Origin of the sequence: Nocardia sp. CC227C, from assembly GCF_030767025.1 — a bacterium.
Taxonomy (GTDB): Bacteria; Actinomycetota; Actinomycetes; order Mycobacteriales; family Mycobacteriaceae; genus Nocardia.
In genome coordinates, this window is the sequence record NZ_JASITE010000006.1 from 230,687 (window position 1) to 287,212 (window position 56,526).

Annotated in this window: 53 protein-coding genes, 1 tRNA gene and 3 pseudogenes (2 of these 57 only partly in view); 32 read left to right on the forward strand and 25 right to left on the reverse strand. The window is 68.8% G+C overall.

The window, feature by feature from the left end:
* From QMO76_RS14555 to QMO76_RS14585, 7 genes are all read left to right on the forward strand, one after another.
* Positions 1 to 84: the end of a roadblock/LC7 domain-containing protein gene (locus QMO76_RS14555; protein ID WP_306361813.1), read on the forward strand. 348 nt of this gene lie to the left of the window's left edge; only the last 84 of its 432 coding nucleotides appear in the window; the start codon falls outside the window, past its left edge; its stop codon occupies positions 82 to 84.
* A complete protein-coding gene (locus QMO76_RS14560; protein WP_306361814.1) occupies positions 81 to 464 on the forward strand; it encodes a DUF742 domain-containing protein in 384 nt (127 codons plus the stop codon). The genes QMO76_RS14555 and QMO76_RS14560 overlap by 4 nt, the downstream gene beginning before the upstream one ends.
* 19 nt (positions 465 to 483) lie before the next feature.
* Positions 484 to 1,053 (forward strand): ATP/GTP-binding protein, encoded by a 570-nt coding sequence (locus QMO76_RS14565; RefSeq protein WP_306361815.1) that lies wholly within the window; start codon positions 484 to 486, stop codon positions 1,051 to 1,053.
* Between the two features lie 104 nt (positions 1,054 to 1,157).
* Positions 1,158 to 1,580, forward strand: a complete 423-nt coding sequence (locus QMO76_RS14570) for an ester cyclase (RefSeq protein ID WP_306361816.1) — start codon at positions 1,158 to 1,160, stop codon at positions 1,578 to 1,580.
* Between the two features lie 121 nt (positions 1,581 to 1,701).
* On the forward strand, positions 1,702 to 2,856 hold the full coding sequence (locus QMO76_RS14575) for a beta-propeller fold lactonase family protein (RefSeq protein ID WP_306361817.1): 1,155 nt from the start codon (positions 1,702 to 1,704) through the stop codon (positions 2,854 to 2,856).
* Between the two features lie 119 nt (positions 2,857 to 2,975).
* Complete coding sequence (locus QMO76_RS14580) at positions 2,976 to 3,404, forward strand: MarR family winged helix-turn-helix transcriptional regulator (RefSeq protein WP_306361818.1); 429 nt, start codon at positions 2,976 to 2,978, stop codon at positions 3,402 to 3,404.
* Positions 3,401 to 4,786 (forward strand): MFS transporter, encoded by a 1,386-nt coding sequence (locus tag QMO76_RS14585; RefSeq protein WP_306361819.1) that lies wholly within the window; start codon positions 3,401 to 3,403, stop codon positions 4,784 to 4,786. The genes QMO76_RS14580 and QMO76_RS14585 overlap by 4 nt, the downstream gene beginning before the upstream one ends.
* A gap of 60 nt (positions 4,787 to 4,846) precedes the next feature.
* Here the strand turns inward: QMO76_RS14585 and QMO76_RS35360 are convergent.
* The 8 genes and pseudogenes from QMO76_RS35360 to QMO76_RS14630 form a co-directional block, all read right to left on the reverse strand.
* Positions 4,847 to 5,619: pseudogene (locus tag QMO76_RS35360) on the reverse strand (SDR family NAD(P)-dependent oxidoreductase).
* Positions 5,523 to 6,986, reverse strand: a complete 1,464-nt coding sequence (locus tag QMO76_RS14600) for an aldehyde dehydrogenase family protein (protein WP_306361821.1) — start codon at positions 6,984 to 6,986, stop codon at positions 5,523 to 5,525. Before QMO76_RS14600 ends, QMO76_RS35360 begins: the two are co-directional and overlap by 97 nt.
* Positions 6,987 to 7,030: 44 nt before the next feature.
* The gene (locus QMO76_RS14605) at positions 7,031 to 7,789 is read right to left on the reverse strand and encodes an SDR family NAD(P)-dependent oxidoreductase (RefSeq protein ID WP_306361822.1); all 759 of its coding nucleotides are present in this window, start codon (positions 7,787 to 7,789) and stop codon (positions 7,031 to 7,033) included.
* 38 nt (positions 7,790 to 7,827) lie between these two features.
* The gene (locus tag QMO76_RS14610; protein ID WP_067488460.1) at positions 7,828 to 8,088 is read right to left on the reverse strand and encodes a hypothetical protein; all 261 of its coding nucleotides are present in this window, start codon (positions 8,086 to 8,088) and stop codon (positions 7,828 to 7,830) included.
* An 18-nt stretch (positions 8,089 to 8,106) separates the two neighbouring features.
* Positions 8,107 to 10,023: a hydantoinase B/oxoprolinase family protein gene (locus QMO76_RS14615; protein ID WP_306361823.1), complete on the reverse strand. Its 1,917-nt coding sequence runs from the start codon at positions 10,021 to 10,023 to the stop codon at positions 8,107 to 8,109.
* Between the two features lie 9 nt (positions 10,024 to 10,032).
* Positions 10,033 to 12,099 (reverse strand): hydantoinase/oxoprolinase family protein, encoded by a 2,067-nt coding sequence (locus tag QMO76_RS14620; RefSeq protein ID WP_306361824.1) that lies wholly within the window; start codon positions 12,097 to 12,099, stop codon positions 10,033 to 10,035.
* Positions 12,100 to 12,230: 131 nt separating this feature from the next.
* Positions 12,231 to 13,325, reverse strand: coding sequence for a LuxR C-terminal-related transcriptional regulator (locus QMO76_RS14625; RefSeq protein ID WP_306361825.1), 1,095 nt, complete (start codon positions 13,323 to 13,325; stop codon positions 12,231 to 12,233).
* Positions 13,326 to 13,363: 38 nt separating this feature from the next.
* Positions 13,364 to 14,380, reverse strand: a complete 1,017-nt coding sequence (locus tag QMO76_RS14630) for an AraC family transcriptional regulator (RefSeq protein WP_306361826.1) — start codon at positions 14,378 to 14,380, stop codon at positions 13,364 to 13,366.
* 187 nt (positions 14,381 to 14,567) lie between these two features.
* On the opposite strand from QMO76_RS14630, the gene QMO76_RS14635 reads away from it, so the two are divergent.
* The 6 genes from QMO76_RS14635 (at position 14,568) to QMO76_RS14660 (ending at position 22,662) form a co-directional block, all read left to right on the forward strand.
* Positions 14,568 to 14,777 carry a hypothetical protein gene (locus QMO76_RS14635; protein WP_306361827.1) on the forward strand — a complete coding sequence of 70 codons (210 nt, stop codon included), beginning with the start codon at positions 14,568 to 14,570 and terminating at the stop codon, positions 14,775 to 14,777.
* A gap of 24 nt (positions 14,778 to 14,801) precedes the next feature.
* The gene (locus QMO76_RS14640; RefSeq protein ID WP_306361828.1) at positions 14,802 to 16,844 is read left to right on the forward strand and encodes a hydantoinase/oxoprolinase family protein; all 2,043 of its coding nucleotides are present in this window, start codon (positions 14,802 to 14,804) and stop codon (positions 16,842 to 16,844) included.
* A 33-nt stretch (positions 16,845 to 16,877) separates the two neighbouring features.
* Complete coding sequence (locus QMO76_RS14645) at positions 16,878 to 18,791, forward strand: hydantoinase B/oxoprolinase family protein (protein WP_372341979.1); 1,914 nt, start codon at positions 16,878 to 16,880, stop codon at positions 18,789 to 18,791.
* Between the two features lie 26 nt (positions 18,792 to 18,817).
* Complete coding sequence (locus QMO76_RS14650; RefSeq protein ID WP_306361830.1) at positions 18,818 to 19,834, forward strand: alcohol dehydrogenase catalytic domain-containing protein; 1,017 nt, start codon at positions 18,818 to 18,820, stop codon at positions 19,832 to 19,834.
* A gap of 27 nt (positions 19,835 to 19,861) precedes the next feature.
* Positions 19,862 to 21,337 (forward strand): aldehyde dehydrogenase, encoded by a 1,476-nt coding sequence (locus QMO76_RS14655; protein ID WP_306361831.1) that lies wholly within the window; start codon positions 19,862 to 19,864, stop codon positions 21,335 to 21,337.
* A 62-nt stretch (positions 21,338 to 21,399) separates the two neighbouring features.
* Entirely contained in the window at positions 21,400 to 22,662 is a 1,263-nt protein-coding gene (locus QMO76_RS14660) for a TRAP transporter large permease (protein ID WP_306361832.1), read from the forward strand.
* A 30-nt stretch (positions 22,663 to 22,692) separates the two neighbouring features.
* On the opposite strand, the gene QMO76_RS14665 is transcribed toward QMO76_RS14660, so the two are convergent.
* Complete coding sequence (locus QMO76_RS14665) at positions 22,693 to 23,343, reverse strand: CdaR family transcriptional regulator (RefSeq protein ID WP_306361833.1); 651 nt, start codon at positions 23,341 to 23,343, stop codon at positions 22,693 to 22,695.
* 9 nt (positions 23,344 to 23,352) lie between these two features.
* On the opposite strand from QMO76_RS14665, the pseudogene QMO76_RS14670 reads away from it, so the two are divergent.
* Positions 23,353 to 23,997, forward strand: a pseudogene (locus QMO76_RS14670) (class I adenylate-forming enzyme family protein); the annotation flags it as partial.
* Positions 23,998 to 24,087: 90 nt separating this feature from the next.
* A complete protein-coding gene (locus QMO76_RS14675) occupies positions 24,088 to 25,686 on the forward strand; it encodes a DUF3556 domain-containing protein (RefSeq protein ID WP_306361834.1) in 1,599 nt (532 codons plus the stop codon).
* 89 nt (positions 25,687 to 25,775) lie between these two features.
* On the opposite strand, the gene QMO76_RS14680 is transcribed toward QMO76_RS14675, so the two are convergent.
* The 5 genes and pseudogenes from QMO76_RS14680 to mihF all read right to left on the reverse strand — a co-directional run bounded on the left by QMO76_RS14680 (position 25,776) and on the right by mihF (position 29,010).
* On the reverse strand, positions 25,776 to 26,417 hold the full coding sequence (locus tag QMO76_RS14680; RefSeq protein ID WP_306361835.1) for a zinc-binding dehydrogenase: 642 nt from the start codon (positions 26,415 to 26,417) through the stop codon (positions 25,776 to 25,778).
* 85 nt (positions 26,418 to 26,502) lie between these two features.
* Positions 26,503 to 26,757, reverse strand: a pseudogene (locus QMO76_RS14685) (alcohol dehydrogenase catalytic domain-containing protein); the annotation flags it as partial.
* An 86-nt stretch (positions 26,758 to 26,843) separates the two neighbouring features.
* Positions 26,844 to 27,743 (reverse strand): SDR family NAD(P)-dependent oxidoreductase, encoded by a 900-nt coding sequence (locus QMO76_RS14690; RefSeq protein WP_306361836.1) that lies wholly within the window; start codon positions 27,741 to 27,743, stop codon positions 26,844 to 26,846.
* Positions 27,744 to 28,416: 673 nt separating this feature from the next.
* Positions 28,417 to 28,501: transfer RNA gene (locus tag QMO76_RS14695), tRNA-Leu, on the reverse strand.
* 194 nt (positions 28,502 to 28,695) lie between these two features.
* A complete protein-coding gene (gene mihF, locus QMO76_RS14700; protein WP_306361837.1) occupies positions 28,696 to 29,010 on the reverse strand; it encodes an integration host factor, actinobacterial type in 315 nt (104 codons plus the stop codon).
* Positions 29,011 to 29,388: 378 nt separating this feature from the next.
* On the opposite strand from mihF, the gene QMO76_RS14705 reads away from it, so the two are divergent.
* The 5 genes from QMO76_RS14705 (at position 29,389) to QMO76_RS14725 (ending at position 32,466) form a co-directional block, all read left to right on the forward strand.
* Positions 29,389 to 30,234 (forward strand): tetratricopeptide repeat protein, encoded by an 846-nt coding sequence (locus QMO76_RS14705; RefSeq protein ID WP_306361838.1) that lies wholly within the window; start codon positions 29,389 to 29,391, stop codon positions 30,232 to 30,234.
* A gap of 106 nt (positions 30,235 to 30,340) precedes the next feature.
* On the forward strand, positions 30,341 to 30,655 hold the full coding sequence (locus QMO76_RS14710; protein WP_306361840.1) for a hypothetical protein: 315 nt from the start codon (positions 30,341 to 30,343) through the stop codon (positions 30,653 to 30,655).
* 125 nt (positions 30,656 to 30,780) lie between these two features.
* Complete coding sequence (locus QMO76_RS14715) at positions 30,781 to 30,972, forward strand: hypothetical protein (protein WP_306361841.1); 192 nt, start codon at positions 30,781 to 30,783, stop codon at positions 30,970 to 30,972.
* Between the two features lie 49 nt (positions 30,973 to 31,021).
* Positions 31,022 to 31,243, forward strand: coding sequence for a hypothetical protein (locus QMO76_RS14720; protein WP_282783666.1), 222 nt, complete (start codon positions 31,022 to 31,024; stop codon positions 31,241 to 31,243).
* Positions 31,243 to 32,466 carry a hypothetical protein gene (locus tag QMO76_RS14725; RefSeq protein ID WP_306361842.1) on the forward strand — a complete coding sequence of 408 codons (1,224 nt, stop codon included), beginning with the start codon at positions 31,243 to 31,245 and terminating at the stop codon, positions 32,464 to 32,466. The genes QMO76_RS14720 and QMO76_RS14725 overlap by 1 nt, the downstream gene beginning before the upstream one ends.
* A gap of 91 nt (positions 32,467 to 32,557) precedes the next feature.
* On the opposite strand, the gene QMO76_RS14730 is transcribed toward QMO76_RS14725, so the two are convergent.
* Entirely contained in the window at positions 32,558 to 33,427 is an 870-nt protein-coding gene (locus QMO76_RS14730; protein ID WP_306361843.1) for an NAD(P)-dependent oxidoreductase, read from the reverse strand.
* Positions 33,428 to 33,566: 139 nt separating this feature from the next.
* Here QMO76_RS14730 and QMO76_RS14735 point away from each other — a divergent pair, with 139 nt between their 5' ends.
* The 4 genes from QMO76_RS14735 (at position 33,567) to QMO76_RS14750 (ending at position 37,344) form a co-directional block, all read left to right on the forward strand.
* Entirely contained in the window at positions 33,567 to 33,926 is a 360-nt protein-coding gene (locus tag QMO76_RS14735) for a helix-turn-helix domain-containing protein (RefSeq protein WP_306361844.1), read from the forward strand.
* Positions 33,927 to 34,172: 246 nt separating this feature from the next.
* A complete protein-coding gene (locus QMO76_RS14740; RefSeq protein ID WP_306361845.1) occupies positions 34,173 to 35,387 on the forward strand; it encodes a hypothetical protein in 1,215 nt (404 codons plus the stop codon).
* 50 nt (positions 35,388 to 35,437) lie between these two features.
* Positions 35,438 to 36,787: a M20/M25/M40 family metallo-hydrolase gene (locus QMO76_RS14745; protein WP_306361846.1), complete on the forward strand. Its 1,350-nt coding sequence runs from the start codon at positions 35,438 to 35,440 to the stop codon at positions 36,785 to 36,787.
* Positions 36,788 to 36,807: 20 nt separating this feature from the next.
* Positions 36,808 to 37,344, forward strand: coding sequence for a YbhB/YbcL family Raf kinase inhibitor-like protein (locus QMO76_RS14750; protein ID WP_306361847.1), 537 nt, complete (start codon positions 36,808 to 36,810; stop codon positions 37,342 to 37,344).
* A 217-nt stretch (positions 37,345 to 37,561) separates the two neighbouring features.
* Here the strand turns inward: QMO76_RS14750 and QMO76_RS14755 are convergent, their stop codons facing one another.
* The 3 genes from QMO76_RS14755 to QMO76_RS14765 form a co-directional block, all read right to left on the reverse strand.
* Complete coding sequence (locus QMO76_RS14755) at positions 37,562 to 39,394, reverse strand: long-chain fatty acid--CoA ligase (RefSeq protein WP_306361848.1); 1,833 nt, start codon at positions 39,392 to 39,394, stop codon at positions 37,562 to 37,564.
* A 140-nt stretch (positions 39,395 to 39,534) separates the two neighbouring features.
* A complete protein-coding gene (locus tag QMO76_RS14760; RefSeq protein WP_306361849.1) occupies positions 39,535 to 40,464 on the reverse strand; it encodes a GTP cyclohydrolase in 930 nt (309 codons plus the stop codon).
* A 143-nt stretch (positions 40,465 to 40,607) separates the two neighbouring features.
* A complete protein-coding gene (locus QMO76_RS14765) occupies positions 40,608 to 42,281 on the reverse strand; it encodes a carbohydrate kinase family protein (protein ID WP_306361850.1) in 1,674 nt (557 codons plus the stop codon).
* 514 nt (positions 42,282 to 42,795) lie between these two features.
* On the opposite strand from QMO76_RS14765, the gene QMO76_RS14770 reads away from it, so the two are divergent.
* The gene (locus QMO76_RS14770) at positions 42,796 to 43,089 is read left to right on the forward strand and encodes a hypothetical protein (RefSeq protein ID WP_306361851.1); all 294 of its coding nucleotides are present in this window, start codon (positions 42,796 to 42,798) and stop codon (positions 43,087 to 43,089) included.
* A gap of 310 nt (positions 43,090 to 43,399) precedes the next feature.
* Complete coding sequence (locus QMO76_RS14775) at positions 43,400 to 43,807, forward strand: hypothetical protein (protein ID WP_306361852.1); 408 nt, start codon at positions 43,400 to 43,402, stop codon at positions 43,805 to 43,807.
* An 83-nt stretch (positions 43,808 to 43,890) separates the two neighbouring features.
* Here QMO76_RS14775 and QMO76_RS14780 read toward each other — a convergent pair whose 3' ends face one another.
* Genes QMO76_RS14780 through QMO76_RS14790 form a run of 3 tightly spaced genes read right to left on the reverse strand, consistent with a single transcriptional unit; the run spans position 43,891 to position 46,261 of the window.
* A complete protein-coding gene (locus QMO76_RS14780; protein WP_306361985.1) occupies positions 43,891 to 44,973 on the reverse strand; it encodes a quinone-dependent dihydroorotate dehydrogenase in 1,083 nt (360 codons plus the stop codon).
* A 14-nt stretch (positions 44,974 to 44,987) separates the two neighbouring features.
* Entirely contained in the window at positions 44,988 to 45,248 is a 261-nt protein-coding gene (locus QMO76_RS14785) for a DUF5703 family protein (RefSeq protein ID WP_029927778.1), read from the reverse strand.
* Complete coding sequence (locus QMO76_RS14790; protein ID WP_306361853.1) at positions 45,248 to 46,261, reverse strand: YncE family protein; 1,014 nt, start codon at positions 46,259 to 46,261, stop codon at positions 45,248 to 45,250. The genes QMO76_RS14785 and QMO76_RS14790 overlap by 1 nt, the downstream gene beginning before the upstream one ends.
* Positions 46,262 to 46,421: 160 nt before the next feature.
* Between QMO76_RS14790 and QMO76_RS14795 the strand changes: the two genes are divergently transcribed.
* The 3 genes from QMO76_RS14795 to QMO76_RS14805 all read left to right on the forward strand — a co-directional run bounded on the left by QMO76_RS14795 (position 46,422) and on the right by QMO76_RS14805 (position 49,492).
* On the forward strand, positions 46,422 to 46,775 hold the full coding sequence (locus QMO76_RS14795) for a hypothetical protein (RefSeq protein WP_306361854.1): 354 nt from the start codon (positions 46,422 to 46,424) through the stop codon (positions 46,773 to 46,775).
* Between the two features lie 74 nt (positions 46,776 to 46,849).
* On the forward strand, positions 46,850 to 47,386 hold the full coding sequence (locus tag QMO76_RS14800; protein ID WP_306361855.1) for a hypothetical protein: 537 nt from the start codon (positions 46,850 to 46,852) through the stop codon (positions 47,384 to 47,386).
* A gap of 3 nt (positions 47,387 to 47,389) precedes the next feature.
* Positions 47,390 to 49,492 (forward strand): MMPL family transporter, encoded by a 2,103-nt coding sequence (locus QMO76_RS14805; protein WP_306361856.1) that lies wholly within the window; start codon positions 47,390 to 47,392, stop codon positions 49,490 to 49,492.
* 143 nt (positions 49,493 to 49,635) lie between these two features.
* On the opposite strand, the gene QMO76_RS14810 is transcribed toward QMO76_RS14805, so the two are convergent.
* The 4 genes from QMO76_RS14810 to QMO76_RS14825 form a co-directional block, all read right to left on the reverse strand.
* Positions 49,636 to 50,481, reverse strand: a complete 846-nt coding sequence (locus tag QMO76_RS14810) for a heme ABC transporter ATP-binding protein (protein ID WP_306361857.1) — start codon at positions 50,479 to 50,481, stop codon at positions 49,636 to 49,638.
* Between the two features lie 115 nt (positions 50,482 to 50,596).
* Positions 50,597 to 51,586 (reverse strand): FecCD family ABC transporter permease, encoded by a 990-nt coding sequence (locus QMO76_RS14815; RefSeq protein WP_372341980.1) that lies wholly within the window; start codon positions 51,584 to 51,586, stop codon positions 50,597 to 50,599.
* A gap of 491 nt (positions 51,587 to 52,077) precedes the next feature.
* Entirely contained in the window at positions 52,078 to 53,109 is a 1,032-nt protein-coding gene (locus QMO76_RS14820) for a hemin ABC transporter substrate-binding protein (protein WP_306361859.1), read from the reverse strand.
* 20 nt (positions 53,110 to 53,129) lie between these two features.
* Positions 53,130 to 54,089, reverse strand: a complete 960-nt coding sequence (locus tag QMO76_RS14825; protein WP_306361986.1) for an aldo/keto reductase — start codon at positions 54,087 to 54,089, stop codon at positions 53,130 to 53,132.
* Between the two features lie 236 nt (positions 54,090 to 54,325).
* On the opposite strand from QMO76_RS14825, the gene QMO76_RS14830 reads away from it, so the two are divergent.
* The 3 genes in view from QMO76_RS14830 to QMO76_RS14840 are tightly spaced (at most 39 nt apart) and all read left to right on the forward strand, a layout consistent with a single transcriptional unit that may run on beyond the window.
* Positions 54,326 to 55,264 (forward strand): undecaprenyl-diphosphate phosphatase, encoded by a 939-nt coding sequence (locus QMO76_RS14830; protein ID WP_306361860.1) that lies wholly within the window; start codon positions 54,326 to 54,328, stop codon positions 55,262 to 55,264.
* Between the two features lie 39 nt (positions 55,265 to 55,303).
* Positions 55,304 to 56,047 (forward strand): histidine phosphatase family protein, encoded by a 744-nt coding sequence (locus QMO76_RS14835; RefSeq protein ID WP_306361861.1) that lies wholly within the window; start codon positions 55,304 to 55,306, stop codon positions 56,045 to 56,047.
* Between the two features lie 35 nt (positions 56,048 to 56,082).
* Positions 56,083 to 56,526: the 5' portion of a DUF3090 domain-containing protein gene (locus QMO76_RS14840; RefSeq protein ID WP_306361862.1), read on the forward strand. It continues 141 nt past the right edge of the window; 444 of the gene's 585 nt are visible here — the first part of the coding sequence; it begins with the start codon at positions 56,083 to 56,085; its stop codon lies off the right edge, out of view.

A 56,526-nucleotide genomic window follows, 5' to 3' on the forward strand; every position in this document is an offset into this window, starting at 1 on the left:
TACGAGATGAACGTGATCGTCGGCCAGGTGCGTGAGCACCTGTCGGCCGCGCCGAGAAACTCGATATCGACACGAGTGCCGTGAGTGAGGGGCCGAACGAGGTGTGGGGCTACGAGGACGACGACCCGGGGCCGCTGGTTCGGCCGTTCGCGCTGACCCGAGGTCGTGCCGGCAGGGATCTGTCGGACCTGGACATTCTGACCCTGGTGATCTCGGTCGGCTACGACTCCGACGTGAACAAGCTCGACCGCGAATACGCCCAGATCTTTCTGCTGTGCCGCCATCAGCCGATGTCGATCGTCGAAATCGCCGCCCACCTGAAACTGCTGCTGGTCACCGTGAAGGTGCTGGTCAGCGACCTCATCGCGGCAGGCTATGTGATCTTCCGATCTCCACCGAGGGCCGAAGCGGGCCCCGACCCCGAACTATTGCAGGCGGTACTGGATGGCATACGTAACCTCTGACGGACGCGGTCCGGCGGTCATGTCCACCGAACTGGCGGTGAAGATCCTGGTGGCCGGGGGATTCGGCGTCGGGAAGACGACGATGGTCGGTGCGATCAGCGAGATCACCCCGTTGCGCACCGAGGAGCAACTCAGCGAACTCAGTAGCTCCGTGGACGACCTGCGCGGGATCGAAGCCAAGCGAACAACCACCGTCGCACTGGACTTCGGCCGGATCACCATCAATCCGCGGGTGATCCTGTACCTGTTCGGCACGCCGGGGCAGGACCGGTTCTGGTTCCTGTGGCCGGAGCTGTCGCGTGGGGCGCTCGGCGCGGTGGTGCTGGTCGACACCCGACGGCTGGCCGACAGTTTCGCCGCGGTGGACTATTTCGAGTCCAGGCGGATCCCGTTCGTGGTCGCGGTGAACTGCTTCGACGGCGCGGACCGGTACGCCCCCGAGGAGATCGGCGCCGCCCTCGGCGTGCCGACCCAGGTGCCGATCATGCTGTGCGATGCGCGCGACCGAGCTTCGTGCAAGGAGGTGCTGGTCTGCCTTTTCGAGTGCATCATGGCGAGCACTACGGCGATGCGACCGCGTTCGGTGTGAATTATCAAGTAGCACAACGACTCTGGCCGCCAATGACGAAAGCGGAATATATATTATTCGGTATCCGGAATTCCGGATGCGAACCTCACCGAAAGGTCCAACCAATGAGCGATCTGCTCGACCTCGTCAACGTGCACTACGCCGGACTCGAAGGCGGCGATCTGGAACTGGCCGCGAGCCCGTTCACCGAGGATGTGGCGGCGCAGTTCCCGTCCGGCCCGCTCACCGGCATCGAGGCGCTGCGCGGCATGATCGGCGCTTTCATCACCGCGTTCCCCGGAATGAAGATCGAGCGTCGCAACACCTGGGTCGACGGTGACACCGCGATCGCCGAGATCGTCTTCACCGGTGTGCAGACCGGACCGCTGGCGACCGCCGACGGTGAGGTGCCGCCGTCCGGTCGCACGGTGACCTTCCCGCTCATCGACACCTTCACCCTGCGCGACGGCAAGGTCGCCGAGCACCGCGTGTACTGGGACAACGTCAGCTTCCTGACCCAGCTCGGTCTGATGCCTGCCCAGGGCTGAGTCGGGTTCGGCGCGAGACCCCTTCGGCTCCGGCCGGAGGGGTCTTTCGCTTGTTCCTGCCGCCGGCCGGTGTGCAGTTTTCTGGACATTTCGCTTGTGCTTCACGTCATAACCTCCCGGTATGACCTCTGATTCAATGCCGACAGATGGTTCGGGGACACGGCGCGCGCGAGCGGGCTGGGTGCTCGCTCTCGCGGCGACCGTTCTGCCCGGCTTCACGGCGACAGCTGCACCCGCGGTGGCCGACCCGGGCGGTTACCACATCTACGCCCACGGATTCCTGAGCAATGGCATCGTCGGTTACAACGCCTCCGACATCGACCAGCCGGCGCCGATCCAGGGCAAGCCGATGCCGGGCGCGCTGAACTGGCCACAGGCGCCCAGCCCGGACGGGCGATTCCTGTTCGTCGCCCCGGGAGCGAACCCCCAGCTGATCCCCTACGCCATCGGCGCCGACGGCGAACTCGCCGAGGGAACGCCGCTCCCGCTGCCCGACGTCCCGGTGGACATCATCTTCGCGCCGAACAGTCGCGACGCCTACGTCGTCGTCGGTCTGCAGAACGCCCAAGTGATTCCGGTACGCATCGGCGCCAACGGCACTCCCACCCTCAATGGGTCGCCCGTGCCCTTCGGGGAGTCGCTCGACGGCGTCGCCTCGGGCACCGTCTCCCCGGACGGCAAGCAGTTGTACGTGGCCAGTCTGCTGCCCCGTCAACTGCTGGTGTTCGACATCAATGCCGACGGTTCCGTGTCCCCGGTCAAGCAGCGCGTGTCGACCGGGTTGAATCCGATCTACCCTCGGGTCACCCCGGATGGCAGGCACGTGTACGTCGTCAACGAGATCAGCGGTTCGGTGTCGGGCTTCGCGCGGGCCGGCGACGGCACGCTGACCGAGATCGCGGGCTCGCCGTTCCCGACCGGCATGCTGCCGCACGTGACGAGCATGACGCCCGACGGTCGCTTCCTGTATGTGCCGAACATGGGGTCGGGTCACATCAGCTCCTTCGCGGTGGAGTCGAACGGTGCGCTCACCCCGTTGCCCGATGTCGCTTTCGCACCGGAGAAGCCCGGCACTTTCGCCGAATCCTCGGTGATGTCACCGAGCGGTGACGTGCTCTGGGCGCTCGGCACCGACCCACTGCGGGGCGGGGAGGAGATCTTGCGGCGGTTCGCGGTCGGCCCCGACGGCATCCTCGATCTGGATGAATCCGTCGCGGTCTACACCGGTACCTACGTTGCCGACGGCCGAACCTTGTCGCTGGTTCCTCGTCGCTGATCTGCGCCCGAAAGACCCCTCCGGCATCGGCCGGAGGGGTCTTTCGCGTATCGGTGGCTATGGTCAGCATCACCTCAGTTACGCAACTTAGTTGTTCAATTTAGTTGTATGGTTAGCTAATGACTTCGGTACCTTCCACTGCCCGTGAGCTGGGTGAAGTCTTGCACCCGGTCGCTCGCCGACTGCTCGCCGGACGGACGATCTCGGCCGGAAAGCTCGGCGTTCTCGGCTATCTGGCCACCCACGGCCGCGCCACCGCAACCACGTTGGCGACCGTCCAGACCGTCAGCCCGCAGGCCATCGCCACCGCCGTGCGCGAACTCGAATCCCTCGGACTGGTACTGCGTACCCCGGACAGCGATGATCGCCGTCGCGTCTGGGTCGAACTCACCGAGGCCGGTCGCGACCGGCTCGTCGAGGAGCGAGCGGCGGGGCTGGACTGGCTGGGGCGGACCATCGACGAGCGACTGACCGAGGCGGAACGCGCCGCTCTCGACGCGGCGCTGCCCGCGTTACGGAAACTGGCCGCCGCGGGACCGACCGAATGATCGCGGCGCCACGATTGACCCCTGCCCTCGTCTACACGGCGCTGACCTCGGCCATCGTCAGCTCGCTCGGCATGCTGCTGGTACCCGCGATTTCGAACGAGATGCAGGTCGACGTCAGCGCGGCGCAGTGGATGCTCACCGTCAACCTGCTGGTCGGCGCGGTGACGACCCCGGTCATGGGCAGGCTCAGCGACGGCCCGCACAAGAAGCGGCTGCTGCTGTGGTCGCTGATCATCATCCTGATCGGGTCGGTCGTCGCGGCCGTGGCCACCGATTTCGCGGTGTTCCTGCTCGGGCGCGCGTTGCAGGGGCTCAGTTACGGCATCGTGCCGGTGACCATCGCCCTCGCCCGCCGACATCTGCCCGCCGACGACGTGCGTAACGGCATTTCGACGCTGTCTGTCACGGTGACCACCGGTCTTGGTCTCGGCTACCCGCTCACCGGGATCTTCGCCGATCTCTTCAGCTATCGCTTCGCCTTCTGGGCGGCGGCACTGTTCCTGCTGACGACCGTGCTCGTGGTCTGGAAAGTGGTGCCGGACGGTCCGGACGAGCGGGCCCCGCGCACGCCGTTCGACCTGCGCGGCGCCCTGCTGCTCGGCACCGGTCTCGCGGCGTTGCTGCTCGTCGCGGGCGAGGGCTCCCGGTGGGGGTGGGGTTCGCCGTCGACAATCGGCCTGCTCGTCGTCTCGCTGGCGATCCTGACCGTGTGGGCCCTGGTGGAACTGCGTACCGAGCACGCGCTGGTCGACCTGCGGGTGCTGCGCGCCGGCGACGCACTCGTCGCCAACGGCACCGCCATCGCGCTCGGTGCCGCGATGTACGCCTGTCTGTCGATCGCCAGTCTGATCGCGCAGGCGCCCGCCACCACCGGTTACGGCATCGCGATGCCGTTGTTCTGGGCCGGCTTCGTCATGCTGCCGCTGTCGGTGGGCAGTTTCGCGGCCAACCGCGTCGTGCGGGTGGTCTCGGCCTGTATCCCCATGCGCGCCTTGCTGATTCCCGGTGCCGCCCTGGTCACCGCGTCCAGCCTGCTGCTGTGGCTGGCCCACGACGAACTCTGGGAGATCCTGCTCGGCATGTTCGGCTTCGGTGCGGGCATCGGCACGACCTACGCGGCGATGCCCGCGCTGATCGCACGCAGCGTGGCCGACCGTGAGCTCGGCAGCGCGGTGAGCTTCAACCAGGTGCTGCGCACCGTCGGCGGTTCGTTCGGTAGTGCGATGTCCGGCGCGGTCCTCGCCGCCCACCTCGCCTCCGACGGCTACCCGAGCAGCACCGGCATCGGCATCGCGTTGGCCGTCGGCGCCGTCGGCTGCACCGCGGTCCTCACCGTCCTCCTGGTCGCCCACCTGGCGACGCGCCGCGAACGACACCCCTGACCGGCAACGAGATCGGCCGCGGTCGCCATCTGGCAACCGCGGCCGATGCCGGGGACGAGCTCACGAACCGGCGTTGAGCTCCGTGGCGAACTCGCCGCCGATCCGGTCACCGATCCCGGTGAGGAACTCCCCCTCGCGCTCGCGGCTCACCCCGAACATGTCGGTGATGATCGAGGTGAGCACCGCGCCCGGCAGGATGGCGTTCGAACGGATGCCGGTGCCCTGGTTCTCCACGGCCGTTTGCCGTACCAAGGCCAGCACCGCGGCCTTCGCCATCGAGTACGCGCCGCCGTTCCACCCGGCCTGCAACGCGGCGACACTGCCGGTGGTGATGATCGAGCCCGGAACGCGCTGCGCACGGAACTGCCTGGCCGCGTACTCGTGTGCCGCGACATGGGCTTGCAGGTTCAGCGCCAGCGTGCGGTCGAGTCCCTCCGGAGTGAGGTTGTCGATCGGCGAGAGATCCACGGCGGCACCGGCATTGCTGAACATGACATCGAGGCGGCCGAAGGTGTCCACCGCGGCTCCGACGGCGGACTCGCCTGCGCCGCGACGGTGACATCCGTGCGCACGAACAGCGCCGAATCATCCAGGCGGGCGGCGGCCGCCGCTCCGCGTTCCTCCTGGATGTCGGCGAGTACCACCTTCGCCCCGTGTTCGACGAAGGTTTCCGCGGTGGCCAGGCCCATCCCGCTCGCCGCACCGGTGATGACGGCGACCTTGCCGTCCAACAGGTTCACAGCGGCCACTGCAGGTGCTTGACTTCGAAGAATTCGCGGAAGCCTTCTTCGCCGCCCTCCCTGCCGATGCCGCTGTGGCCGGGGCCGCCCCACGGGGCGTCGGGGCGCATACCGCCGCCGCCGTTGATGGTGACGGTCCCGGAGCGCAGGCGCCGCGCGAACTCGATGGCTTGTGGTGTGGGCCCCCAGATGTTGGCGTTGAGGGCGTATTTGACGTCGTTGGCCATGCGGACGGCGTCGTCGAGGTCGGTGTAGGGCATGACCACACCGACGGGTGCGAACAGCTCCTCCTGGGCGATCTCGGCTTCGTTGGGTACCCCGGTGACCAGGGTCGCTTCGAGGAAGAATCCGTCGTCGAGGCCTGCCGGTCGGCCACCACCGACGGGGACCTCGGCGCCCGCGTCACGTGCTCGGGCGAGGAACCCTTCGACGTTGGCGCGGTGTTCGCCGGTGATGAGCGGACCGAGGACGGTGTCGGGCGCGAGTGGGTCACCGACGGTGAGGGTGCGCAGGAAGGCGCCGGAGCGCTCGACGTATTCGTCGAAGTCGGCCTGCGGCACCAGGGTTCGGGTGGTGGCTCCGCAGGCTTGGCCGCTGTTGCGGGTGAATCGCAACGCAGAGGCGGGGACCGCGCGTTCCAGGTCGGTGCCGGGCAACACGATGTTGGGTGATTTGCCGCCGAGTTCGAGGACGACCTTCTTCAAGGTGGGGGCGGCCAGTGTGAGGATGCGACTGCCGACGGTGGGGGAGCCGGTGAAGGTGACCATGTCCACTTCGTCGGCCGTGACGACCTGCTCGGTGACCGCCGGTGGTCCGAACACCAGGTTGACCGCGCCCGCGGGGAATCCGGCCTGTTCGACCAACCTGACGAACGCGGCGGTGAGCAGCACGGACTTGGGTGAGGTGACCAGCACCGTGGAACATCCGGCGGCGAGGGCGGCGCCGAGTTTGTAGGCGCTCATCATGATGGGCACGTTGTAGGCGACGATCGCGGCGACCACCCCGGCGGGTTGTCGCAGCAGCAGGCTGCTGGTGGTGATGGGGTCGTGGTCGAGGGGCATGGGTTGTTCGTAGCCGTCGCGGGGTCCACGGATGGCGGCGTCGGCGAACCAGCGGAAGAATTTCGCGGGCAGGTCGACGTGAAGGGTCGGTCCGCTGCTGATCGGGGTGCCGATCTCGGTTGCCGCGAGCTGCACCAGCGACTCCCGGTTCTGTTGCAGCAGGTCGGCCAGGCGGTGCAGCAGAGCGCCGCGCTCGACCGGACCGAGACGGCTCCACTCGCCCCCGTCGAAGGCGCGTCGGGCCGCCGAGACGGCCTCGCTCACCTGCGCGGGGTCGGTGGCGGGGGTGAGCGCCACCTGGAGCCCGATCGCGGGGTTGATCGTGGCGATGGGCTCGCCGTCACCATCGCTCCAACGACCGTCGATGTAACTGGCCGCCGCGCCGATCATGGTTGTCATGCGTGAATCCCTTTCGGGTAGAGATCAATTCGAGAAGGGGACGGTCAGCCCGCCATATAGCCGCCGTCGACGACGAATTCGCCGCCGGTGGCGTAGGCGGCGCGGTCGGACAACAGCCAGCACGCCATCTCCGCGATCTCCCGGGGCTGGGCGAGCCGGGCCGAGGGGATGCGCGCCATGATGGTGTCGCCGCTGCGGCGCTTGGCGTCCTTCATCAGGTCGGTGTCGGTGTAGCCGGGACACACCGCGTTGATCCGGATGGTCGGCGCGTACTCTAGTGCGGCGGTCTTGGTGAGCCCGATGACGCCGTGCTTGGCCGCCGAATACCCGGCGGTGGTCTTGAAGCCCGCCAGGCCCGCCAGCGACGCGGTGTTCACGATCGCGCCGCCGCCCTGGGCTTCCATCTGCGCCAATTCCGCACGCAGACAGAGCCATACGCCCTTCAGGTTCACCGCGATCGCGCGATCGAAGGCGTCTTCGTCCCACTCGCCGACGCGGCGGCCACCCTGGCCGATCTGTCCGCCGCTGACCCCGGCGTTGTTGAACGCGCCGTCGAGGCGGCCGTATTCGGCGACGACCGCGTCGATCAGTGCGTTCACCGCGGCACCGTCGGTGAGGTCGGCGGGTACGGCGAGAACCTCCCAGCCCGCGGCGCGCACGTGCTCGGCGGTGGTTTCGAGGCGATCCTTCGACACATCGGTCAGTGCGAGCCGCGCGCCTTCTTCGGCCGCGAGCAGCGCGGTGGCCGTGCCGATTCCGCCTGCGGCTCCGGTGATGAGAACGACTTTCCCGTCGAACAACATGGGAGTCCTTTCCGAACGAGAGATGGTGGGGGGAGGGCTTATCCGACGCGGGAGGCGGGCCAGTCGTGGGCGGGCGAACGCCACGCGGGCCAGTGGTCCTCGGGCTCCGGGCGCGTCACCGACACGTGGTGGAAGCAGCGCTGGCACTTCACGACCATGCGCGGGCCGAGGAAATTGGCCACGGGGTATCGGGCCAGCTCGGCGGCGCCACAGGCCGGGCACGCGCCGTCGACTGGCACGCGTTCGACGTACACGCGGTCGGTCTCGGGGCGGGGGAACAGGAGTCGATCGACAGACATGGGAGTGGTCCTTGTCTTTCAGAGGGTCCAGGTGAGGGGAGTGGCGACCGGCACCTGCCAGCGCCCTTCGGCACGCTCCGCCGCCAGACGCGCACGCTGTGCGGTGGTCGCCGCTTCGTCGACCGCGCCGTCACGGAGCACGACTCCGTAACCGGCAGCGGCGAATTCGGGGCTGACCAGTCCGGCCCGCACGTCGGCCGCGACCCTGTCAGCTTCGCGTTCGAGCGGGTCACCCCAACCGCCACCGCCACCGATGACGAACCGAAGGGCGTCACCGGCTTTCAGGATCAGGCCGGAGAACTTGCCCGTCTGATAGCGCGCGCCCCGACCGAACTCACCGTGGTTGGGGTCGGGCCTGCCGTCGGCGTCGAACATGCCGAACAACGGCTCGATCCCGCGAAGATCGAGCGGATCACCGTGCCGGGCGAGATCGAAATTCTCGATGTACCAACCGAACGCGGGAGCGCCCGCACCGCCGCCGTTGGAACCGGGGGCGCCGAGGCGGATCCGGTCGGCGGTGACGGTGACCATCGTGTCCGACTCGGCGTAGATCGAATACACCGAACCGGCGCCACCTCGATACTGCCCCGCACCGGCGGTGTCGACGACCATCTCGTGCTGGACGACGACCAGCGGACTTTCGATCTCGAGATGCTCCTGAACGGAGGTGCGGCAGTTGCCGATCGGGATCACGCAGAACGAGACACCGTCTTCCTTCCAGGTGCCGCCCCACCCGCCGCCGGCGAGTGCGAACGCACCCCACGGTGTGCCCTCGTGCCCGGCGCGGGTGTCGATGCCGCCGAGGCTGACGACCACCGCGGTGCCGGTGTCACAGGCGAAGGCCTCGTCGGTGGCTTGGCTCAGCGCCTGGGTCACCACATTGATGCCGCGAGCACCGATATCGGCGTGGTTGGAGCAGCTCGACGGCGGCAGCACCTGCACCACGCTGCCGGGCGGCAGAATCGTCTCGACCGGCCGCAGGGTGCCGCTGTTGACCGGCGTCGACGGGTCGACCATCAGCTTGACCGCCTCGATGCAGCGGGTGGCCTCACACCAGGCGGTACCGCAGTTGCCCAGCGGTTGACGCCCGGAACCGGAGAAGTCGATCTCCATCGAGTCGCCACGGACCTTCACGGTCACGTGCACCGGAATGGCCTCGTCGCTCACCCCGTCCTCGTCGAGGAAGTCCTCGGCGGTGTAGTCACCGTCGGGGATGCTCGCGATACCGCGGCGCATGCTCGCCTCGGTGGACTCGATGGCATAGCGCCCCGCCGCCCGGATCTTGTCCAGACCGCTGCGGGCGACGAGCTCCTGCAGCTGCCGTTCGCCGACGACCAGGCAGCCGTGCAGCGCGCGCAGATCACCCAGCACCAGCTGGGGCACCCGGTTGTTCTCGAGGATGAAGTTGAAGGTCGGCCGCACCGGAACGTCGTTGGCGTACAACAGCGTCGGCGGCAGCTTGAGCTGTTCCTCGAAATGGGTCTGGGTGCCGTTGGAGAAGCCGCCGGGGATCGCGCCGCCGAGGTCGACCAGGTGCGAGGTCGAGTGCAGCAGAAACTCCACGCGGCCGTTCACGAACACCGGGCGCAGCAGGTTCACATCCGACTGGTGGATGGTGCCGCGCCACGGGTCGTTGACGAAGATGACGTCACCGGGCTGCATCGTGTCGATGTCCCAGTCGTCCATTACGAAGTTGGCGATGTGCGGTGCGGTGAAGGCGTGCTGCATGCAGCCCTCCCACAGTGCGACAGTCTCCCAGCCGTCGTCGGTGCGCATGTGGATGGCGCTGGTGCAGTCGAGGATGTCGCGGCAGACCGGCGAGAAGGCGCTGCGCATCAGCGAATCCAGCATCTCGCGGGCGACTTCGATGAGGCCATAGCGCAGGATGTCGAGCTCGACGTCGACGGCGGGGCCGGGGGTTTCGATGGTGGTCATGGTTGCTCCTCAGGCCTGCGGCTCGATGATGAGATTGAGGTCGTCGTCCACGTGGGCCGCCCGGCCGGGCAGCACGAGGGTGGTCGCGAACTTCTCGGCGATCAGGGCGGGGCCCGGCACCGGGTGGTGGGGCGCGAGACGTTCGCGGACGTGGATCTGAACCTCGACGGGTTCGGTGGTTCCCGGCACGGTCAGCCGGGTGGTGCGCAGGAAGGACTCGCCCTGCTCGGGGGTGTGGTCGGCGGCGCCGAGTTCGCGCGGGATCACCGCGGTCACCTCGACGGTCGAGACGACGACGGGGATCTCCGGGGCCGCGAAACCGTAGGACTCCTGGTAGAACTCGTGGAATCGGGGGATCAGCTCGCCGACCCGCTCGGCGGTGATCGCACCCGCCTCGATCGGCAGCCGGTTGTCCCAGGTCTGACCGCGGTACATCGCGAACACGGCACGCTCGAAACGCAGACGCGAGACGTCGATGCCCTGGTCCCGCAGATCGGTCCGGATGCTGTCCTGCAAGGCCGTGAACGCGTCCTCCACCGCCTCGGCACGGTCGGGTGCGAGCGGGGTCATGATGGATTGCGCGCGGGTGACCATGAGATCGCTGCGCAGCAGACCGAGCGCGGAGAACTGACCCGGGCTGCGCGGCACGATCACTTTGTCCAAGCCGAGGATCTGGCCGACCCGGTCGGCGAGCATCGGTCCTGCCGAACCGGACGGTTGCAGCGCGAACTCGCGGACGTTGAGGCCTCGGTACACCGAGATGCTGCGCACCTTCGCCGCGATGTCCTGGCAGGCGATTTCGTAAGCGGCCGAGGCGAGTTCGAGCGCCGACATGTTCCACTGCTTACCGGTCGTGCGCAGCGCCTCGACGGCGCCGTCGACATCGAGCTGGATCGCGCCGTTGGCGAACAGGTCCGGTTGCAGGATGCCGAGCGCGGCACACGCGTCGGTGAGGGTCGGTTCCACGCCGCCGCGCTGGTAGCAGACCGGGCCGGGATTCGATCCGGCCGAGGCCGGGCCGACGGCGACGGTACCGAGCGCGCTGGGCCGGATCAGGCTGCCCGCGCCGGAACCGATGCTCTCGACGTCGACCAGCGGCATGGTCAGGGTCAAGCCCGTCTCGAGGGTCCAGGTGTCGGTGAGCGGGGTCTTGCCGCCACGGATCGCGGCCACATCGGTGCTGGTGCCACCGACATCGATGGTGAGCAGGTTCGGCGCGCCGCTCTCGTTGGCGAGTTTGACGCTGCCGCTCACCCCGCCGACCGGGCCGGAGACGAGCTGGAACACCGGTGCGCGGCCGGCGTCGGCGAAAGTCGCGACGCCGCCGTTCATCATCATGATCCACAAGGTGCCCCGGTAGTCCTGCTCGGAGAGCCGGGCCATCAAACGCTCGAGATAACCGACTACCGCCGGGCCGACGTAGGCGTCGAGCGCGACGGTGGTGGTGCGTTCGTGTTCGCGCGTCACCGGGTACAGCGCCGAGGTCTGGATGTAGGCGTCGGGCAGTTCCTCGGCGACGATCTGGGCGGTGCGCTGCTCGTGCGCGGTGTCGATGTAGGAGTTCATCAGGCACACCGCCACCGATTGGGCACCCTGCTCACCGAGTTCGCGGGCGGCGCGGCGCACGGCGTCCTCGTCGAGCGCGAGCAGTTCGGTGCCGTCGTAACGCAACCGGCCCGGAACACCGAAGCGGGATTCGCGCCGCACGATCGGGCGTTCCTGGTGCGGGCGCAGCCAGGTGGGATCGTAGAAGCGGTCACCGAATTCGCGGTGCATGCGCCCGATGTCGAGCAGATCGCGGTGGCCGCCGGTGGCGATCAGGCCGGTGTGCGCGCCCGTGCGGCTCAGCAGCGCGTTGATCCCCACGGTGTGCCCGTGCACGATCTCGGCGACCTCGGGTACGGCCACCTCGATCGCCGCCAGCGCCGCGAGGACACCGACCTCCTGTTCGGTGGTGGACAGCACCTTGCCGTCGCGGACCTCACCCGTGGCTTGGTTCAGCCCGATGATGTCGGTGAACGTGCCACCGACGTCGATGCCGACGATCCAGTCGGCTTCCCGTTCGCTCTGTGTCATACCGCGCCTCCGTGCCGTGTGCGGCGGCTGTGCTGCCGCTCTATGTCACACGTCACTTTTCCGCTGCGCGGGCGCGGCGACATCTGGCGCGGGTAAGAGGTTCGTACGACCTTCGGCCGGTCTCGGTCGCATCAGGCGCGCAGCGACCCGGACGGGTCCGAGTTCCGCAACCAGATCGATACCGCTTCCGCGCGATTGGCGGCGCCCAGCTTGCGCAGCACGCGGGTGATGTGGGTCTTGACCGTGCCCTCGGAAATGGTGAGTTTGCGGGCGATGCGGGCGTTGGAGTCGCCCGCGGCGAGCAACCGGACGATCTGCACCTCCCGACGGGTGAGCACTTCGTCGTCGTCACGGCTCACCGCGATCGATCGGGTGACGGTGGGCCCCGGCGCCGACCACCTGCCCAACCCCTCGAACTGGGCGCGGATCGCCGACATCCCCTCCAGCATCGACACGCGAACCAGCTGTTGGCTCACCCCCTGGGCGAAGGTGGACAGCAACAGTTGGTCGACGTCGTCGAGCACGCGCTGCTGGTGATAACAGTCCCCGTGCACGAGGCCGACCACCTCACCGTCGACCAGCAACGGCGCGATCCCGTACGAGGACGACTTGGTGATCTCCGCCAGTGGGCGGTTCACCCGGGGATTGGCTTGCACCTCGTGCACAAGGACAGCGCGTGCGTCGACCACGGTGTCGTTCTCGACCAATCCGTGGTCGAGAATCGGCGGATTCTCGCGTCCGACCGCGACGATGTCGGCGGCCCACCGAGGGTCGCGGACGACATGCATCGTGTGCAATCGCCACACGCCGTCCACGGTGGAGACCAAGGCGCGGTCGAAACCGAGAGCACAGGTCGCCTCGGGAATCCGGGTGAGCAGCGAATCCACGGTGGTCTCCGTACCCAGTTCCGACAGCACGGCGTGCACCTTGCTCAGTCGCTTGGTCCGGTCGACCAGCTGGATCCGGGCCAGCGACGATTCAGCCGACCTGATCCGGTCGAGCAGACCTATCAATTCGGCCAGCCGGACGGGCGAGGAGTCCCCGGTGCCGAAGTCGCGCAGCGCGCGAGAGGTCACCATGTCCCAGAGCACATCGAGGCTCGGCCCGCCGGTGCACTGCTGGTGCTCGGCCGGGTCCAGATCGAGCGCCGAGTATGCGTGCTCGGCGATTTCGGCGATCGTGGAATTCAGCTCGGCGACACTGCCCTGGTTGCGTGCGCTGCACATGTTCGGCTCCTGTACTCCGCCGGAATTCGATAGTCGTGTCACGTCCCGCAACGGTCGGGGTGGCTGCTCGGGGCGGAATCGATGCCTGCCCGGGCAGCGGTCTCCGACGGCAGTTCACCGAACCGTTCGCGGTACTGCTGAGCGAAGCGACCGAGATGGAAGAAGCCCCACCGCATCGCCGCGTCGCTCACCGAAACGGCTCGGCCGGAGGACAATTCGTCACGCACGCGGTCGAGTCGCACCGATCGGACGTAGGCGCTCGGCGACATGCCCACCGCGTCGCGGAAGGCCAACTGCAGTGCCCGGGCGGTGACCCCGGCGCGGGCGGCGAGCTCGGCGGTCGAGATGTCGGCATCGGGATGAGCGTGGATGTAGGCGACGGCCTCGCGCACCCGCGTGTGCCCGATGCTCGGCGCGGCACCGGTGAGAATCGGGGTCAGCTGGCTCGGTGCGGTGAGCAGAATTTGCGTCATCAGTGTCGACTCGAGTTCGCGGCAGGCCAGCGGCATCGTCGACACCCCGCCTTCGCGGGCCAACTCGTCGTAGACGAACCGGGTCGAGGCCAGCAGGGCGCGGCCGGCGGGGGTGTCGATGGGGAAGGTGAGGTCGAACAGGACCGGCTCGGTGTCCCGGCGGCCGAGCAGCCGGGCCGCGTGGCGTTCGAACGGCACACGGCGCAGGTTGATGTGATAATGCTCGGCCTCGGCGCTCCACCGGATGGATACCGGGGCGTCGTGCACGAACGCCACGCCTGCCTCGCCCGCGCCGAACGACCGACGAGTGCCGTGTTGCGCCACGGTGCTCTGCCCGGCCACGGACAGATTCACGTGATAGCACGTCTGCATCGGCGGTCCGTCGATCCGGGCGTCGGTGCCGTAGGCCATCCGGCCGACGGTCAGGCTCGCCGAGCGCACCGTCTCCAGGGCGAAGTCGATCCCGCGACGCTCGTCGAGGACGAGCTCGTGGTGGGCGAAGGTGGCGGCCACATGGTCGTGGGCAGCGACTGGATCCTCCGTGCGAAAGGCGCTCACGCACGCCGCGGGTGCTGACGGCATCGGCAGACCCTCCTTTCAGGCGTGATGGGTATCACATAATCAATATAATATACTTTCTGCAATTCCAATTCTGCTTCGCTCGGCGGACACCGCACCTTCGCCGAGCGGATTGTGACCCAGGTCTCCCGATCCTACCGTCGTGCTCACGGCACCCAGCCGCCGATTCTTCGCCGCAGGAGGACCCGCCATGCCCGACGCTCCGACCCCACTCGAGGTGAACCGCGAACCCCGCGACGGCACCTGCCCACGATGTGGCGCCGCCGAATTGTGCGCGTATCCCGTTGTCGCCGAACAGGGCTGGGTGCAGGTGGTCAAGTGTCAGCGCTGCCTGCACTCCGTGTCGCGGGAACCCTGGCACCGCCTCGGACCCATTCAGCTGCTCGCCGACCTCGTCTGAGCACGAATCACTTCAGGAGACACCATGATCGCAGTCGATGTGGGCGGCACGTTCACCGATGTCGTCGCCTGGCGCGACGGGCGGATCCACACCGCCAAGATTTCCACCGACTACGCCGACGTCACCGGCCCGGTGCTGCGCGGCGCCGAAGTACTCGGCGTCACCGACGCGCCGGTGTTCAATCACGCCAGCACCCACGGCCTCAACGCCGTGATCACCCGGCAGCTGCCCAAGATCGGCTTTCTGACCTCCGAGGGCCACCGCGACATCCTCGACATGGGCCGCGTGTGGCGCCCGGCCGAGGCCATCCTCGACCCGCACTGGCGGCGCAGTTTCGGCGACGCCTCACGGCCGCTGGTCCAGCGTTACCTGAGGCGCGGCATCCACGAGCGGATCACGGCCGACGGCGGCGTGCTGTTCGCCCTCGACGAGGACCAGGCCAGGACCGAACTCGAGGTACTGCGCCGCTGCGAGGTCGCCGGTGTCGCGATCTGCCTCATCCACGCCTACGTCGACCCCGTGCACGAACTGCGCTTGCGTGAGCTGGTGCGCGAGGTGCTCGGTGAGGTGCCGTGCTCGATCTCGAGCGAGGTGTCGCCGCTGGCCAAGGAGTACGCCCGCGCCTCCACCACCGTGATCGACACACTGATGAAGATCATCTACTCCGATTACACCGCGGGGCTCGAAAAGGGATTGAGCGAACTCGGTTTCGCGGGCCAGCTCAATTTCGCCGACTGCGCCGCGACGTTGGTTCCGTCGGCCCAGGCGATGCAGCAGCCGTTCCGGATCGTCTTCTCCGGTCCCGCGGCGGGCACCGTGGCTTGCGCGCACTTCGGTGCGCTGATCGACGAGAACGATCTGCTGTGTGCCGATGTCGGTGGTACCTCCTGCGACATCAGTGTCGTCAGCGCAGGCGAGCCGTTCGTCAACACCACCTTCGAGCTCGAGCACGACCTCGTGGTCAACGCCCTGGCCAACGACATCTCCAGCATCGGCGCGGGCGGCGGCAGCATCGTGTCGATCGGTTCCGCCGGTGAGATCCAGGTCGGCCCCGACAGCGCGCGGGCACAGCCCGGACCGGCCTGTTACGGCCGCGGCGGCACCCAGCCCACGACGACCGACACCTGCTTGCTGATCGGCATCCTGGACGCCGACGACTTCGCCGGCGGCGAACTGCAGCTCGACGCCGACGCCGCCCGGCGGGCCTTCGAATCCCTCGACACCGAGCTGGATCTGGCCCACCGCGTTCGCTACGCCTACGAGATGGCGGTCAACAACATGGCCGAGGGCGTGTTCAACGTCGCCATCAAGAACGGTGTCGATCCCCGCGACTACAGCCTGGTCGCCTTCGGCGCCGCGGGCCCGATGCTGCTGCCCGCGGTGCTCGACACCGTGCAGTGCAAGCAGGTGATCGTGCCCCCGAATCCCGGCCTGTTCTCGGCGGTCGGATTGCTTTCCACCGACCAGGTTTTCACGGTCGACCGCAGTGCGTATCTGATGCTCACCGGCGAGGCCGCGCCCGCGATCGACACGTTGTTCACCGAGATGGAGGAACAGCTGCGGGCCCGCACCGGTGGCGGCTCGGTGCGGATGCTGCGCAGCATGGACGCGCACCTGGCGGGGCAGAGCTGGGAGACCCCGTTCGTGCCGGTGCCGAGCGGCACCATCGACGAGGCCGCCGTCGCCACCATGGTGTCGGCCTTCCACGACACCTACGAGGCCCGCTCGGGTAACCGCTTCGAGATCATGCCCGTCGAAGGCGTGACGTTCCGGGTGCGCGCGATCCTCGACACCCCCAAGGTCGAATACGCCGAGCTCCCGGTCCGGTCGGAGGAGGACGGTCCGCTCACGCCGACCCGCACCGTGACCCTGCGGTACCTGGGTGACCTCGACGCCGACGGTGTCGGCGCCCAGCAGGCCGACGTCTACGACCGTACCAGCCTGCGCGCAGGTGACGTACTCGACGGCCCCGCCGTGTTCGAGGAAGAACTGTCGACCACGCATATCGGCGCAGGGCAGCAGGCCACCGTCGGTGCGTACGGCGAAATCCTGATCCGGAGGAAGTGACATGTCCAGTCCGACCATCCCCACCACCCCCGGCTGCGCGACCTCACCGATGCTCAGTTCCGGGAGCGTTACGGCGCCGACCGGTTCAGCGCCACCGTGATCACCAACCGCCTGCGCTACGCCGTCGAGCACATGTCCACCGGTTTCATGCGTGAGGCGTTCTCGCCCATCATCCGCGACTGGTACGACTTCGCCTGCACCATCAGCGGTCCCGCGAACAAGGGCTACCCGATGGCCGTGGTCAGCAACAGCCTGGTGGTGTTCCTCGGCACCATGGGCGACGCGGTGCGCAACGCCGTGGAGGAGTACGGGCCCGAGAACCTGCGTCCCGGTGACGTTCTGATCTGCAACGACCCGTATCGCGGCGGCAGGCACGTGAACGACGTGGCGTTCACCCGCCCGGTGTTCGTCGACGGCGAGATCGTCTCCTTCGTCACCATGTGCGCGCACCAGCTCGACATGGGCGGCACGGTGCCCGGCGGCTTCTCGGCGACCAAGAGCAATGTCTACGAGAACGGCCTCGTGATCCCGCCCATGCTGCTGTGGGCACAGGACGAACCGGTGCGCTCCACCTTCAGCCTCATCTTCGACAACACCCGCTGGGGCGGCATGTTGCTGCCCGACTTCAAAAGCATCTTCCAGCAGCTGAAACTGGGGGAGCGGCTGGTACTGGAGAACATCGAAAGATACGGTCTCGCAGCCTATCTCGGCACGTTGGACTACTCCTGCGACACCTCCGCCGAGCGCATGCGCGACGCCATCGCGCTGGTACCCGACGGCGACTACGCGGGCTCGGCGCTGATCGACGCCGACGGTCTCGACGACACTGTCGACTACACCGTGCGGGTGCTCGTGCGCAAGCGCGGCGAGGACATGGAGATCGACCTGTCCGGCACCTCGCCGCAGGCGCGGACCTGCATCAACTGCGGTGTGCTCGACGCCAAAACCGCTGTGGGCGTGGCTCTCACGATGCTGCTCGACCCGAAGGTGCCGTTCACCTCGGGCACCTGGCGCAATGTCGACCTGGCGGTGCCACCGGGCACCATCGTCTCCTCGCTGCCACCCGACGGCGGCATCATGATGTTCTGGGAGGCCTCCGGCGCCGTGGCGTCGGCGATCTTCGACGCGCTCAACCCCGTCCTCGGCAAGCACGGCGTCGGCGGCGACTACGGCTCGACCAATACCCATAACGCCTCCGGCCTGCGAGCCGACGGCACCCCGTGGACCTCGGCCACCCAGTGCGGCGGTGAGCACGGCCCGTGGGGCGCCACCCACGTCGGCGACGGCGACAGCTACACCGTCCTGTTCACGCTCAACAACCTCGACCCCGCGACCGAGACGATCGAACGCGAGTCGCCGGTGGTGCTGTTGCGCAAGGAGCACGCCATCGACACCGGCGGCGCGGGCACCTTCCGCGGCGGCGCGGCCAATCTCAAGGACGCGCTGTGGCTCACGGCGGGCGCGCACTACCTGTCGCCGTTCCGCACCAAGCAGCCCTCGGGCGTCGGCGCCAACGGTGGACAGGCCGGGCCGACCGGGGCGATGTGGCTGTTCCCGCCGGCTGACGACGCGGCGAGCCTCGGCCTGCTCGGCACCGACGCACAGGTCTACGCCGACAGCGTGCCCGTCGCCGGGGTGCTCGATCCGGAAACCAAGGCCCTCGACCCGGTCGAAGGCCGCTACCACTACTTCGCCGCCGAACAGGTGTGGTCGACCGCACCGAACACCATCCTGCGGTGCCTCACCAATGGTGGTGGCGGATGGGGTGATCCGTTGCAGCGCGATCCCGAACGGGTCCTCGCCGACGTCCGCAACGAGTACGTGAGCATCCAGGCGGCCGCCCGCGACTACGGCGTGGTGGTCGAGGGCGACCCGCGACTCGACCCCGAGGGCCTGCGCATCGACCACGAGGCGACGGCGCGGCGGCGCGCCCGCCCGTCCGCCTGAGCTGCCGCACGAGACAGGAGAAACTGATGAAGGGGATCGTGTTCCCGGGTGACGGGACGACGGTACTGAAGGACTTCCCCGAACCGGAGCCGGGCCACGGCGAAGTGGTGGTGAAGATCCGTGCCTCGGGAATGTGCGGGTCCGACCTGCACTTCTACCACGGCGCGTTCGACTTCGACCACAGCGTGGTGCAGGGGCACGAACCGTGCGGTGAGGTGCACGCGGTCGGCCCCGGCGTCGATCCGGCGCGGTTCGCCGTGGGTGACCGGGTGATGATCCACCACTACTTCGGCTGCAACACCTGCCGCCGCTGTCGCGCGGGCTGGCCGCAGATGTGCGAGACCAGCCCCGCGGCGACGATGGCAGTGCACGTGAACGGTGGGCACGCGCCCTTCGCCCGGGTACCGGTGGCCGCGCTGCTGCCGATGCGCGAGGAACTATCGTTCAAGGCGGGCGCGGCGATCGGCTGCGGCACCGGCACAGCGTGGGGTGCGATCAAACGCGTCGGCGGCGTGGCCGACACCACCATGGTCGTGTTCGGGCAAGGGCCGGTGGGGCTTTCGGCGACGATGTTCGCCGCGTCGATGGGGGCCCGGGTGATCGCCGTCGACGTCGACGACCGCCGACTCGCCGAGAGCCGACGGTTCGGGGCCGACCTGGTGGTCAACTCCCGCGAGCGGTCGCTGACCGACGCGGTGGCCGAGTACACCGGCGGGCGGATGGCCGAGGTGGTGCTGGAGACCTCCGGACGCGCCGGTGCCGACGCCCTGACCGTGCTCGGCACCTTCGGCCGGGCGGTGTTCATCGGCCTGCCCGGCCACGTCGAGTTCACCACTCAGTCCGTCTACAAGAACCAGTGGACGCTGATGACGTCCTGGACCATGTCGACGATCGAACAGGCCCGCTGCGCCGATTACGTGGTGGCGCACCAGCTTCCGGTCGACGACCTGTACTCGCACACCTGGACCCTCGAGCAGGCCGAAAAGGCCTATCAGTGGTTCGACAAGCAAGACGCGGGCAAAGGCGTCTTCCTGTTCGACTGACCGCCTTTCGTTGATTCGGAGAGATCTATGACCACCACCCATTCTGTGCCCGCGTTCGTCGGCACGGCCAAACACAACCTGATCGGCGGACGCTGGGTGCCCGCCGCCTCGGGGGAGACTATCGACGTCGTCAATCCCGCCACCGGCGCCACGATGGGCACCATCGCCGCGAGCGGCGCCGCCGACGTGGACGCCGCCGTCGCGGCCGCCCGCACCGCTTTCGAGGGCGAATGGAGCCGCTGGACCCCGCACCAGCGTCGCTCGCTGATCCTGCGCGTCCACGACCTGGTCCTCGAGAACTTCGAGGAACTCGCCACCATCGAGACTCTGGACATGGGTGCCCCGCTGACCAGGACCCGTGGGCTGAAGGAATGGACCTCGCAGGTGCTGCAGTTCTTCGCCTCGCAGGTCGACGCGGGCACGGCCAGTACCCCGCCGAACTCGCTGCCCGGCGATTTCCTGACCCTGCGTTACCGCGAACCTGTCGGCGTGGTCGGTGGGATCATCCCGTGGAACGGTCCGCTCATCGGCCTGTGGTGGATCTTCGGTCCCGCCCTGGCGACCGGCTGCACGGCGGTACTCAAGCCCGCCGAGGACGCGTCGCTGTCGGTGCTGCGAGTTGCCGAATTGCTCACCGAGGCAGGCGTTCCCGACGGCGTGGTCAATGTGGTGACCGGCTACGGCAAGGACGCGGGCGCGGCATTGGCCGAGCATCCCGGCGTGGACCGGATCGCGTTCACCGGCTCGGTCGGCACCGCCCAGACCATCGTGCGCGCCTCGGCCGGGAACATGAAACGGCTGCAACTCGAGCTCGGTGGCAAATCGCCGGATATCGTCTTCGCCGACGCCGACCTGGACCTGGCGGTGCCCGGCGCGGCGATGGGCGTGTACACCAACAGCGGCCAGGTCTGTGTTGCAGGCACCCGCATCTTCGTCCAGCGCTCGATCCACGACGAATTCGTGTCGCGCATGGCCGAATTCACCAAGACGATCCGGGTGGGTGACGGCCTCGACCCGAACAGCCAACTGGGCCCGCTGATCTCGCAACGCCAGCTCGACCGGGTGCTGAACTACATCGATATCGGCTCCAGCGAGGCCGAACTGGTCAGCGGCGGTAAGCGGCTCGACGGTGACAGGGCATCGGGCTTCTTCGTCGAGCCGACGGTGTTCGCCTCGGCCACCAACGAGATGACCATCGCGCAGGAGGAGATCTTCGGCCCCGTGGCGACGGTGATCCCGTTCGACGACACCGACGAGGCCCTTCGCCTGGCCAACGCGACCCCGTACGGGCTGGCCGGCGGTGTCTGGACCAGAGATCTCAGTACCGCGCACAAGGTTTCGCGCGGCATCAACGCCGGCACGGTCTGGGTCAACTGCTACGGCATCCTCGACCCGTCGGTCGGCTTCGGCGGAACGAAGATGAGCGGCTACGGCTGGAAGGGCGGCCGCGAACACGTGGAGAGCTACCTCTACCCGAAGGCCGTCTATATGAACCTGGGCTGAGCCGCCCAGTGCGATTGGCCGGGAGACAACGTTGTCTCCCGGCCATTTTCTCGTGCGTCAGGGTGTTGCTCATCGCGTTAATCGCCATGCGGGTTCCGGTCTCGTTCGCCATTCTCGGCGCGGGGCTGGCGGGACTGCTGTTGCAGTTGTCGCTCGGCGCGGGCCTCGGGGTGCTCGAGGCGGTGCCGCTCGGCTCGGTCCAGTCGCTGTCGCTGTCGACGATTCCGCTGTTCATCCTGATGGCGCATCTGATGCTGTTGTCCCGGATGATGGACTCGCTGTTCAACGCGGGCCGGACGATGTTCGGCCGGATCCCCGGCGGCACCGGCATCGCGCCCACCGCGGCGGGCGTCGGTTTCGCGGCGATCTCCGGTTCCTCGACCGCCGCCGCGGCGACATTGGCCGAGACCACCAGCAAGCGCATGATCGACGAGGGTTACCGGCCCACGACCGCCACCGGCATCGTGGCCTCGGTCGGCACCCTCGGTGGCATGATCCCGCCCAGCGTCATCCTCGTGTTCTACGCCGTCACCGCGGAAACCAGCGTCGGCGACATGATCATCGCCGGTCTGGTTCCCGGGCTGATCATCGCGGTCGCGCTGCTGATCGCGATGCTGCTGCCCGCCCTGCGCGATCCGTCCCGGATGCCCCGCGGCGAACGGTCGTCGTTTCTCACCAAGGGCAAGGCGATCGTGGAGGCGCTGCCGATCGCGGTGGTTTTCCTCGCGGTGGTCGGGCTGATATACCTCGGTATCGTCACGCCGACGGAATCCGCGGCGATCGGCTGCCTGGTGGCCGCACTGCTCGTCGTGGTGCGCGACAAGATGACGGTGAGCGGTTTCGTCGACTCGGTCGTCGACTCGGTGAAATCCAGTGCGATGATCTTCGCCATCGTGATCGCGGCCCACGTGTTCGGCTACGCGTTCGCGCAGACGAAGGTCGCGGGGTCGATGGTCACCTGGATCGAGGGCTTGTCGGTGCCGCCGCTCGCCGTCATGCTCGCGCTGCTGGTGATGTACATCGTGCTCGGTTTCTTCATGGACCAGATCGCGATCATCGCGCTGACCGTGCCCATCGTGCTGCCACTGGTGCAGACGCTCGGCTACGACGTGATCTGGTTCGGCATCTTCGTGGTCCTCATGGGCGAGATCGGCCTGATCACACCACCGCTCGGGCTCAACGTCTTCGTCGTCGCGCGTGCCACCGGCCGCGACACCGTCGAAGTGTTCAAGGGCGCCGCTCCCTACGCGGTCGCCATGGTGATCGTCGCCATCGGCTTCATCCTGTGGCCCGATGTCGTGACGTGGCTACCGAATTCGCGCTAGCGGGTTGCCGAACAAGACCCTCGGCTTGTCTCACCGGGCTCCGCCGACGCGGCGGGTGGCGTCGGGGAGCCCGAGCTGGGCGCAGACCAGCAGGGCGACCTCGACGTCGAGCCTGCGCTCACCGAGCGGATGCCCGAGCAGTTCTTCGGCTTTACGCACCCGGTAGTGGACGGTGTTCTTGTGCACGTGCAAGCGGGCCGCGGCGTCGGTGTAGCTGCCGCCCGTGTCGAGGAACGCGTGGACTGTTTCACGCAGCCGCGCGGCTGTTTCGTCGGGGCCGAACAACGCGCCGAGTACCCGCCGGGCCCATCCCCGCATCTCCGGAACCCGGTCGGCGAACAGCGCGGTCAACGCCACCTCGGAGTGGAGTGTGAGGCCGTGGCGCCGGCCGGTGAGCGCGACAGCACGTGCCTGCTGGGCGTCGCGGAAGGTCTGGCGGAAACCGTCGAGACCGCTGGCCGGTTCGCCGAGAGTGATGGACAGATTCGGATGGGCGCGCAGGTCCTCGGCGAGCTGCGCGGTGTCCACTGCCGGGCGTGCCACCGAGGAAATCCACACCCATCGGTTGTGGTCGTCGACCTCGACGGTCATCAGCGTCTTGCCGGTGGCTGCTGCCAACAGGCCGGTGCCCGCACGCAGTGCCGCGCCCGGGTCGGGAGTTCCCGGTGGTGTCCACAGCATCGCGAAGCCCGCTTCGAACAGCGTTTCGGCGTGCCGATCGTCGAAGGCTACGGCCTGTCCGAGGGCACCTGCGCCTCCACCCTGAATCCCGTTGACGGGCAACGCAAACCGGGGACGGTTGGGCTGCCGTTGCCCGGTCAGACGGTGGCGATCATGGACGCGGACGGGGTATTGACCAGTGGCGACGAGCCCGGCGAGGTCGTGGTGCGCGGTCCGAACATGATGCGCGGTTACCTCGGCAAACCGGATGAAACCGCCGCGACCGTGGTGGACGGCTGGCTGCACACCGGCGATGTCGGCTATTTCGACGCCGACGGCTACCTGGTCCTGGTCGACCGGATCAAGGACATGATCATCCGGGGCGGGGAGAACCTCTACCCCAAGGAGATCGAGAACGCGCTGTATCGGCACCCAGCGGTGCACGATGCGGCCGTGGTCGGCGTGCCCGACCCGGTGCTCGGTGAGGTGCCAGTGGCCCACGTGGTCGCGGCCCCGCAAGTCACGGTCACCGCCGAGGAACTCACCGCGCACTGCCGGGCCGAGTTGGCCGCGTTCAAGGTGCCGAGCGCGATCGTGCTCGTGGACGAGTTGCCCCGCAATCCGGTGGGCAAGATCGACAAGAAGCGTTTGCGGGTGCTGGCGACATCCGCCTGAGCGGCATTACGCCGCAATTCATTTCGAACGAAAGCTGGACTTTCGGTCGCGGTTCACCGCACCCGGAGACAGGAAGAAGGGAATCGGGTCATGGGATTCAAAACGGCAGATTTTCCGCCGGTCGACACAGAGACATTTCTGGATCTGCCACTGCGCGACCGGGTACGGACCTTGGCGCTGCACTGGGTGGAGTACGGCTTCGGCACGCCGAAGATGATCCACACGATCTACATCGCGAAACTGTTGGTGCTCTACATCTTCGGCGGAGTCCTGGTGGCGACGGCGACCTCGGGCGTCGGGCCGTTCTGGGCAGTCGGGCAATGGTGGAACGAACCGATCGTCTACCAGAAGCTGGTGCTGTGGACCGTGCTGCTCGAGGCGATCGGCCTGGCCGGCTCCTGGGGACCGCTCGCGGGCAAGTTCAAGCCGATGACCGGCGGCATCCTCTACTGGGCCAGGCCGGGCAGTTCGCCGTTCCTGCGGCGCATCGACCTGGCGAGGTACGGATTGCGGTGGGCGTGGCCGGAACTCGACTGCGTCCACCCCCTCGACGACGGCAGCGCCGGTGTCCTGCACCGTTCGGTCGCCGAGACCGCCACCGGTCTCGGCGCCGACGGCCGGCTCTGGCGCACGCTGTTCGAGAGCCCGGTCGCGAACTACGACCAGCTCGATGACGACATCATGCGCCCGTTGCTGCGGATTCCTCGTCACCCGATTCGCTTGGCGCGCTTCGGCATTCCGGCAGCAGCCCCCGCTGCCCTGCTGCAGCGCGCCTTCCGTACCGAGGAGGCCCGCGCGCTGTTCGGCGGTGTCGCCGCCCACGCCTTTCAGCCACTCGAACGTCCGCTCAGCGCCAGCATCGGACTCGGCATCCTGACCGCGGGGCACCGGCACGGCTGGGCGGTGGCAGTGGGTGGCTCCCAGCGGATCGCCGACTGCATGGCCGACGTGCTGGCCGATCACGGCGGCAAGATCGAAACCGGTGTCCGCGTGCGCTCGATCGCCGACCTGACGCTGTCCGACGTCACCATCCGGGATCTGGCGCCGACAGCGGTCGCGCAGATCCTCGGCGAGCGACTGCCGTCGCGGGTAGCGCGCGCGTACCGGCGATTCCGGTACGGCCCTGGTGCTTTCAAGGTCGACTTCGCCGTCGAGGGTGGCGTTCCGTGGACGAACGAGGACGCCCGGCGCGCGGGCACCGTGCATCTCGGTGGCTCCTTCGCCGAGATCGCCGTGGGGGAACGCGACATCCACGCCGGTCGAATACCCGAGCGTCCCTTCGTCCTCGTCGGCCAGCAGTACCTCGCGGATCCCGGGCGGTCGGTGGGTTCGATCCACCCGGTGTGGACCTACGCGCACGTCCCCAACGGGTACACCGGTGACGCCACCGAAGCGATCATCGCCCAGATCGAGCGCTTCGCACCGGGCTTCCGGGACCGGGTGGTCGGCATGACCACCCGCACCACCACAGAATTCGCCGAGTACAACCCCAACTACGTCGGCGGCAACATCATGACCGGCGCCAAGGCTCTGTCCCAGTTGCTCTTCGGGCCCCGAAAAACCTTGCAGCCCTACGATATCGGAGTGCCGGGTCACTATCTGTGCTCGGCGGCGACCCCGCCGGGGCCCGGTGCCCACGGCATGTGCGGTGCCAATGCCGCCGAACGGGCATTGCGACAGTTGCGCTGAAGGGGAACCGCGTGACCGCCGTCGTGACAGCGCGGCGGTCACGTGTACGGCCTGCTCACACCGGCGCGTCGATCACGCGACGTGGTGCCTCAGTCGTCAGTCATGCGGAGGACGACTTTTCCGACCGCTTCGCCCGATCGCAGGCGATCGGCGGCTTGCCGAAACTCTGCCAGCGCCACGGTGCGGTCGATCACCGGCCGGATCTGTCCGCGGGCGACGGCCGGGATCACCTCGGGCAGGAGCGCGGCGATGACGTCGGCCATCTCGTGATCGCGGGTGAAGCCGAACGAGACCCCGTGCACGGTGAGGTGGCGGTAGGACAGGGCGTCGAGGTCGACGGTGGCCGCCGGACCGGCGAGGCGGCCGATGTTGACGACGTGACCATCGATCTTTGTCGCGGGCAAGCACTGGGCGAAGGCCTGGCCCCCGATGTGATCGAGCACCACATCGACACCCTGATTGTCGGTGGCGTCCAGGGCCGTTCGGGTGAGGTCCTGTTCGTCGGTGACGATCACCGTGTCGACCCCCGCCTGTTCCAGCAGTTCGCGTTTGGCGGCGGTCCGCGTGGTGCCGATGACCGGCGTGGCACCGAGAGCTTTGGCCAGTTGGACACCGATGAGTCCGATGCCGGTGGACGCGCCCGTGATGAGTACGCTCTGCCCGCCGGCGAATCCGGCGACGGTGAGCACGCCGTGTTCGGTGAGCAACCCGGTCGGCAGCGCGCAGGCCACGGCAGGATCGAGACCGTCGGGGCGGGGGGAGGACGAAGCGTTGATCGGCGACCACATAGTCGGCGAACGACGACGGAATCGACCCCATCACCTGATCGCCGACCTGCCAGCCGTGCACGCCGTCGCCGACCGCGACCACGTCACCGGCGTATTCGAATCCGGCGATGAACTCGTTGCCGTGTCCGCCATGGGTGGGGTCGGCCGCGGCGAGCATCGGCAGATCGGCATTGTTGGTGGCCGCGGCTCGGTTGCGGATCAGGAGCTGACCCGGTCCCGGCTGCGGGCACGGGACTTCCCGCAGCACCCAGTCGGGGCCGACTCCGGAAACGAGTGCGCGCATCGTGTCGGTCAATCGTGCTCCTGGGTCGGCGGTGCGGCAGAGCTCGGGCCGGGATGAGGTCGGTGCTCACCCCGGCCGGGTTCCGCTCAGTTGAACAGGTCGAGCAATGAACCCTCGTTCTCGCTGCCGATGATGCCGACCGGCTTGCTGCTGGCATTGTCGAGGATCGCGTCGAGGTTCGCCTGAATGTCCTCCGGCGTGGCCTCTGGGTTCGTATAACCGGCGTTCATCGTGAGGGCGAAGCGCTGCATCAGACCGCCCTGGCTGAGGAGCGTCTCACCGGTGATGGAACAGTCCTCGTGCGCGAGGAAGGCGACCGTCGGGGAGACCATGTCGGTGGTCATCGTCTGCTCGAGCTTCTGCTTCAGCTCGTCGGGGATCTCCGCCTCGGCCGCCATACGGGTATAGGCGGTAGGGGCGATCGCGTTCACGCGGATGCCGTCTTTGAGTGCCTCCATGGCGAGCGTGCGGGTGAACGAGAAAACGGCACCCTTCGAGGCGACATAGGCGCTCTGCTGTTCGAAGCCGACCAGTGTCGGCGAAGCGGTGTTGACCACCCGGCCCGCGCCCGAGGCGATGAGATGCGGCCACGCGGCGGCCGTCACGGCCGCGGTGCCGAGGAAGTTGACCTCGATGTGCTGGCGGATGCCGTCGATCGCATCCGGACCGAAGGGCGTCATGTGGTTGATGCCCGCATTGTTCACGACGATGTCGAGACGTCCGAACGCATCGATCGCGGTCCGCACGATCGCCTCCGCGCCGGTGGTCACGCTGTCGTAGTTCGCCACGGCCTTTCCGCCCGCCGCGATGATCTCCGAGACCGCATGGTCGGCGGGGGAGGTGTCGGACCCCTGCCCGGCAGCAGAGGATCCGAAGTCGTTGACGACGACCGAGGCTCCCCGTGCGGCAAGCAGCAGCGCGTGCGAACGGCCGAGCCCCCGGCCGCCGCCCGTGACGATGGCGACCTTCCCGTCGAAACGCAACATGGTCTCTCGCTTCCCTCCATGCCAGGCATGGACGCAGATCGACGGGACCCAGGGCGGTCCCATCGAGTTCTAAATATAATATTTAATAGTATATGTCCGTGAGGGCACGTAGGCGCAAGGGATCCGCTGAATTCGGTCGACAGACCACCCCGGACGGGCGAGCACTGGCCATCAGGGTCGAAACCGAGGACGAAGACAGGACTGGGTGACAAAACCTCGTCGACGGTGTTCGTTGGCTGATCATGGTTCGGTGAACAAGGGGTTTTCCCGCGAAATCTCGGGCGAGCGGCTGTACGCTCCTGCGAACCTCCGACTGGGTCGACCCGGAATTGGGTGAGGGCCATGGGTTTCCCGACGACTGGCTCGACGAATTGTCTCAGCAGGAACTGTTGGACAAGGTCGGTGCATGCCGCCTCGAGCTCGGCACGTTTCCACGCGCGCAGGGTGGCCTAGCGAGGGTTGTCGGCGGTGGACTCGATCAGTTGACGTCCGCCGCGGTAGGGAGGTCCCATGATCCGCTGATGTCGTTCGGTTTCTCGAGGATCTCTCAGATTGACCCGTGTTGAACCCCCACGGGCTCCTGCCTGCGGTTTACGACTCACCCGACTCGGCTAGCCTCAGTGACACCCGGCTATTTGCGCAGGTCAGAGGGTTAATGCAATGAAAAGCGTTGTGTCCGGAGGGGGACTTGAACCCCCACGCCCTAATACGGGCACTAGCACCTCAAGCTAGCGCGTCTGCCATTCCGCCACCCGGACCGGTGGTGCCCAGCAAGGTTATCGGATCGGATCGTTTGCACCAAATCGGCCCCGAGCGGGGCGTGTGCGTCCGGTGGAGCAGGGATCGGGAGTGGTTGCCGCCGGGTCGGATTGCGTGGCGACCGGGCGGCCCCCCGAGGCTGACGGTATTGGTGGCGAGAGGTCGCCACCATCCGTCCGGTTGACGCCGGGCGTCAGCTGTTGAGCGCCTCCAGCAGCGCGGCGCGCTGGCGCGAGCCCAGACCGCCGATGCGGCGGTCGGCCGGGATCTCGGCCTCGTCCATCAGCTTGGCCGCCTTGACCGGGCCGATGCCCGGCAGCGCCTTGATGACGGCGGCGACCTTGGTCTTCTTCACCAGGTCTTCCTTGTCGGCACGCTTGAGTACTTCGGCCAGGCTGACCGAGCCCTTCTTGACCTGCGCGATGAGCTCCGAACGAGCCTTGCGAACAGCGGCGGCCTTGGCCAGCGCCTCGGAGCGTTGTTCGGGGGTCATGGTAGGCAGAGCCATATGTAGTTCCCTTTCACTCGTCGCTGGTACGTCGGCGTCGATTCAACATCACGACTGGCCGGGCGCAAGTTCGACACACCGCGCGGACCTGGGAGTCTCGTATGGGTGTGTCGATGCCGGTGTGACGGCGGGGACGGCGCGGGGCGGCATTTCATGTGGGGTTGACGCGAATTCGACGGGTCCACATGATCACCGAAAAGCACAGGGGTAACTGACATTTCGCTGATCACCGCCCCGACCTCGACCGACCCTCCGGGCCGCCCGGACAGGCGACCAGCCGTTTGCCGGCAAGTCGTCCTGGCAAATGCGGGACATACCGGCGGGCGCTGGTACTACGGTGTGCCGGTATCGCGACGAGCACCGGCGGAAGGCGGGCGCATGAGCAGGTCGTATCCGTACGCCGAGTGGGGAACCACGGCGCCACCCCTCGCGGACCGATATGACAGCGCCGAGCCCCTGGCGTGGAACGGCCGCACCGTGTACCCGGTGCACAGCGAACCGCTCGACACCGATCCGTGCATCGTGACGCTCACGCTCCGCTCGGCCGCACCACCGGAGGGCGTGCACAGCCTCGGCGTCGGCCTGTCCGTGACCGGCGGCCACGTCGCGCTGGACGGGCGGCAACTGCTCGGCGTCGACGTGTGGAGCGACGCCATGACCGGCGGAGTCGCGCTGCGGCTGTGCCGGACCGGTGGCGCGGGCTCGTTCTCGCTCACGCCCGTCTGGGTCGACGACACCGACACCACTGTGTCCTGGACCGGCAACTACGGCATGCTCGTCGAACGCACGCCCGCCGCCACGGTGCTCCACTGCAGTACCGGCGTCGGCGCGCCGAACTTCGCCGAACTCGTCGTGGAACTGTGCACCGGCACCGCCGCCGCCCTCCCCGAACCCCGACCGGCCACCGACGCCGGACGCTACCGCGACGCCCTCTACGACCTGGGCGTGGCCATGCACGGGCGCGGCGAAGAGGAACAGGCGTGCCACCTGTGGATGCAGGCCGCCGGATTCGGCCACATCGGCGCTGCCTGGGACCTCGGCGTCGTCCGCTACCGCCGCGGCGAATACGCCGACGCCGCGCACTGGTGGCGCATGGCCGCCGACCACGGCGACACCCGCGCCATGAGCGGACTCGCCGAAGCACTGGAGCGGATGGGCAACACCAGCGAGGCCCGCGTCTGGCGCGCCGCCTGCGCATCCGAAGCCCCGGACCGCCGCCCGTGAACCGGCGCACCGCGCGGCGTGCGCGCACGGGCGGGGCGGTGCGTTTACGCTGGCGGGCGACCGCGGCGGGACCCCCACCGCCGCGCGGTGAACCAGAGGAACGAACATGAAGACCACGACGACGGCCGCCGCGGCGGCCCTCGTTCTCGGCGTCACCCTGCTCAGCGGCTGCTCCGACGTCGAACGAGCCCTCAACAAGGGCGGCGAGACCAAGTGCAGCGACTATCTCGCCCAGGACGCCGACACCCAGCGCGTGACCGTCACCAAATTCATCAAACAGCAGACCAAGACCGAGAACGAGCCCACCGGCACCTCGGTCGACTTCACCATGGCGGCCGTGCAGGCCCTGTGCTCGGTGCAGGCCAACGCCGACACCCCGATCAAGAACGCCGATATCGCGGGGATCTTCTTCAACAAATGACCCGGTGCGGGCACGGGTGACCGTGCCCGGCTACACCAGCGGTGTGCGGCGGAGGACGACGCCGCCCCGCCGCCGGGTCCGGTAGATGGCGGCCTTGCGGGGGGAGCCGCAGCAGACCGCGGACGATGCTGTCGAAGAGGTCCTGGCGTTTGCGGATCGGCCGCGGGCCGTCGGCGATCGGCGTTCCGCAGGGATTCTCGGACGGTGCGGTCATCGCCGCGCTCCTGTGCGAAATCGGTTCGGACGCAACCTGGTATCACCCGGGTGGCCGGATCGTGCCGATGCGCGCAGCGATTGTCGGCACGATCGTTTTGTGATCAAGTAAGGGCACGGAGTGATCCGGTTCATCGGGGAACGGGGAATGATATGAGTGCCAGAGCCGAACTCGAGCGGGAATTGGGTGGGCCGCTGGCCTCGCTCGACGCCCTGTCCGAGGCGGAGATCGCCGATCTGCTGGAGCTGTTCAAGCAGGCGCAGCGGACCGAGCAGGCTGCCATGGTGGAGGCCGTCGACAAGACCGTCAGCGCCCTGCCGTGGCCGCTGAAGACCGCGGCCAAGAAGATCATGTTCGGAAATCGGTTGGGCTGATGAGCGATCTGGTCACCCGGGCGCAGACCATACTGCTGGCCCGGACCCTGCACGTCCCCGCGGAACGGTTGGCCCACCTGGAGAAGCTGGGCGCGCAGGGATTGCACGAACTGCAAGAACGCATGGCGCGCGTCATCTTCGAGCGGCACAATGCCACCTTCTCGAGGCTGAGCATGCTGGTACCGGTGGTGCCGCTGAGTATTTCCCTGCCCCTGGTGCAGCGGCTGGTGCCGCCGGTGATGGCCGGGCGCGCGGCGGGCGCGATCGGCGTGGACCACCCGCGCAAGGCGGTCGAGGCGCTCGGCATCCTCGACCCGGGCTACGCCGCCGACGGCGCGCCCTACATGGATCCGCACACGGTGGGACGGCTCGCCGATGTCGCGCCACCGCAGCCGGTGGTGCGCATCGTCAACGAGATCCTGCGGCGGCGCGACTATGTCACCGCCGGACCGTTCCTCGCCTACGCCACCCCGCAGCTGATCGAGGCGGTCGAGCACGGAGTGCACGATGACGAGGGGCTGATCCGCTCGGCGGCCTACTCGTATTCGGGGGAGAGCATCAGCGTCATCGTCCGGCATCTGCTGGCTGGCCCGACGGGCCGCATACCCCGGCTGATCCAGACGATCGTGAGCGGATCGGCCGAACTGCGGCTCGCGGCGCTGTCGGTGTTCGCGCGCACCGACTCCGATGTCATCGCGGCCATCGGCGATATCCTCTTCGATCTCGGCACGCCCGAGGAGATCGCGGACCTCGTCACCACCTTCGTGGAGGCCGAGGCGGTACCGGAGACACTGCGGTTCATCGCCCATCTGACCCCCACCGCCCTGGCGGTGCTGGCGGCCAACCCGATCATGCGGGACGCCGCCACCATCGCGGCCGTCGTAGACGTGCTGGACGGGTGCGCCGAACACGATCAGTGGCGGGGCCTGCTGGCGCTGGCCGAACACGTCGAGCCGGATACCGCCCGCCGCATCGGCACCCGGCTCGGCGACTTCGACGCCGCGACGCTCACCCGGCTCCCGGCCGTCACCGCCGCGACCGAGCTGTGGCCGCCGCTGCTGCGGGTACTGGCCGCCGCCGAGGCCAGCGCGCAGTCCCGCATCGGCGAAACCTGGTCGACGCTGCCGGAATCCGAACGCAGCGGACTCGAGCAGCGCATTCGCGCGCACGGGCTGGACGAGCCGCTCACGACACTGACCGCCACCCTGCACCTGGTGCACTGACGGTCCTGCGCCCGCGTCCGGTGCGGGTGGCAGGACCGTTCGGCGGCTCGAGGGCGGTGCCGCAGCGCCGGTCGCTTCGGCGTCGGCGGCTTCAGCGCAGTTGGGTGATGGTGTGCTCGAAGGCGAGCGCGCCGTGCCCGTCGGCGATCTGGCGGTCGATGAGGTTGCGCACCGGGGCGATGACATCCAGGGCCACACCGGCGTCGCGGCTGGCGCGGGCGATGGCGTCGACGGCGGCCTTCTGAAAGGCCAGCTGCTGGACATCGGCGCGGAAGTCGCCGGAGTCGATGGTCCGGCCGAACTCCGGCAGCCCGTGCGCCATGGCGGTCAGCCATGCCTGGGCGCGGTGGCCGAACTCCTCGGCGGACACGCCCGCCGAGCCGACCATGGCCGCGGCGTGGAAGAAACCGCCGAACATCGCGTACATATTGGCAAGTAGGGCGAAGTCGAACAGCGCCGCCATACCGGCGTCGGTGCCGAAGTACTCGACGGAGCCGAACAGTTCCAAGGTCTCGCGATGGCGGTCGAACACCGCCTGCGACCCGCTGTAGAGCAGTGCCGACCCCGGCTGGCCGATCATGGGCGGAATCGCCATGATGCCGCCGTCGAGGAAGTCGATGCCGTGCGCGGCCGCCCACCGCGCCAGTTCCCGCGACTGCGCCGGTGCGGTGCTGGTGAGGTTGACCAGCTGCTTGCCGCGCAGTTCGGCCACCACCGGATCGAGCTGTTCGTGCACCGAGGCGTGATCGAGCAGGACCGCGATGATCACCTCACCGGCCCGCACCGCCTCCCGGACCGACGCCGCCTCGGTCGCGCCCCGGGCCACGAGATCGGTGGCCTTGCCCGCGCTGCGGTTCCACACCGTGGTGGTCCGCCCGCCCTTCAGCAGGGCCGCGGCCAGGGCCGAGCCCATGGCACCGAGGCCGAGAACGGTGACCGGGGTGTGCTGGTTGTCCGCCATCGCGGGTCTCCTTACTAGATTCGAGTGTGCTTGTCGGCGCGCCGGAATCCAGAGTGCTCCCGCCCGCGTCGGCCCACAAGAACGCACTATTCGGTCAGGCACCTACCTCCAGGTAGGTGACGAGGTAGCGAGGCCAGGCATGGGTGAAAAGAGATCCGGACCATACTTCTGCGGTATCGACGCCGCCATGGACGTGGTCGGCGGCAAGTGGAAATCGCTCATTCTGTGGGAGCTCGCGGAATACGGGACCCGGCGTTTCGGCGAGCTACGGCGCGGGCTGCCCGGCGTCTCGGAGAAGATGCTCGGCCAGCAGCTGCGTGAGATGGAGGAGGACGGGCTGATCCACCGCGAGGTGTTCGCGGAGATCCCGCCCCGCGTCGAGTACACCCTCACCGCCGAAGGCACCGCCCTCAATACGGCGCTGGGTCCGCTCGCAGACTGGGGCCGCCGCCGCATCGACCGCATCGGCGCGGATCGTGTACCGCATCTGGCGTCCTGACCCCGCTTTCCGGGCGGTATCGGCGGGCACTCGTCGCCGGTCCGCGGTCGGCACGTCGCAGCGGGACCAAACGGGCGGATAGTGATGAATGCCAAGTCTGGGCGGTTTGAGCCTTTTCGGCGGCGGGCGGATCTATGATCGGGCCGTTGCCGACGGGAACCGACCCAGACGGTCGGAGGACGGGGAAACGATGTCCGCCACAGTCGAATTCGACCGACGCCGATTACGTACGACCCGGACGGGCCTATGACGGATTTCGTGGTACGCGCCCAACTCATCCTGCTCGCCCGCACCCTGCACGTCCCGGTGGAACGGCTGGCCCATCTCGAGAAGCTGGGCGCGCAGCGCCTGCACGAACTGCAGGATCGCATCTCGCGCACGCTGTTCGAACAGCACAACCCGGTCTTCGACCGAATGAGCAAGCTGGTACCCATCATTCCGCTGCGCATCTCCATTCCGATCGTGCAGCACGTGGTGCCGCCGGTCATGACCGGACGGGCGGCGGGCGCGGTGGGGGTGCGCTATCCGCGCAAGGCCGCCGAAGCGGTGCGACTGCTCGACGTGTCCTACGCCGCGGACTGCGCACCGTATCTGGACCCGCGCACCGTCGGGCAACTCGCCGACGTCGCACCGCCGGAACCGGTGGTGCGCATCGTCAACGAGATGCTGGTGCGCCGCGACTACGTCACGGCCGGCCCGTTCCTCGCCTACGCCACACCGGAACTGGTGCGCGCGGTGGAGGAGGGGGTGCCCGACGACGAGGGGCTCATCCGCTCGGCCGCCTACGCGTACTCGGGCGAGGCGGTCAGCGCCGTCGTGCGGCAACTGCTCGACGGCGGCACCCGGCTGCCCGCCATGCTGGCCACGGTCGTGGACGGGTCCAAGGAACTGCGGCTGGCGGCGCTGTCGGTCTTCGCGCGCTGCGACGACGACGTCATCGCGGCCGTCGGTGACATCCTGCTCGCCGCGACGCCGCCCTCGGCCATCGCGGATCTGATCACCACCCTCGTCGCCGCCGACGGCACCCCCGACGTGCTGCGCTTCATCGGGCAGCTGCGTACGCCGTCGCTGCTGCGGCTGGCGCTCAACCCCGGCATCGGTGACGTGGCCGAACAGCTCGTCGCCGCCTGCGAGGGCTGCACCGAGGTCGCGCTGTGGCGGGGCATGCTGGAACTGCTGGCCCGCACCCCCGGAGAGGTGCGTCGCCGCGCCGGAGCCCGGCTGTCCCAACTCGATCCGGCCACCCTGCACATGCTGCCGACCATCGCGCAGGCCGCGCGACTGTGGCCGCCGCTGCTGTGGGTTCTCGCCGGCGCCGACGTCGACGCCCAGTCGCTGATGGCGCAACGCTGGGCCCGCGCGCCCCGGCTGCATCTCGAGGTGCTGGAGCGCCGCATTCAGGACCAGCGCCTGGAACCCTTGCTGGCCACGCTCACCGCCACCCTGCGCCTCTACCTCTGACACTGCCACCCCGCAGCATCCACCCCGCCCGGAGTGGTAGGAAAGGGGGCGTGTCCGAAACCGTCGAACCCAGCACCTCCCGCGCCGTCTCCGAAGTGGTCGATCTGGTCAGCACGCTGATCCGCTTCGACACCTCCAACACCGGCGAACTGGAAACCACCAAGGGCGAGCGTGAATGCGCGCAGTGGGTGGCCGATCAGCTGCAACAGGCCGGATACGTCACCGAATACGTGGAATCCGGCGCGCCGGGCCGCGGCAATGTATTCGCCCGGCTGCGGGGCGCGGACTCCTCGCGCGGCGCGCTCATGATGCACGGACACCTCGACGTGGTGCCCGCGGAGGCCGCCGACTGGAGTGTGCACCCGTTCTCCGGCGCGGTGCGCGACGGCTACGTGTGGGGCCGCGGCGCGGTCGATATGAAGGATATGGTCGGCATGATGCTGGCCATCGCCCGCCAGTTCAAGGCGGAGGGCACGGTGCCGCCGCGCGATATCGTGTGGGCCTTCCTCGCCGATGAGGAGAACGGCGGCACATGGGGGTCGCAGTGGCTGGTGCGCAACCGGCCCGACCTGTTCGAGGGCATCACCGAGGCGGTCGGCGAGGTCGGCGGCTTCTCGCTCACCGTGCCGAGGGCCGACGGCACCGACCGGCGGCTGTACCTGGTGGAGACCGCCGAGAAGGGTTTGGGCTGGATGCGTTTGCGCGCCAAGGCCCGCGCCGGGCACGGCTCCTTCCTGCACGAGGACAATGCCGTCACCATCCTGGCGCAGGCGGTGGCGCGGCTCGGCACGCACACCTTCCCGCTGGTGGTGTCGGACTCGGTGGCGGAGTTCCTGGCCGCCGTCGCCGAGGAGTCCGGGCTCGAATTCGATCCGGGCAGCCCGGATATCGAGGGGCAACTGGCGAAGCTGGGCACCATCTCCCGCATCATCGGTGCGACACTGCGCGACACCGCCAATCCGACCATGCTGCGGGCGGGCTACAAGGCCAACGTGATTCCGCAGACCGCCGAGGCGGTGGTGGACTGCCGGGTGGTGCCGGGCCGTCAAGCGGAATTCGAGCGCGAGGTCGACGCCCTCATCGGCCCCGACGTGGAGCGCGAGTGGATCACCAAACTCGACTCCTACGAAACGACGTTCGACGGGCACCTGGTGGACGCCATGAACGCCGCCATCCTCGCCCACGACCCGAACGGGCGTACCGTGCCGTATATGCTCTCCGGTGGCACCGACGCGAAAGCGTTCGCCACCTTGGGAATTCGGTGCTTCGGCTTCGCACCGCTGCGGTTGCCGCCGGAGCTGGACTTCACCGCGCTGTTCCACGGTGTCGACGAACGGGTTCCGGTGGAATCCCTCGAATTCGGCACCCGCGTCCTGGAACACTTCCTGCTGCACAGCTGACTCGCGAAAGGACCTCTCCCGTGCCCGATTACGACTACAACCCCTACGCGGCGCTGCCCGACCTGCCGGGCTTCACCCTCACCTCCGCCGATGTGACCGACGGCCAGCCGTTCGGCAACGATCAGGTCAGCGGGGTGTTCGGCGCGGGCGGCAAGGATGTGTCCCCGCAGCTGTCGTGGAGCGGATTCCCCGCGGAGACCAAGAGTTTCGCGGTCACCGTCTTCGATCCGGACGCGCCGACCGCCTCCGGCTTCTGGCACTGGGCCGTCGCCGACATCCCGGCCTCGGTCACCTCGCTCGACAGCGGCGCGGGCAGCGAGGGCGGCACGCTGCCCGCGGGGGCGGTGCAGCTGCGCAACGACGGCGGGTTCGCCGGATTCGTGGGCGCCGCGCCGCCGCCGGGACACGGCTACCACCGGTACTTCATCGTGGTGCACGCGGTGGACGTGGAGTCGCTGGGTATCGACGGCAGCGGCAGCCCGGCCTACCTGGGCTTCAACCTGTTCTCGCACGCCATCGCGCGCGCCACCCTGGTGGCAACCCACGAGCAGAAGTGAGCGGACGCGCTCCGCGCTGAACCGCGGCCCCGAACCGTGGCCCCGAACGTCGCGTGCGGGGCCACGATCGTGCACGGGGTCGGTCGCGGCTCACCGCGGGCGCTCCCGTGCCGGAGACAACAGGGTCGCAGGCGCTCTGGTACCGCAGACGACACTGCCGGAGACGACACGGGGCCCGGAACCGCAAGGTTCCGGGCCCCGTCTCTTCTTCCTCCGCTTACGACGGCACGTTGACCACGTTCTCCGGCGGCGGGGTGGTGTAGAGCTCGGCGATCTCGGTCGCGTACTTGGTCGCGATCGGGTTGCGCTTGAGCTTCAGGGTCGGGGTGAGCTCGTCGCCGCCCGGATCCCAAGCCTGCGGCACGATGACGAACCGCTTGATCTGCTCCACGCGGGACAGCTTGGAGTTGGCGACCTGCACCGCGGCCAGGATCTCGTCGATGATCTCCTGCTTGGTGGACAGCGACGAGACGTCGGCGTCGGGCGTGCCGAGGTTCTTGGCGCGCACGGCGGCGGTATCCGGATCGAGGACGATCAGCGCGGCGATGTAGGGCTTGGCGTCACCGATGGCGACGACCTGGCCGACCAGCGAGGACGCGGCCTTGACCGTGTTCTCGATATTGGTCGGGGACAGGTTCTTGCCCGCCTCGTTGATGATCAGTTCCTTCTTGCGGTCCACGATGTGGACGTAACCGTCCCCGTCGATGGTCGCCACGTCGCCGGTGTGCAGCCAGCCGTCGGCGTCGATGGCCTCGGCGGTCTTCTCCGGCATCTTGCGGTAGCCGCGGGTGACGATGGGGCCGCGGATGAGCAGCTCACCGTCCTCGCCCAGCTTGATCTCGGCGCCCTCGAGCACGCGACCCACCGAACCCGGGCGGGGCTTGTCGAGCTCGGTGTAGGTGCCCACACCGGAGGTCTCCGACATGCCCCACACCTCGGTGACGGTGAAGCCCAGGCCGAGCATGTACTCCAGGGTCTCCGGCGGGATGGCGGCCGCACCGGAGGCGGCGACCTTCAGCTCGTCCAGACCGAGGGCGTGGCGCAGCTTGGACAGCACCAGCGCGTCGGCCAGCTTGTGCTGCACCGACAGCACCGGACCGCGGCTCTTGCCGGCCAGGTCGGCGCGGGCGGCCTGCACGCCGGTGGCGATGGCCCAGTTGGCGAGCGACTGCTTGGCGCCGCTGAACTCGGTGGCGATCTTGGCCTCGATACCGGCCTTGATCTTCTGCCAGACGCGCGGCACGCCGAAGAAGGCGGTCGGGCGGGCGTCCGGCAGCGCCGCGGCGATCTCGCGCGGGTCCGGGACGGTGGTCATCTGCACGCCGGTGAACAGGTTGGCGCAGTGACCCGAGATGCGGTCGGCGACGTGCGCTGCCGGGAGGTAGGACACCGACCGGTCGTCGAATCCGACGATCAGCGGTCCGGTGAGCAGGCCCTTGATCTGCGCGACCACATTGCTGTGGGTCAGCTCCACACCCTTGGACGGGCCGGTGGTGCCGGAGGTGTAGATCAGGGTGGCCACGTCGTCGGGCTCGACCGCGCGCCAGGCGGCGTCGAAGTCGAAGCCCTCCAGCGGAGCGGCCTCCACCTCGGCGAGGGAGACGGTGCCCGTCGCCGAACCCTCGACCAGCACGATGTGCTCGAGCTCCACGCCCGCGCCGCGCACCGCGTCCAGGAAGACCGGCTCGGTGATGACCACCTTGTTCTCGGCATTGCTGAACAGGTGGTTGATCTGCTCCGGCGAGGAGGTGTTGTAGATCGAGAACGGCGTCGCGCCCAGATGTAGCGCCGCGGTGTCCACGAGATTGAATTCCGGCCGGTTGGTCAGCATGATCCCGACAGTGTCACCGCGCCCCACCCCGAGCCCCGCCAGTCCGGCGGCGATGCTGCGCACCCGCTCCCCGTACTGCTTCCAGGTGATCTGCTGAGTCCCGCCCACGGTCCGCAACGCGACCTGGTCCGGCCGCACCGTCAGCGTCTCCTGAAACGCCGCCGGAATCGTGTAGACCGTTTTGCCCGATTTGTGCGTATAGCCGATGTCTGTCGTCATATCCCTGCTTCCGATTCTCATGACCACCGCGCCCGACGCACCCCAACGCGGATCCTCGCCTCCGGCGCGGATCCGCTACCGGTCGACTCCGACCCACACTGGTGACACGCCCCACATGTGGCACGGCTCACTCATCGTAATCACATCGGGGGTGCTGTGTCGCGTGCTACCCCGTCGACAGGGGGGTCCACGTCCGACGGGTGCTGGCGAGCCAGCCGAAAACCGGCGCGGTAGGTATCCCAGACGGCCGCTACCGTCGGCGATATCGGCCGAGACGATCGCCAGCTCCAACGCACCCGCGTGGACGCTGTGGCCAGGACGAAAGCCATCACCGCGGCTGCCGCGTCGGAGTTCACCGCCAGGCGGGTCACCACGTGCCACACGGTCCACGCGACCGCACAGCCGATGCCCAGACGTGCACACCATTTCGCGACGGACAGCCACGTCCACACACAGGATGCCGGTAGTCCGTGCGCGAAACCCGTGCGGCGGCGTTTGGCATCCAGATATGCCGCGGCGATCGGGCCGCGGGGCTTGGAATAGAGCCGGATTCGCTCAACCCGGAATCCCGCGTCTCGCACCTGCTGCACCTTGCACGGATTGTTGGTGAGGAGCTTGATCGACCGGAGGAACCCGAGGGCACGCAAACCCTCGATGGCGGCATCGTAGCTGCGCGAATCGTGTGGATAGCCGAGGCGTTCGTAGCTCTCGAAGGTGTCGGTGCGGTGAGCCTGGCTGTAGGCGTAACCGGCCGCCTTCGCCATCAGGCCCGCACCCCGGCCCTCCTGCTCCAGATAGACGAGTACCCCAGCCCGCTCCCGATAGATCAGGTCCAAGGACAAGGACAGTTCCGGCCCGCAGTCGCAACTGTCGGAACCCATGGCCTCACCGTAGAGGCACTGGGAATGTATGCGGACCAGGCATCCGTCCCGGGGGTCGCCGAACACGAACAGATAGCCGCTGTCCCCGATACCCGAAACCCGACGTACCCGCACCCCGAGGGTGCGGCCCCGCCGGGTGAAGCCATGGCGAACTTCGTTGGGCGCGAAGTTATCCCCTGGAGTGGGCACAGCGGTCTGCCTTTCGAGAAGAACGTCGGTGGTGTCAACGTAGGCAATGAGAAAGGTGCTGCTGGGTGTGCGTGTCCCCCTGGTGGGCGAGGACGGAACGCAACGATAGCCAAGAGTGTGCCAGCGATGACGGCAACACCGGATTACTCACGCTTGCGAGGTGTATCCACGTTCATCAGAGCGTCGATCTCCGCGGCCGACGGCAGCGCATCCGACACGGTTCCCACCGATTGCGTGGCGACCATCGCTCGAGCCGCCCACCGGAAGTCCGGGTCACGAGCCGGTTGCCCGCCAGTCACCAGCCGGAAGGTCAACGCCGCGGAGAACGCCGCGTACGCCCCGGAGGTTCCAGCCATGGCCGTCGCTACCGAGCCGACCACCGTCTCGCCGCCCCGGGAGCTGACGGTCACCTGAAAGCCGTCGATGGCACAGACCGTGTCGACCCCGAGGCCGAGCAACCGCTCCGCCGCCGTGCCGACGGCGGAGCCGTGTGCGGAGGCCAGCTGTTCCAGTTCGGCGGGGGTGCCGATCAGGTAGTCCACTGAACGCAAGTGGCGGTACAACTTTCGGGGAGATACCGAATCACGCAGTGGCGGCGAGGCGTTCACCACCACCCAGCAGGGCGATGGGCGCGCAGCGATGACCTCCAACGCCCGCACGATCACTTCCACCGGTTGCTCGAAGGTCAGCAGTACGGCATCCGCCGTCGACAAGGCCGCATGACGTGGCCGCTCGTCGAGGTCGTTCGCGTGCAGGCGGAGGCGATCGTCTCGGTAGGCGATGTTCACCGGAAGCTCACCATGCGGCAGGATCACGGCGGTCACCGGTGTCCGCGCCGCCGCGACGGTGCTGACCAGGCCGGTGTCGACCCCACGCAATCGCAGGTGGGATAGCAATTCCCTGCCCTCGGGATCATCGCCGACGGCCGCGATCAGTTGTGCCCCCAACCCGAGCTTCGCGACCGCGACAGCACGATTGAGCCCCTTGCCTCCGGGTGAGCGTTCGAGATCGCACCATGTCGACGAACCTGGCACCGGCATGCGATCCACCACATAGTTGTGATCCACCACCGCGTCGCCGAGCACGGTCACCCTGCCGCGTACATCGCGCTCGGCATGAGCGTGGCGAACGACCGGTCCCGCACCGAAAGCGGTTGCCGTGGTGAGTAGGTGCGCAAGTGCCGAGAACGCACGCCGTTCGGGTTCGCCACGTAGCGTTCGCACGGAGGACGGCGCGGGAGGAATGGCGTCGGCCCCGAACGCCTCGTGCAGCCTCCGCCAATTTCTCGTCAGGTAATCACGCCGGTCACCGAGCTCGGCGGCATAGAGGCGCGCGGTATCTATTCCGGCCTCGGTGTTTCCCCGCAGCAAACCCAGCGAGAGCTCCGCGTCGACGATCAGACGATCGGTGGGTTGCAGCAGGCGCGTGGCGTTCTCGATCACGTCCTGCACGACTTCCTCGGGCGAGCGCATGGTTCGCAGGACGTTCTCGCGCACGATCGGAAGGTCGAGCAGGGCACCGACGTCGATTTCGGTGCCCCGCAGGCGGTCGGAGCTCAAGCCGGATCGTTTGCTGAGACGGGTGAGAATGCCGCGCACCGCGACCACGCCGGGGTCCTGCGAAGCTGGAGCAGGGTCGGCGGCATGGGGGCTGCGCTGCGTTGCCATTCGTTCGTACGATACCGATGGCGCTACCGTCCCTCCAGATGAATCGGCAATTGCATTGTTGCGAAGGCAATTGCCGTCAGTGCGGGTGGCCGCGCAGCAGATGTCCGGCGTGCACGCGCTTGGCTTCCATGTAGCGCTTCGCGCGCTCACTGCTCGGCCGCAACGGTCATCGACGCGGCCGCATCGGAAGCCGACTCGTCCGCGACACAGCGATGTCCGTCTCCACCCACAAGTGGAATGATGACAGCTGTGCGTCGCCTAGCGGCTCCGGCGGCGCAACGGGTACCCGTAGCGTTACGGTGCCGATGTTTAACACGCGAGGGAATGGTCAATTCACTTGTGGCAGCGGCAATTGCCGGAACCACCGACAAATGCCATTCCAGATTAGGCGACGCAACGCCCCCACCAAGACGGTCGGGAGGTCCTGGTGCTGAGAGTGAAGCTCCTCGAGCGGCGAGTCCGACGGTGCCGCAGGTCCGCGCGCCGAGAATCCGAGACCGAGCGGGAGAAGACCTCCGGCGTCCGCGTGCGGTAAGAGCCGCCCGGACCGCTTCGCCCTCTCGTCGCCACCGGTGGATCACCGATTCGGGATCACCGGTCTCGCGCGTACCCGCATACGGCCGCGGCGACGACTCGCCCGATCTCACCGGCCAGGAAATCCACAATGATCTACGAGAGCAGCCGCACCATCACCAGCAGCCGCACCCAGGAGTGGGCCCGTCGGAGCGCCGATGCGGTGGAACCGGCGTGGGAGCTGAGTTGGTGGCCGGGGCGGCGGTTCACGAAGGAGCAGGCGCGGGCCGCGATGGAGTTCACCGAATTGCTCAGTGGGCCACGGGATCAGTGGGGATCCGAGGTGGAGCGGCGGGTGCAGGAGGTCGCGGGGGAACTCGGGACCACCGTGACGGAGGCGGTGTCCATTCTTTACCGGCGCAGACTGGAGCGGGGGGAGTCGTGACGTTTTATGTGGCCGACTGGCAGATGACCAGTGATCTCACCGGGGAGGTGGCCGCACAAGCTGGCGGATCGGTGGGAGTTGACGTGGCGGTCGAGTTGGCCGACGAGATGTGATCGTGGCCGCGCGGGCGATCGTCAGTGCCGACGAACTCGGTATAGCCGTAGAGGAAGCGATGTACGTGCTCATGCGGCGGCGCGGGGCATGAGCCTCGGGCCGCGAGAGCGCCGGTGCGGGCGACCGCTCGTGCCGGATACACACGGCGGGATGGGCGGGGAACCTGTCCCTCCCGCGGTGTCGATGGGAGGACCCAGTGGCAATCGACAACACAGAATGGGCCATGACCAGCGATATCACCCCGGAGTACGCGTTCCGTGTACCCGAGGGTGGTGCGCGGGCGTGGCGCCTGAGCTGGTTGCCCGAACACCGGCTCACCCGGGAGCAGGCCCGGGCGGGGATGGAATTGGACGAGCTGCTGTCGGATCCGGAGGTGGTGTACGACGGGGGAGCGCACGGTCGTGCCGCTCGACTGGCCGACAGCGTGGGCGTCCTCGTCGAACAGGCGGTGCTCACCCTCGCGTGCCGGATGGCCGAGCGCCTCACCGCCGCCCCGGATGAACCGCCCGCACCGCCACCCGGACGACCGGAACCGGTGCTGTCCGGATGGGCCCGGCGACATCCGGCGGTGACGGGAGCGCGCGCACGCCACCGCTGGATGTGATCGCACGCGGTGCGTATTCGCATCGCGTGCCACGACAGGTGTCGCCACGCGAAGGCCGCCCCGGTCGGTGCGCGAGGTAGCTTTCAGGCGTTGCGCGCGCGGTGCCCCGCGCCGACCGCCTGGCTCAGGTTCGAATAGCCGTGGGCGCGCAGCCTGTCCGCGAGGCCGCGGTGGATGCGGCGCGCCCAGAACGGGCCGCCGTAGATGAAGCCGGTGTAGCCCTGGAGCAGGCTCGCTCCGGCGAGCACCCGCTCCCACGCCTGGTCGGCGGTTTCGATGCCGCCGACCGAGATGAGGACCAGCTGGTCGCCGACGCGGGCGTAGAGGCGGCGCAGCACCTCGAGGGAGCGGTCGGCGACCGGAGGGCCGGAGAGCCCGCCCGCCCCCAGGGGTTCCACCTCGGCGGCGGGGGTGCGCAGGCCGTCGCGGCGGATGGTGGTGTTGGTGGCCACGATCCCGGCCAGGCCGAGTTCCACGGCGAGGTCGGCGACCGCGTCGATATCGTCGTCGGACAGATCGGGGGCGATCTTGACCAGCACCGGCACCTCGACGCTGTCGAGGACCGCGCGCAGCAGCGGGCGCAGCGATTCCACCGCCTGCAGATCGCGCAGGCCGGGGGTGTTGGGGGAGCTGACGTTCACCACCACGAAGTCGGCGAGCGGGCCGAGCAGTTTCGCGCTGACGGCGTAGTCGGCGTCGGCGTCGGCGGCCTCCACCACCTTGGTCTTGCCGATGTTCGCGCCGATCGGCACCCCGCCGGTGCGCCGGTGCGCCAGGTTGTCGGCGGCCGCGGCCGCCCCGTGGTTGTTGAAGCCCATGCGGTTGATGAGAGCCCGGTCGGCGGGCAGCCGGAACAAGCGCGGTGCGGGATTGCCCGGCTGCGCCTGTGCGGTCACCGTGCCGATCTCGGCGTACCCGAAGCCGATCGGTCCCCAGGTGTCGACACCGTCGGCGTTCTTGTCGAAACCCGCGGCCAGACCCAGCGGCGACGGGAAGTCGACGCCGAAGGCGGTGGTGCGCAGGATCGGATCGTCGACGACGAGCAGTTTCGACACCGCCCAGCGGGTGGGCGCGAATCGGGTGGCGATGCGCATGGCCCCGAACGCGAGGTGGTGGATGCGTTCCGGCGGGAGCAGGAACATCATCTTGAGCAGCAGCGAGTACAGAAAGGCCCCCATGGTCACATCGCCGCCTCGGGGGCGGCCGTGGATAGAGCGGTTTTGCGGCGGCGCAGCAGGACGCGGCGGCTGCCGTCGGTGTAGGCGCGCACGCGCGACAGTTCCCACCCCCCGAATTCGGCCTGGATGGCCAGCCGCATGGAGGCGGTGACCCGGGTCACGTCGGGTGGCAGTCGCAACGGTATGTATTCGTACTCGTCGCTGGTGTCCTCCCAGCCCGCCGGAAGTGAGCGCTGGCGCGCCGATCGTGAGGCCCCGGCCATCACTGCCCCTTTCGCTGATCCGCGGCGATCCGCTGCAGACCGTCACCGGTCCCGGACCCCACGAACATGTCGCCGCTACGGCTGTCGATGGTCACCGTGTCGGGCTGGCGCACCGTCGGGTAGCGCCCCACCTCTTCCGGTATACCCGTCGACAAGTCGTAGCCGACGACCTCGTTTGTCGCTGTCAGCGTCACCCACACGGTCTCGGACCGCTGATCGTAGGCGAGTGCGTAGGGCGAAGAGCCTACCGGGAACCGCTGGCGCAGCACGAGCGGATCGACGGTGTAGACCAGCAGCTCACCGCCCGCGGTGTCGGTGACGAGAAGGCGACCGAAATGGTCGCCGATCATGGCGCCGGCACCGTCGCCGGTGCGCAGCATCAACCCGGGACGGTCCTCGTCCAGGTCGAGTTCGGTGACGAGGGTCTGGCGGCGGTCCAGCGCCGCCACCTCCTCGCCCACGGTCACCACCGTGTCGGCGGAGACCAGGCCCCGCACGGTGCGGGTGAGCGCGCCCGCGGCGTCGAGGATCAGGACGCGACCGTCGGCGAGGCCGACCGCCAGGCCGCCGTCGGGGCGCGGTGCGGCGGTGCGGGCGTCGCCGTCGACCGGAAGCTCGGTGACCGTGCCGGTGGCGGCCCGCACGCGCACCACCCGATCCGGGGCGGGGGCGAGGATCTCACCGGGCGCGCCGAGCGCGAGCGACGCCGCGGCGGCGGGCAGCGCGACGGTGCGTTCCGCGCCGGGGGAGACGCCACGGTCGATGAGCCGCAACGCTTTTCCGTCCTCGGTGAGCACGGCGAGCACACCGGTCTCCGGTTCGGCCAGCAGCGCCGCGACGGGCGCGCTCGGGCTCACCTCACCGGTGGGGTCGGCGGCGGCGGGTGCGCTGGCGGGGGCGGCCGGTTCGCGGGTCGGCTTGTCGGAGGCGTCGCCTCCGGACGAGCAGCCCGCGAGCAGGGTTACCGCCGCCGCGCCCGCGAGGGTGTACCGGATCCAGCCGCGACGGCGCATGCACCGAACTCCTTTGTCCTCCGACGAACCCATGCGTTCCTCTTCATCTGACCATGATGCGCTGCCGCGCCCACCGGGCGGGGGTGTTCGCGGCGGCGAGCCGTCGGCGGCAAAGGTTACGGTGGAAGTGAACACCGAGCAGCATCAGGGAGAGCGGTTGGTGACAGACCACACATCCGGATTCGCCGTGGACGATGTGACCGTAGGTCGCTACGCACACGGGTTCGGCGTCACCGGGGACGGCCGGACCTTCGCCTTCCGCACGGTCCGTTCCGTGCTCGTGCTGGAGATCTACCGCGAGGATCTCGACACCGACGTCCCCGATACCTCCGATGTGGTCGCGGTCGCGCAGGCCACCGTCGCCGACATCGATCTCGACGACGAGCGCAGCGTGGTGGCGCTGGTCCGCGATCTGGTCCCGCAGGCCACGCCGGTGGCGGCCGCGCAGCCGCGCGAAACCACCACGGTACGAGCATTATTGGGGCGTTTGAGCAATGTCATCGACGGAATATGACCTGCCGACCGGTCGGTCCCGCTCGCGCATGATTGACTAGGGGCAAGCAACATCAGTTCGACGCGAGGAAGTTGATGGCACTTCGACGTTCGGCAGCCACCGCGCTCACCGTCTCCGTGCTCGCCGCCGCGCTCGCGGCCTGCGGCGGGGGCGGTGACGACGAGTCGGTGTCGGCGGCCCGCTCCTCGGCGTACGCGGCGCAATCGTCGAGTGCGGCGGCCGCGGCCAGCAGCAGCGCCGCCGTGCGGGCGGCCATTCCGACCGCGGCCGAGCTCGACGCGCAGATCAAGTCCGCGCTGGACCCCAACCTGCCGGATTCCGAGCGCACCGCCCTCATCGAGGACGGTGAGGCCTTCCGGGACGCGATTCCCGATATGTACAGGGCGCTGCAGGACAACCCGCGGGCGATCTACGGCGTGCGGGATCCGGTGTTCGACAACCGCGACGGCACGCTGACCGCCACCCTGAGCCTGGACAAGGACGGCACCGGCTCGAATGTGCGCACCACCGTGGTGCATTTCGTGCACGACGACGGCCGCTGGAAGATCTCGCGCACCGATCTGTGCGGCATTCTGCGGTCGGCCGATTACACCACCGCGGCCTGCGGCTGACCCGTGATCGAGACCGGTTCCCTGCGGTGGGGGCGCATGATCCACCGCAACCGGTACCTGGTGTTCGCCGTGTTCGCGCTCGCCGTGCTGGCGTCGGGATTCTACGGGCGGGATCTGGGTGACCACCTGTCGCAGGAGGGCTGGTTCGACGAATCCAGCGAGTCGGTGGCGGCGGCGAAACTGGCCGACAGCACCTTCGGGCGCGACACCGATTCGGATCTGATCGTGCTCTACACCGCACCCGCGGGACGGACGGTGGACGATCCGGCGGTCCGCACGGCCGTGGCGGATGATCTGGAGCGGCTGCGCGAGCGGTACCCGGACCGGATTCTCAAGATCGACTCGTATTGGGACGGCTCGCTCATGGGGCGGTTCGCCGACGAGTCGCGCACGCACGCCTTCGCCTCCATCGGGCTGCGCGGCGACGGCGGCACCGAGACGGTGGACAACTACCTGGCGATCAAGGACGAGTTCGGGGCCGGGGCGGCCGGTGCCGGGCCGGGCGGCACCACCGTGCAATTGGCCGGGCTGCAACCGGTGGTCGAGGGCATCAATACCGGCATGCAGCGCGATATCCACCGGGCCGAGCTCATTGCCCTGCCGATCGTGGCCATCCTGCTGTATTTCGTCTTCGGCGGTGTCATCGGCGCACTGCTGCCGGTGCTCATCGGCGGGATGACGATTCTGGGCAGCCAGGGCATCATGCGGATGCTCACCGACCACATCGAGGTCAACGTCTTCGCCAGTGCCGTGGTGACCCTGGTGAGCCTGGGTCTGGCCATCGACTACGGGCTGTTCGCGGTGACCCGGTTCCGGGAGGAGCTGGCGGCCGGACGCGGCGTGGAGGAGGCCACCGCGCGCACCGTGGCCACGGCCGGTCGCACGGTGCTGTTCTCGGCGGCCATCATCGCGGTGAGCCTGGGCGCGCTGTTCATCTACCCGAACGGGGTGCTGCGCTCGGTGCCGCTGGGCGGTATCAGTTCGGTGCTGCTGGCGGCCGTGCTGTCGGTGACGGCGCTGCCCGCGGTGCTCAGCATCGTCGGCGAGCGCATCGACCTGTGGGGCTGGCGTCGGTTCGCGAGCATCCGCACCGCCGAGCAGATCGACGCCGGGTTCTTCTCGCGGCTGGCGGTATTCGCCATGCGGCGGCCGTGGCTGGTGATCGTGCCGGTGGTGCTGATGCTGCTGGCGCTGATCCTGCCGTTCCGCCACATCGAGTTCGGCGGGCTCAGCGAACGCTATCTGGCGGCGGACAATCCGGCTCGGGTGGCGCAGCAGGAATTCGACGAGCGGTTTCCCGGCTTCCGCACCGAACCGCTGAAACTGGTTGTGGTGGACGCGGATCCGCAGCAGCTCTCGGATATCCGGTACGAGGCCAACCAGCGCACGGCGGGACTGATGACCGGGCCGTTCGATCCGTTCGCGCCGACCGAGGACGGGGTGACCGTGCTGGGGTCCGGGCTGATCGACAAGAGCGACGCCGACGCCGCCATCGCGGCCCTGCGCGGCATTCCCGATCCGCCCGGGGCGCGGGTGATGGTCGCCGGCGTTCCGGCTCTGGAGCGCGACAGCATCCACGGCCTCATCGAAGGGCTGCCGCTGCTGGCCCTGATCCTGGTCGGTGCGGCCGTCGCGCTCATGTACGCGGCCTTCCGCTCCCTGGTGCTGGCGGTGAAGGCGGTGGTGATGAGCGCCCTCAGCCTCGGCTCGACGCTGGGCATCCTGACCTGGATATTCGTGGAGGGCCACGGTGCGGAACTGTTCGACTTCACCCCCGGCCCGCTCATGTTCGCGGTCCTGGTGCTGATCGTGACCGTGCTGTTCGGCCTGTCCACCGACTACGAGGTGTTCCTGCAATCGCGGATGGCGGAGGCGCGCGCCGACGGCGCGCCGCCCGCCGAGGCCATCCGCTACGGCATCGCACACACCGGCGGCGTGATCACCTCGGCCGCCGCGATCCTCATCGTGGTGACGGGAGCCTTCGGCTTCTCCGATCTGGTCCTGATGAAGTACATCGCCTACGGCATGATCGCGGCGCTGCTGCTGGACGCCACCGTGATTCGCATGCTGTTGACCCCGGCGGTGCTGAAACTGGTGTGGCGGTAGGTCTGACCGTTGCGGCCGGGTACGTAGGGCTCGCTCGATGCAGCCGGGTGTCGTAGCGCCACTGCCGGTGGCTGTCGGTATCCAGCCGCGGTGGTGGTCACGGCACCGGGGCCGACGTGGTCTTCGGCACCGGTTGCGCGGCGCTAGCCACGCACCGGCAGCACCAGTTGCGCTCCGGTGACCGGGTGGTCGAGCACCTCGACCGGATGCCGGTAGACGCGGGTGAGCAGGTCGGTGGTGAGCACCGCTCGGGGTGGGCCGTCGGCGGCGATGCGCCCGGCGTCCAGCACGGCCACCCGGTCGGCGTAGGCGGCGGCCACACCCAGATCGTGGACCACGACCACCACGGCCGCACCCGCGGCCGCGCGGTCGCGGGCCAGGGCCAGGATCTGTTCCTGATGGCCCAGGTCCAGGGCGGCGGTGGGTTCGTCGAGCAGCAGGGTGGGGGTGTCCTGGGCGAGGACGCGGGCCAGGGCCACCCGGGCGCGTTCACCGCCGGAGAGGGCCGGGAAGGTGCGGGCCGCCAGCTGGGTGACGTCGGTGGCGCGCATGGCGGCGGCGATGAACTCGTCGTCGCGGTGCTGGCGTTCGGTGCGCACCCAGGGCGCACGGCCCATGGCGACCACCTCGCGGGCGGTGAACGGGAAACCGACGGTGTGCGACTGCGGCAGTACGGCGCGGCGGCGGGCCATGTCGAGGGGGGCCCAGTCGCGCAGCGGGCGGCCGTCGAGTTCGACGGTGCCCGCGATCGGGTCGAGTTCACCGGTGAGCGCGGCGAGCAGGGTGGACTTGCCCGCGCCGTTCGGACCGACCAGCGCCACGATCTCCCCGGCGCGCACCTCGAAGTCGATCCCGTCGAGCACCCGGCGGCCCTTGCCGCGCTCGACCACCAGGCCGCGCGCGCTCATGGTGACCGCGCCGAACTCGGGCGGCTGCGGCAGCGCGGGCGATCGTCCGAAAACCGTTGCGAAACCCAGCTTTCCACTCATGACGCCGCCTTCCGGGCCGGCGCGGGACGGGTGACCCGCCCGGCTCCCGCCACCGCCCGCCACCGGCCGTCGGCCGGTCGGCTCCCCGCGCGTGCGCGCTGCCGCCCCCGCGCGCTCATGCCCAGCCTCCCGAACGCGCGCGGGTGCGGCGCAGCAGCCAGAAGAAGAACGGGCCACCCACCAGGGAGGTGAGCATGCCGAGGGGCAGGTCGGCATTCTGCACCAGCGAGCGCGCCCCGATATCGGCGGCCAGCAGCACCACCGCGCCCAGCACCGCCGACAGCGGAATGAGCACCCGGTGCGCGGGCCCGACCAGCATGCGCACCAGATGCGGCACGATGAGGCCGACGAACAGGATGATGCCGGTGAACGCCACCCCGGCGGTGGCCAGCACGGCCACCACGACGATCACATTGCGCCGCAGCCGTTCCACGTCCACGCCCAGATGCCGGGCGGCCGACTCGCCCAGGGCGAGCAGGTCCAGTTTCGGGGCCATGAGCACGGCGGCCAGCACACCCACCGCGGTCAGCGACGCCACCACCGCCACCGCCTGCCAGGTGGCCCCGTTGAGGCTGCCCAACTGCCAGAACACGATCTGGTCGCGCGCCGCCGGGGAGGCGGTGAACAGCAGGAACGACAGCACGCCACCGGCGAAGGCGTTGATGGCCACCCCGGTGAGCACCAGCGTCACCACTTCGGTGCGGCCGTTGGAACGCGCCAGCACGTACACCAGCACCGTGGTCGCCAGCCCGGCCGCGAACGCACCGCCCGCCACCGACCAGGCGGCCGCGAACGCACCGCCCACCACGATGACCACGCCCGCGCCGACCGCGGCCCCCGCGGATACGCCGATCACGCCGGGTTCGGCCAGCGGATTGGCGAACACGCCCTGCAACAGCGCACCCGCGGTCGCCAGCGCGGCCCCGACCAGCGCGGCCAGCAGCACGCGCGGGAACCGCACCTCCCACAGCGTCACGTCCCCGGCGGGGTGGGAGGGCATCGGCCCCCAGTCGAGCCCGATGCGATGCAGGACGCTGCCCGCCACCTCGGCCGGAGTGGTCGGCACCTGCCCGACGGCCGCCGAGACGACCGCGAGCACCACCATGAGCGCCAGCGCGCCCGCGAAGATCAGCGTGGTCCGCGACCAGCCGCGGCGGCCGGGTTCGGGATCGACGGCGGCGGCGGACACCTCGTGCGGCATCGCCGGGTCCGGGATCGACGCCGTCGCGGACCGATCCGGCGCTGCCGCGCCCGATCGCCCAAGCGCTGCCGCGTCCGTTCGCCCCGGTCCCGCCGCGCTCGAGCGACTCCGCGGCGTCGCGGCCGTCTCGGGCGTGACGATCCCGTGGTCGGCACCGGGCCGCCCTTGTTCCTCGGTCGCCGGATGATCATCGGCCGGGGACAGCGTGTCCGAACCGCGCTGCTCACGGGCAGCCTGGAATCCCGCAGCCAAACCCCGTTCGGGATCGCCAGAACTCCGTACGGGGTACGCAAAGTTCCGTTCAGGCTCTGGTGAACTCCGTTCGGGGTCCGATTGCGCCGCGGGTTCGACCCCTGGCCGTCGGTCCCGATCGGCCGATCCTCCCGGTCGCTCGCTCATGCCGCGTGGTCGCCGTAGACGGCCTCCGCGAGCGCCCCGAGCACGCGGCCGGTATTGGGGCCGAAGGACAGCAGCACCGCGTCGGCCATGTCGACCACGCGCCGGTCGCGGCCCGCCGGAGTCTGCGCGATGCCCGGGATCTTCTCCACGCCGTCGACGCCGCCGACGGAGTCGAGTCCGTCGCTCATGACGAGCAGCACGTCGGGGGCGGCGGCGATCATGGCCTCACTGGTGATGGGCAGGAATTCCTCGGTGATGCCGGAGGCGGTGCCCGCGTCCACGCCGCCGATGGCGGTGATGAGCGAATCCGCGCCCGAACCCGGTCCGGCGATCATGGTGATGGCGGTGGAGCGCAGGTACAGGAAGGCGATGCGCGGCGGATCGTCCTGCGGCGGAACGGCTTCGCGGGCCGCGTCGATCTCGGCGCGGGTGCGTTCCCCGAGTGCCTCGCCCGCCTCCGGCACGCCGAGCGCGGCGGCCACCGCCTCGATCTGCGGGACCACACCGTCGAGGGTGCGGTGCGGGTCGAAGTAGACCACGGTGATGCCCAGCGCCCGCAACTGATCGCGGATGACCGGAGTGGCCGCGGTGGTGTCGGTGAGGAATACGGTGGGCCGCAATGCCGCGACGGCTTCCACGTTGAGAGTGCCCGCGCCGCCGCTCACGGTCGGCAGATCCCGCACCGCCGGGAAGGACGCGGAATTGGAGCGGCCCACCAGCTGCGAGCCGAGCCCGAGCGCCACCACGGTCTGCGCCAGCGTCCCGTACCGGTCGGCCGCGATGATGCGGCTGGTGTCGGTGACCGTGACCTCGCTGCCGTCGAAGGAGCGCACCGTGGCGGGCAGCACCGGCGTGGGCTCCGGCCCGATCGGCACCGGATCGAGGTCGCCGACCACGGCGGTGGTGGGACCGGAGTTCCCCGTCTCGGGTGCGGCGCAGGCGGTGACGCCCGCGACCAGGCTCACGCCCAGCAGCACGAGCAGGAAGCGCCGGGCCGTCACCGTTCGAACACGCACGAGACTCCTCATGCAGGCAAGGCTAGCCTGGCTCATTCTGTGCGGGCGCTCACGTCACCGAGCGCGGCCGCGATGGCCCGTGGGAGTTCCAGGGTTTCGGCCGCCAGCACACCGGTGAGCTGCCCGATATCGCGCGCGCCGACGATCATGCTCGCCACCCCGGGCTGGTCCCGGATCCAGGCCAGCGCCACCGCCAGCGGTGACACCCCGAGCCCGTCGGCGGCGGTCACCAGCGCGTCCACCACCCGCACCGCCCGATCGTCGAGCCGCGCCCGGATCTCGGCGGCCGTGGCCTCGTCCGCGCCGCGCGAATCCGCGGGCACCCCGTCCCGGTACTTGCCGGTGAGGATGCCGCCCGCCAGCGGCGCGGTAGCGACCACGCCGATGCCGTGATGCTGTGCCGCGGGCACGAATTCGTGTTCGGCCCCGCGCGCCAGCAGCGAGTACGGCGAGTAGGCGGCGGTGATCGGCGCGGCCGCGGCCAGGGTGGCCAGCTGCCAGGCGTCGTAGCCGCGCGCCCCGGCGTAGCGCACGCGTCCGGTGCGCACCGCGTATTCGAGCGTGGCCGCGATCTCCTCCAGCGGGGTGTGCGGATCCCAGGCGTCGACGGTCCAGATGTCGAGATGGTCGGTACCCAGCGTCGACAGGGTGGTGTCGAGTTGGCGCATCATGGTGCGCCGCGACGCGTCCACCGTCCAGCGGGTGGGCGCGGGCGCGGGCGCGGCGGGATCGGGCAGCACCGGCGTGCGTCCCGCGCTCCCGGACAACACCAGCTCGTCGCGGCCGATCTCGCGCAGCAGTTCACCGAGAATGCGCTGCGCGGTCCCGTCGGCGTAGGCGGGTGAGGTGTCCACGAGCGTGCCGCCCGCCTCCACGAACGCCATGAGCTGGGCGCCCGCGTCGTCCGCGTCGGTTTCTCTGCCCCATGTATGCGTGGCCAGCCCCATCCGGGACACCCGTAGCCCACTGCGGCCCACCGTCCGCTGTTCCATCACCGTGCAAACCCTCGTGTCACACGCGTCAGCCTAAGCGCACGGGCCGTTTCCGAGGGTGCAAGCCTCGCCGTCGGCCTCGCCACAGCGCGATTGCGGTGCACCCCTACCAGCCCGCGCGGGCGGGCGGGTAGGGTCGCCAGCGATATCGAGGCGAGCCGGACGCGGGGCAGGCCGTCGACGGTGGGCGAATTGCCCACCGAGAGCAGAGGATTCGGTGTGGACAGGAGTGGTGTGTGGGCGAGTCGATGACGTGGCTGCAGGCGGTGGTGCTGGGGCTGGTGCAGGGCTTGACGGAGTTTCTGCCGATTTCGTCGTCGGCGCATCTGCGAATCGTGTCCTCGGTGTTCTTCGGTGACGACGCGGGCGCGTCGTTCACCGCCGTCACCCAGTTGGGCACGGAGGCCGCGGTTCTGGTGTTCTTCGCCAAGGACATCCGGCGGATCATGGTGGCCTGGTTCACCACGGTCGGCATGAAGCTGAAGGCCCGGCAGCGGCAGACCGTGCCGCTGCACGATCAGCCCACCACCCAGCTGCCGGTGTACACCGACGGGGGGCACGGCCTGGACGCGGACGCCCAGCGCGAACTCGACTACCGCATCGGCTGGTACGTGATCATCGCCACCATCCCGATCGGCCTGATCGGCTTCCTGTTCAAGGACGAGATCCGCACGGGCGCGCGCAATCTGTGGCTGGTGTCGTTCATGCTCATCGCCTTCGCGCTGGTGATCGCCGCCGGTGAGTACTACGGCCGCAAACAGCGACCGATCGAGCAGCTGACCACCCGCGACGGCCTCGTCATGGGTTTCGCCCAGTGTCTGGCGCTCATCCCGGGCGTGTCGCGTTCCGGGGCGACGTCCACGGCCGGTCTGTTCTGCGGTCTGACTCGCGAGGCGGCGGTGCGGTTCTCGTTCCTGCTGGCCATTCCGGCGGTCACCGCGTCGGGCCTGTTCTCGCTGCCGGATGCCTTCGAACCCGCCGGGGCCGGACTCAACGCCTCCGGTCCGCAGCTGCTGGTGGCCACGGTCATCGCGTTCGTGGCGGGTTACGCGTCGGTGGCGTGGCTGCTGCGCTTCGTGGCCGGCCACTCGCTGAACTGGTTCGTGGGCTACCGCATCGTGCTGGGGCTGACGGTCATGGGCCTGCTCGCCGGCGGCGTCATCTCGGCGACGTGATCACATGTCGGTCTTCCTCGTAGCCAGTAGGCTGGCCCGGTGACGGTGATCCTGTTGCGGCACGGCGTCTCCACGTCGAATGCCGCCCACACGCTGGCCGGTCGCGGTGCGGGGGTCGATCTGACCGACCGCGGCCGCGAGCAGGCGCAGGCGCTGGTGCAGCGGTTGGGTTCGCTGCCCGTCGAGCACATCGTGTGCTCGCCGCTGCTGCGCTGCCAGCGCACGGTCGCCCCGCTGGCCGACAAGCTCGGTATCGAACCCGAACCCGACGAACGGCTGCTGGAGGTCGACTACGGCGACTGGACCGGCAGACCCCTGGGGGAGCTGCTGTCCGAACCGCTGTGGAAGGTGGTGCAGCGGCACGCGTCGGCGGCGGCGTTCCCGGGTGGAGAAGGCTTGGCGCAGGTGCAGTTCCGTGCGGTGTCCGCTCTGCGCGAACACGATGCGGCGCTGGCACGAAAACACGGGGGTGATGCGTTGTGGGTGGCGTGCACCCACGGCGACGTCATCAAATCCGTGCTCGCGGACGCGTACGGCATGCATCTGGACCTGTTTCAGCGCATCGTCGTGGAGCCCGCCTCGATCAGCGTGGTCCGGTACACACCGACCGCCCCGTATGTGTGGCGGGTGAACGACACGGGTACGGATCTGTCCACGTTGGCGGCGGTTTCCCCGAAGCGCGGCGACGCCGCGGCCACCGGTCCGGTTCCCGGTGGAGAGACGGGCAATACCGCGAGTACGGATAATGGGGATGCGGAACGCCCCGATTCTCATGCCGAGTAGTTCTCATCCCGTGTAGGGCAGTCAGGAGGTGCAGATTGACACGAGCAATCCACATTTTCCGCACCCCCGATCGATTCGTCGCCGGCACCGTCGGCGAGCCGGGCGACCGCGCTTTCTACCTGCAGGCCGTGCAGGAACCGCGGGTGATCAGCGTGCTGCTGGAGAAGCAGCAGGTGAAGGTGCTGGCCGATCGGATGGGCTTGCTGTTGGACGAGGTGGCCCGCCGCTTCGGCACCCCGGTGCCGCCGCAGGCCGCCGACGTGGCCGACACCGACCCGCTCGTCACCCCGATCGACGCCGAATTCCGGGTCGGCACCATGGGTTTGGGCTGGGACGCCGACGCGGGCGCGGTGGTGGTGGAACTGCTGGCCATCACCGACACCGAGGTGGACGAGTCGGTGGTGCTCGACGACACCGAGGAGGGGCCCGACGCGGTCCGGGTGTTCCTCACCCCGATCCAGGCGCGTGAGTTCGCGCTA

Bases quoted from the DNA above. Each gene is read 5' to 3' on its own strand.
- QMO76_RS14565 (WP_306361815.1), top strand. From the start codon at position 484: ATGTCCACCGAACTGGCGGTGAAGATCCTGGTGGCCGGGGGATTCGGC.
- QMO76_RS14570 (WP_306361816.1), top strand. From the start codon at position 1,158: ATGAGCGATCTGCTCGACCTCGTCAACGTGCACTACGCCGGACTCGAA.
- QMO76_RS14575 (WP_306361817.1), top strand. From the start codon at position 1,702: ATGACCTCTGATTCAATGCCGACAGATGGTTCGGGGACACGGCGCGCG.
- QMO76_RS14580 (WP_306361818.1), top strand. From the start codon at position 2,976: ATGACTTCGGTACCTTCCACTGCCCGTGAGCTGGGTGAAGTCTTGCAC.
- QMO76_RS14585 (WP_306361819.1), top strand. From the start codon at position 3,401: ATGATCGCGGCGCCACGATTGACCCCTGCCCTCGTCTACACGGCGCTG.
- QMO76_RS14600 (WP_306361821.1), bottom strand. From the start codon at position 6,986: ATGACAACCATGATCGGCGCGGCGGCCAGTTACATCGACGGTCGTTGG.
- QMO76_RS14605 (WP_306361822.1), bottom strand. From the start codon at position 7,789: ATGTTGTTCGACGGGAAAGTCGTTCTCATCACCGGAGCCGCAGGCGGA.
- QMO76_RS14610 (WP_067488460.1), bottom strand. From the start codon at position 8,088: ATGTCTGTCGATCGACTCCTGTTCCCCCGCCCCGAGACCGACCGCGTG.
- QMO76_RS14615 (WP_306361823.1), bottom strand. From the start codon at position 10,023: ATGACCACCATCGAAACCCCCGGCCCCGCCGTCGACGTCGAGCTCGAC.
- QMO76_RS14620 (WP_306361824.1), bottom strand. From the start codon at position 12,099: ATGACACAGAGCGAACGGGAAGCCGACTGGATCGTCGGCATCGACGTC.
- QMO76_RS14625 (WP_306361825.1), bottom strand. From the start codon at position 13,325: ATGTGCAGCGCACGCAACCAGGGCAGTGTCGCCGAGCTGAATTCCACG.
- QMO76_RS14630 (WP_306361826.1), bottom strand. From the start codon at position 14,380: ATGCCGTCAGCACCCGCGGCGTGCGTGAGCGCCTTTCGCACGGAGGAT.
- QMO76_RS14635 (WP_306361827.1), top strand. From the start codon at position 14,568: ATGCCCGACGCTCCGACCCCACTCGAGGTGAACCGCGAACCCCGCGAC.
- QMO76_RS14640 (WP_306361828.1), top strand. From the start codon at position 14,802: ATGATCGCAGTCGATGTGGGCGGCACGTTCACCGATGTCGTCGCCTGG.
- QMO76_RS14650 (WP_306361830.1), top strand. From the start codon at position 18,818: ATGAAGGGGATCGTGTTCCCGGGTGACGGGACGACGGTACTGAAGGAC.
- QMO76_RS14655 (WP_306361831.1), top strand. From the start codon at position 19,862: ATGACCACCACCCATTCTGTGCCCGCGTTCGTCGGCACGGCCAAACAC.
- QMO76_RS14665 (WP_306361833.1), bottom strand. From the start codon at position 23,343: ATGCTGTGGACACCACCGGGAACTCCCGACCCGGGCGCGGCACTGCGT.
- QMO76_RS14675 (WP_306361834.1), top strand. From the start codon at position 24,088: ATGGGATTCAAAACGGCAGATTTTCCGCCGGTCGACACAGAGACATTT.
- QMO76_RS14690 (WP_306361836.1), bottom strand. From the start codon at position 27,743: ATGTTGCGTTTCGACGGGAAGGTCGCCATCGTCACGGGCGGCGGCCGG.
- mihF (WP_306361837.1), bottom strand. From the start codon at position 29,010: ATGGCTCTGCCTACCATGACCCCCGAACAACGCTCCGAGGCGCTGGCC.
- QMO76_RS14705 (WP_306361838.1), top strand. From the start codon at position 29,389: ATGAGCAGGTCGTATCCGTACGCCGAGTGGGGAACCACGGCGCCACCC.
- QMO76_RS14710 (WP_306361840.1), top strand. From the start codon at position 30,341: ATGAAGACCACGACGACGGCCGCCGCGGCGGCCCTCGTTCTCGGCGTC.
- QMO76_RS14715 (WP_306361841.1), top strand. From the start codon at position 30,781: ATGCTGTCGAAGAGGTCCTGGCGTTTGCGGATCGGCCGCGGGCCGTCG.
- QMO76_RS14720 (WP_282783666.1), top strand. From the start codon at position 31,022: ATGAGTGCCAGAGCCGAACTCGAGCGGGAATTGGGTGGGCCGCTGGCC.
- QMO76_RS14725 (WP_306361842.1), top strand. From the start codon at position 31,243: ATGAGCGATCTGGTCACCCGGGCGCAGACCATACTGCTGGCCCGGACC.
- QMO76_RS14730 (WP_306361843.1), bottom strand. From the start codon at position 33,427: ATGGCGGACAACCAGCACACCCCGGTCACCGTTCTCGGCCTCGGTGCC.
- QMO76_RS14735 (WP_306361844.1), top strand. From the start codon at position 33,567: ATGGGTGAAAAGAGATCCGGACCATACTTCTGCGGTATCGACGCCGCC.
- QMO76_RS14740 (WP_306361845.1), top strand. From the start codon at position 34,173: ATGACGGATTTCGTGGTACGCGCCCAACTCATCCTGCTCGCCCGCACC.
- QMO76_RS14755 (WP_306361848.1), bottom strand. From the start codon at position 39,394: ATGACGACAGACATCGGCTATACGCACAAATCGGGCAAAACGGTCTAC.
- QMO76_RS14770 (WP_306361851.1), top strand. From the start codon at position 42,796: ATGATCTACGAGAGCAGCCGCACCATCACCAGCAGCCGCACCCAGGAG.
- QMO76_RS14785 (WP_029927778.1), bottom strand. From the start codon at position 45,248: ATGGCCGGGGCCTCACGATCGGCGCGCCAGCGCTCACTTCCGGCGGGC.
- QMO76_RS14790 (WP_306361853.1), bottom strand. From the start codon at position 46,261: ATGCGCCGTCGCGGCTGGATCCGGTACACCCTCGCGGGCGCGGCGGCG.
- QMO76_RS14800 (WP_306361855.1), top strand. From the start codon at position 46,850: ATGGCACTTCGACGTTCGGCAGCCACCGCGCTCACCGTCTCCGTGCTC.
- QMO76_RS14810 (WP_306361857.1), bottom strand. From the start codon at position 50,481: ATGAGTGGAAAGCTGGGTTTCGCAACGGTTTTCGGACGATCGCCCGCG.
- QMO76_RS14815 (WP_372341980.1), bottom strand. From the start codon at position 51,586: ATGGTGGTGCTCGCGGTCGTCTCGGCGGCCGTCGGGCAGGTGCCGACC.
- QMO76_RS14820 (WP_306361859.1), bottom strand. From the start codon at position 53,109: ATGAGGAGTCTCGTGCGTGTTCGAACGGTGACGGCCCGGCGCTTCCTG.
- QMO76_RS14825 (WP_306361986.1), bottom strand. From the start codon at position 54,089: ATGGAACAGCGGACGGTGGGCCGCAGTGGGCTACGGGTGTCCCGGATG.